The sequence below is a fragment of the Marivirga tractuosa DSM 4126 genome, assembly GCF_000183425.1.
Classification (GTDB): domain Bacteria; phylum Bacteroidota; class Bacteroidia; order Cytophagales; family Cyclobacteriaceae; genus Marivirga; species Marivirga tractuosa.
The window spans coordinates 1,960,825-2,010,000 of the sequence record NC_014759.1; the positions used below are offsets into that span (position 1 = coordinate 1,960,825).

Below are 49,176 nucleotides of genomic sequence, written 5' to 3' on the forward strand. Positions count from 1 at the left end.
CACTTACAGTGAATTAGCGAAAGAAATTGATATTACGGCTGCCTATTTTCAGCAAAAAGGAATTTCAAAAGGAGATCGTGTCCTGGTATTTGTACCGATGGGAATTGACCTTTACAGAATTGTCTTAGCTCTTTTTAAGATCGGTGCTACAGCGGTATTTTTAGATGAATGGGTGAGTTTCAAAAGATTAAATCTTTGTTGCAAAATTGCAGATTGCACCGCTTTTATTGGAATATTGAAGGCTAGAATACTCACATTTTTCTCATCTGAAATTAGAAAAATTCCCGTTAAATTGGGCATTAACTACAAAGAGGTAAAAAATTCTTACCAATACATTACAACTGATTTAGATGATATCGCACTGATCACTTTCACTACAGGAAGCAGTGGAACTCCTAAAGCGGCCAAGCGAACGCATGGGTTTTTAAGAGCACAATTTGAGGTTTTGGAAAAGAAAATTGATCCTGAAATTTCTAAAATTGATATGCCGGTTTTGCCCATTGTATTAATGATCAATTTGGGAAAAGGACTAACTTCGGTAATTGCTGATTTTAAAGCTTCCAAACCCGAGAGCCTTAAAGCTGACAAGATAATTGCACAAATTGAAAAACATCAAGTGGAAAGCATAGCCTCATCGCCTTATTTCGTATTAAACTTGGCCAAATATGCACTGGAAAACGACCATCCCATTAAAAATATAAAACGGATTTTCACTGGTGGTGCAGCTGTCTTCCCGGAAGAAGCACAATCTTATGTAGACGGGTTTCCAAATTCTACTTCAAAAATTTTGTACGGCTCTACGGAAGCAGAACCCATAAGCAGTGTGAATGCAAAGGAATTAGCCCACAGAAATTTAACGAAAGACAAAGGCCTTTTTGTTGGACCAATAGATGCATCTGCCACTGTTTTGATTATGCCTATTGAAGATCGAGCTCTTGAATTTAATTCATTGAATGATCTTCAAAATTTCAGTTTGGATGATGGGGAAATAGGAGAAATCATAGTTTCTGGTCCGCATGTTTTAAAAGAATATGTCAATAATCCAGATGCGATGAAAAGGCAAAAAATATGGGTTGAAGGTAGATGTTGGCACCGAACTGGGGATAGCGGTTTTAGAATTGGAAATGAGTTATTCCTCACGGGACCTTGTAATGCTCTTATTCAAAATGAAGCTGGATTTTTATCACCTTTCCTATATGAGGAAATCCTGAAATCTAATAATGGTGTAAAGGCAGGAACGATTATCCGAATTAGAAATAAAAATTATGCGGTTGTTGAAATTGAAACAAAGGCAGATTCCAATGCAATCACAAAAGAACTCCTGAGAATTTACGCCATTGATGATGTTCATTTCATGGAAAAAATACCAAGAGACCCACGTCACTTTTCCAAAATAGAATATAAAAAATTGAAGTTGATATTGAAGCAAAAACTCAAGTGACGAAATGCAATGGTTAATTAAATATCACTGGCTTACTTTATTGATAGCCCTCGCTTTTATGCCATTCTTATGGTCGGGAATTGAAAAGGCTGTTCAAGTGGATAATCGACTGAGCATTTGGTTTTTGGAAGATGATCAGCAACTACAAGAGTATTATGAATTTCAAGATAAGTTCGGCAATGATGAGTTACTGTTTATTCTTTTGAAAAATAAGAGCGGTGCGTTAGAAAATGAGTTTCTGAAAAATCTTGAACAGCTTACTGATACAGTTCAAGGACTCGAGAGAGTCGAAAAAGTCTTTAGCCCGACTAATCTAAAAATACCGGATGGCAATACTTTTGGAATTAGTCGATTTTCAAGGCTTCAAGATGCTAAGTATACTTTGAATAAAAGGAAGGAAATCTTAGACAGGAATAATGCATTGGGCTCTATTTTGTTTAATCAAGATCATACTGCTGCAGTAATTTTAATTCAACCTAAAAAATATGAGGATTATGAAGCCGAAAGAGCCGATTACCTGGCTGAAATAAAAACCTTAAGTCTGCAATATTTTGATCAAGATGACCTCCATTTTGCTGGAATTGGAGTGATTTATGATGCTTTAAACCAACTCTCAGAAAAGGAATTTGCTCTGTTTTTAGGCATTGCTTACGCTATCATATTCTTATTAACCATCATCATTTACAGACAGCTTTCAGTTCTTCTTTATGTATTACTAGTCATAATCTTGGCCAATTGTTTTACACTTGCACTTTATGGTTTAGCAGATTTACAGCTTAATTTGATGAGCAGCTTAATTCCTATTATTATTAGTCTATTGGGTGTGATGGATATAGTTCATATCGTCAACCAGCATCAAAAATATATGGGGTCTGATAAAAGCGGTTTCTTTGCCTTGAAATCAGCATTTAAACCATGTCTTTTCACAACGCTCACTACTATGGTGGGATTCTTAACGCTTTTCGTTAGTCCCATGCCCATTTTAAAAGACTTCGGATTGTATGCTGCGATTGGAATTTTCTTCTCTCTAGTATTCAGCTTTTTGCTAGCGCCCATTTTTCTACCCTTCATAAAGGTGCATAAAAAGTATTTCCCATTTGAAAAGCTTATTCCAAGAAGTCAATTCTTTAGCGCCAAAAAACAAAATTCGATTATAATAATTGCTTCTATCTTAATTGCAATATCGGTTATAGGAATACAGCAAATCGAAACGAACTCTGATACCTTAGGCTACTTTCCTCAAGACCACGAAGTAACTCAAGATAGTAAAACGATAGAAGATAATTATGGCGCATATCTTCCCATTGAGTATCTTATAAAAACGACTAATAATAATGATAGTAAGCTTCTGCAAAATACTTTTGCGTGGACAAATGAGGTCCATCAGTCCATATCTGGGATTGAGAAGAGTTTAGGATTTCATACCCTTTATGAAACTGCCTTTAGAACGGAATATCAAGAAAAATGGCCTAAAGCTATAAAGAGTGAAGGACTAGTGAAAAGAGCTAGACTGCAGGTGAAAAAGCATTATACGGATTTACACCAGAGTTTTAACCATGAAGAATCAAGAACTTACAGGCTTACTTTCTTTACCAAAATGCTGTCCGCAAATGAAATGACTGCAAAGCTTAATCAAATCAATGATATAGCAAATCAGCACTTTGACAATAGTACCAAAGTGCAAGTAGCAGGCTATCAGCCGATGTATGCCTCTATTATAACTTTTGTGATTAAGACACAAGTTTACAGTTTGTTACTCGCTTTCGTTCTGGTCTTTCTGCTTCTTTGGTGGATCGTGAAAAATATCTGTCTGGCCATTTTGGCCACCTTAATAAATCTCTTGCCAGTTCTTGTGATTTTTGGGGTAATGGGGTGGTTTGATATAAATTTGGATACGGCTACAGCCAGTTTAGCATCGATAATCTTGTGTATATGTATCGATGACACCATACATTTTATCCATCATTTTATTAAAAACAAAGAGCAGAAAAATCAATCAACTGAAATTGCCATTGACCACACGCTACAGTGGGTAGGTAAAGCCATTATCATTAGTAGTTTTCTTCTATTTCTTGGATTCGGCTCCATGATATTTGCCTCTCTTAATACTGTATTTTATTTTGGCTTACTGATTTCTATCGCAGTATTAGTGGCAGTTATTAGCCAACTTTTTCTCTTTCCTGTTTTATTGTTAAAGTTTGCTAAGAAGTAAAATACCATGAAAATCGAAATTGTGAATTACGATTTTCATGGAGAATTTAATTTAAAAAAACCTATGTTTATGAGCGCAAAATTGCTAAAACTTATCACTTAAAACTTAAGACATAAAACCAAACTCACTACTCATTACCCACTACTCAATACCCATTCAAACCACCAAATCCAATAAATACTGTTTGTCATTCAAGTAATCTCCATAGAAACCTAGTTGCTTCATATTTTCCAACAACTGCGAGAAGTCAGCAGAGTTTTTTAATTCTATCCCAACCACTGCTGAACCCGTTTCCCTTGAATTCTTTTTAGTGTATTCAAAATGGCTAATGTCATCATCGGGACCTAAAACCTCCACTACGAACTGCTTTAAAGCCCCAGCTCTTTGTGGGAATTTCACCACAAAATAGTGCTTCAATCCTTTATAGAGCAATGCCCTTTCTTTAATTTCTTCAGTTCTGGTGATGTCATTATTACTTCCGCTCAGCACGCAAACCACATTTTTGCCTTTGATCTCTTCTGCATATTGTTCTAATGCAGCAATGGATAATGCCCCGGCTGGTTCGGCTACTATGGCATCCTTATTATATAATTGCAAAATCACTTCGCAGACTTTGCCTTCCTCCACGGTGATGACTTCCGTTAAATTTTGCCTGCAGATTTCGAAATTCAAATCTCCCACTTTTTTTACGGCTGCTCCATCCACAAATTTCTCAATTTGATTCAAAGCAGTATTCACTCCTTTTTGAATGGAAGTTTTCATGGCAGGTGCACCTGCTGGTTCTACCCCAATGATTTTGGTTTTAGGTGAAAGTGCCTTAAAAACACTACTTACCCCAGCCGACAAACCTCCACCACCCACTGGCAAAAAGAGATAATCAATAGGATTTTCGGCTTGTTGCAAGATTTCCAATCCGACCGTTCCCTGTCCTTCGATCACTTTAGGGTCATCAAAAGGGTGAATGAAAACAGCTCCGGATTTTTCCTGATATTCCTGTGCAGCATGAAAAGCATCATCAAAGGTATCGCCCACCAACTCTATCTCCACGAAATCCTCTCCAAACATTTCAACTTGAGCAATTTTCTGTTTTGGAGTTGGGGCGGGCATGAAAATCCTGCCTTTCACTTCCAATTTTTTACACGAAAAAGCCACTCCTTGTGCATGGTTACCAGCACTGGCGCAGACAATTCCTTTATCTAATTCTTCACGGCTGAGACTACTGATTTTATTGTACGAACCTCTAATTTTGTAAGAACGCACGGGTTGCAAATCCTCTCGTTTAAATTGAATATTAGCACCAAACTCTTTCGATAAACCTAAATTCGGTGTCAAAGGGGTTTGAAGTGCCACACCTTTTAGTTTCTGCGCGGCACTTTGTATGGCTTCTATTTTTGGGTAGTATGCTTTTAATGTATTTGGCATTTCTTAAATTCTTAATTGAGAAACATGCTTAGTTTAACTCATTAGATTAAATGATATAATTCCCTCTAGCCGAAATTATATAAAGAATAACAGGTGCATCTTATATCTAGCTATTGACACCTTTAATGATCTTCCTTTTCTTTTGTCTTGAAGCAATCCGCCAGATGATCATAGCCATACAACCACCCCGTCCGCTAGCTAGCGGACACCCCTCCTTTTTTAAGGAGGGGAGCTGCAGTCTGCTAAAAGCAAATTTTGTACTTCTAATTAATATCTTGAATTCATTTTCTAGTTTAAAATTTTACAGTTAATTCTTAAGCACTAAGTAAAATTAAGCACAATCCACTTCTCCCCTGTTTTAGGGGAGATGTCCGTAGGACAGAGGGGTCTTTCCCCTGTATTAGGGGAGCTAGCTAGCGGATCAAACAGTTTTTGCTTCTTATCCAACTTACTAAATAATGCCCTTCCTGATAGCTAATGACTTAGCAGAAAAAAAACATCAATTATTAAATATTTTATGCATTTTCCGGTCTTAACTTTCTGACTGCTGCACCCGCTTGCCACATTTCAGAATTTTTCAACTCATCCAATTCTTTTTCTAATTCTACTCTGTAATCGGCTTTTTCATTGGCGGTGATGGTCAGTTTTGCTTCATTCCCTGTCTCAACCGAATCGTATAATTCTTCAAAAACCGGTTTTACAGCATCTCTGAATTTTTTCCACCAATCTAATGCGCCACGTTGGGCCGTGGTAGAGCAATTAGCATACATCCAGTCCATTCCGTTTTCAGCAACCAATGGATATAGAGATTGTGTAGCTTCTTCTACTGTTTCATTGAAAGCTTCTGACGGTGAATGTCCTTTTTTGCGCAATAAATCGTATTGAGCTGCAAATAAGCCTTGGATTGCACCCATCAAACTGCCACGCTCTCCGGTTAAATCGCTATAAACTTCTTTCTGAAAATTGGTTTGAAATAAATAGCCAGAGCCAACTCCAATTCCCAAAGCCACGCATCTTTCCCAGGCTTTTCCTGTAGCATCCTGATGGATGGCAAAGCTGGAATTCAAGCCTCTGCCCTCTACAAATAGTCTTCTTAGGCTGGTACCTGATCCTTTTGGAGCTACAAGGATTACATCCACATCCTTTGGTGGAACTATACCTGTTTGATCTTTATAAGTCACACCAAAACCATGTGAAAAATACAAAGCTTTGCCAGGGGTAAGATGTTTTTTCACCATCTCCCATTGTGCAATTTGGCCTGCATCAGATAATAAATATTGTATAATTGTGCCTTTTTCAGCCGCTTCTTCCAGTTCGAAAAGCGTTTTTCCGGGCTCCCAGCCATCAGAGACAGCTTTATCCCAGCTTTTAGAACCTTTCCTTTGTCCAACAATCACATTAAAGCCATTGTCTTTCAGATTCAGTGCCTGACCAGGCCCTTGCACACCATAGCCCAGAACCGCTATAGTTTCATCTTTTAATATTTCCTGTGCTTTCGCCAAAGGAAATTCTTGTCGTGTTACGACCTCTTCTTCTACTGTTCCAAATTTTAGTTTTGCCATTGTTTTAGATTTTAGAGTCTAGATATTAGAATCTAGACGGGTTATTCAATTCTTATTTTTATACATCTTCTACTGTTCTATTTTTTAGATCACCTGTCAGACGCTTTATGCGTCAGACCGAGATTCTTACCCATTCCCCCTTTGGGGGTTAGGGGGCTTACAGTTCGACCTTTGGTGCCGTCCCCATTATTAATTCGTAATTCGTAATTAAAGCCTAGAAGCTTCCTCTACTTCCGTGAAATACTCCTGAAATTCTTTCATTGGTTTAGAAATTGAAATCCTTCCAGAGCGTACAAACTCCAGAATCCCATGAGGCTTTAGTTGCTCAAAAAGCTCCTGCGTTTCTTCTTTGAAGCCCGTCTTTTCAATGATGGTAAAATCAGGCTCTACTGCTAGCAAGCGAGCATGATGCTTTCGTACTATGTATTCTACCTCTTTTGTTTGGGATAGTAATTTGGTAGGCATTTTATATAAAGCCATTTCCTGATAGACTATCCCATCATTTTTATGATAGAAAGCTTTAAATACATCCACTTGTTTTTCAATCTGCTTCACAATTTTTTTGATTTTATCCTCTTCAGAACTTACCACAATCGTATAGCGATGAATATCTTTCACCTCGCTTTCAGAAGCGGTTATACTCTCAATATTGATATGCCTACGAGTGAAAATGGTAGTCAATCGGTGCAGAATTCCTATAAGGTTTTCTGTATAGATTGATATGGTGAATTGTTCTTTCATATTTTAGAATTTTAGATACTAGATTCTAGAACCTAGACTTAATGGTCTTGATTGTTGATGCTTTCATTCAAGTCTGATTTCGGACACGGACGCTCCTGTAGGAATCATAGGGAAAATATTATTCTCTTTTCCGACCATTACTTCTAATAGATAGCTTCCTTCATGAGATAAAAACCTATGAATGCTATCTTCCAACTTCTCTCTTTTTGTTACTTTTTCTGATTCGATTCCGTAGCCTTTCGCTATCATTTGAAAATCAGGATTGACCATGTCCACAGAAGAGTAGCGCTTTTCAAAAAACATATCTTGCCATTGCCTTACCATTCCCAGATATTCATTATTCAATAATAGAATTTTAACATCCACTTTGGTTTCGAAAATCACTCCCAGTTCCTGTATGGTCATTTGAAATCCCCCATCTCCAATCACGGCAATTACTTGTCGATGAGGAGCTGCAAATTTTGCCCCTATGGCGGATGGAAGCGCAAAACCCATAGTACCCAAACCACCAGAGGTCACGTTACTTTTCCAATTGGCATATTGATAATAGCGCTGCGCCACCATCTGATGCTGTCCCACATCCGTTACAATGATGGCATTTCCTCTAGAAATATTCGAAATATGCTTAATCACCTCTCCCATGCTCATGGGTTCATCTGCTTGAGGATTTAATTCATCTTTTATTACTTTTTCTTCCTCCTGCGCATTCAATTCTTTAAAGCGAGCCAGCCAATTCTCATGCTTATTTTCATTGACTTTATTTAATAAAACCGCAAGTGATTCTTTGCAGTTGCCTAAAACCGGCACATCTGCCGCCACGTTTTTATTAATTTCAGCCGGATCAATCTCGAAATGGATGACCTTGGCTTGCTTTGCATATCGGCTAACATCTCCTGTTACCCTATCATCAAAGCGCATCCCTATGGCTATCAAAACATCACATTCATTAGTGAGAATATTGGGTGCATAATTTCCATGCATGCCCAGCATTCCTACATTCAAAGGATGAGAAGTAGGCAATGCTGATAAGCCCATAATTGTCCAGGCTGCAGGAATGCCTGTTTTCTCTACAAATTCCTTAAATTCTTCTTTTGCATTGGACAATAGCACGCCATGTCCGAAAAGAATCAAAGGCTTCTTCGCTGAATTGATTAATGAGGCAGCTTGATCTAATGCTTTTTCACTTAATTTAGGATTTGGCACATAACTTCTGATTTGATCACAAGTTTGGTAATCTTCAAATTCAGCTTTTTCAAATTGTGCATCCTTTGTGATATCCACTAAAACTGGTCCCGGCTTTCCACTGCGAGCAATATAAAATGCCTTCGCTACTGCATTAGGAATATCTTTAGCTTTGGTAACTTGAATATTCCATTTTGTTACCGCCATCGAAATACTGACAATATCGGTTTCCTGAAAAGCATCCGATCCAATCATTTTGCCCGGCACTTGCCCCGTTATGCAAACCATAGGAGTTGAATCCAGCTGAGCATCTGCCAAACCAGTTATCAGATTTGTGGCTCCCGGACCAGATGTCGCCAAACAAACCCCTACTTTACCGGAAATTCTTGCATACCCTTGAGCAGCATGTGTAGCACCTTGCTCATGTCGGGTCATGATATGCCTGATTTTCTCCTTTTGATCAAACAAAGCATCATAAACCGGCATAATGGCACCGCCAGGATAACCGAAAAGTGTTTCCACTCCTTCACGGATAAGACAATTCACCAGGGCGGCTGCACCGCTCATGCTTGTTTTCGTTTTCGTTTTCTGTGATTTGGTGGCTACTTCTTCCATATTATAAATCCGTTATACATCCAAAAGATGCTGATGATACCAGCTTGCTATACTTCCTTAAGCTTCCACTCACATTTCGCTCGGGCTTTATAGGAGTTTGCTCCTTTCGTTTTTCCCATTCCTCTTCCTCCATCAATACACTAATTGAATTTTCCACTGCATCTATTCTGATGCGGTCGCCATTTTCTACATAAGCTAATGCGCCATTATCAAAAGCTTCGGGTGAAATGTGTCCCACTACAAAACCGTGAGTTCCTCCTGAGAACCTTCCATCTGTAATGAGGGCTACTTTCTTTCCCAAACCTGCTCCCATTATAGCAGCAGTTGGCTTTAACATTTCGGGCATTCCAGGACCTCCTTTTGGCCCTTCATATCGAATCACCACTACATCACCTTCTTTTATCTCGCCTCTGGCAATACCATCATTGGCCAGAAATTCACCATCATAAACTCTAGCAGTTCCTTCGAATATCTCTCCTTCCTTTCCGGTGATTTTAGCAACAGCTCCTCCAGGTGCTAAATTGCCTTTCAATATTCGCAAATGACCTGAGCTTTTGATTGGATTTTTCACAGAGTGAATGATGTCTTGCTTTTCGCCTAAACCCTGAACATCTTTATAATTTTCAGCTAAAGTTTTACCTGTTATGGTCATGCAATCGCCATGAAGAAGTCCTTCCCCCAACATCATTTTCATCACTGCAGGAATCCCGCCATTTTGATGAAGATCTTCCATCAAGTATTTACCAGAAGGCTTTAAGTCGGCTAGATAAGGAGTTTCGGCACTGATTCGAGCGAAATCTTCCAATGTTAAATCGATTTCAAAAGCATTGGCAACAGCTAATAAATGTAAAACTGCATTGGTCGATCCTCCCAAAACTGTAATCAACCGTATGGCGTTTTCAAATGATTTTTTAGTGACGATATCCCGTGGCTTCAAATCATTTTCAATCAATTTTTTAATGGCTAAACCAGCCTCTGCACATTCTTTCCTTTTCTCAGCACTTTGAGCGGGATTGGAAGCACCATAAGGCAAGCATAATCCTAAGGCTTCAATAGCGGATGCCATCGTATTGGCAGTGTACATTCCTCCACAGGCTCCAGGACCTGGGCATGCATTTGCCACTACTCCCTTAAAATCTTCTTCAGAAATAGTGTTGGCTTGCTTCTTACCTAAAGCTTCAAAAGCAGAAACCACATCTAATTTTTCTCCATTATGGCAACCTGGAGCAATGGTTCCTCCATAAATTATGAGTGAAGGTCGATTCAATCTGCCCATAGCCAGTAAGGCGCCTGGCATATTTTTATCGCATCCCGTAATAGCAATCATGGCATCGTAAGCTTGCGCATTCACTACCGTTTCCATGGAATCGGCTATGATATCGCGGGAAGGCAATGAATAGCGCATTCCGTTGGTACCCATAGAAATACCATCGCTTACTCCAATAGTATTGAAAATCAACCCTACCCACTCATAAGATTTGATGCTTTTCTTGACCTCTACAGCCAAATCATTCAAATGCATATTACATGGATTGCCCTCAAAACCAGTGCTTGCAATACCTATTTGTGGTTTTTCCAAATCTTCATCAGACAAACCAATGGCATGCAACATGGCTTGAGCGGCAGGTTGTGTAGGATCTTGTGTAACTGCTTTACTATATGGATTTAATTCCTTCGCCATTATATGATGGTTTGATTTTGTAAATCGTTGAATAATACTTTCTGTCGGTAGATGTGGTAAATGCTCTGTCCTATGGAATCTTCCCAGCTTAAAGGGAAAACAGTATCATTTACTTGCGCAATAGGGGCGATTTCAGCAGCAGTTCCGGTAAAGAAAGCGGCATCAGCTTCCAATAATTGAGCTTTAGAAATTGGCTTCTCTGTCACCTTGATTCCGTGCTCTTTGCAGATTTCCAAAACAGTTTGACGAGTAATTCCCGGCAAAATATTACCTCTTGAAGGTGTATATAACTCCCCGTTTTTCTCAATAAAGATATTAGCACCCGAACCCTCAGATACATGCTGTGTGTAATCCAATAAAATGGCTTCATCATAACCCAATTTCTTAGCTTCAGTGGTTGCCAAAATTGAATTGGTATAATGCCCCACTACTTTAGCTTCCACATGTTGAGAGGCAGGATGGATACGCTGATATGATGAAATCTTAGCCTTGATAGGATCATGACCCAAATACTTTTCCCATTTCCAAGCACAGATAAATACATTTACTTCATCAGTAGGTTGCAAAGCCATGTTAGCACCCAAATAAACCAATGGACGGATGTAAGCATCCGTCAAATTATTTCTATCCAGCAATTCATAGCTTATGCTCACTAATTCTTCTACTGAATATGGGATTTTAATGTGCATTAAATCAGCAGATTTGTGTAAACGCTCATAATGCTCATGGGCTTTGAAAATATTGAATCCCACATCATTTTTATAGGCACGAATCCCTTCAAATACACCATTTCCGTAATGCAATGTTTGTCCGTACAAGCTTGTTTGGGCATCTTCGGCATACTGCCAATCGCCATTAAGAAATACCAGAGTTTTGTTGTTGTAATACATAATCAAAAAAGTCAGTTTGAATTTGGACAAAAAAAAAGCGCCACTTCTGATGAAGTGGCGCTTTTAAAAATTTTTATATAGTTATAGCACTACCACATCAGGCAAGTCATTGGAATAATGACAATAATAATTGCTGATACTATGGTAATGCTTGTTTTGTACATGTCTTATATTTAATTACAAATATAGAATCAATCAATTGAATAAACCAAACTATTTTATTCATTTTTTTCATACGGATTCTGTTTTATACTGATTTACAATACTTTGACTAATAAAGTCACCAACCTCAGAGGTGCTTTTTCCTTCATCAGGAAAAATATCTTCCGTACCATATCCAATGTTAAGTGCAGAATTAACAGCATCTTTTATAATTTGACATTCTTCTTTTAAATCAAAAGCATATTCCAACAGCATGGCAGCTGAAAGTATTGCACCTATTGGATTTGCAATTCCTTTGCCTGCAGCTTGAGGATAAGAACCATGAATTGGCTCAAATAAACTGCTTTTCAATCCTAATGAAGCGGAAGGCAATAAACCTAAAGAACCAGAAATCACAGAGGCTTCATCCGTGATGATGTCCCCAAACATATTTTCAGTAAGCACTACATCAAAATCTTTCGGATTCTGAATGATTTTCATGGCAGCATTGTCCACAAACATAAAATCAAGGGCTACCTCCGGATATTGGCTAGACAAGTCCTTTACAGTTTCTCTCCACAGACGTGAAGTAGCTAAAACATTCGCTTTATCCACTAAAGTCAGTTTCTTCCTTCTGTTCTCCGCAGCCTTAAATGCCAGATGAGAAATCCTTTCAATTTCAGTTTTGGAATATACACAGCTATCAAAGGCCGTGTTTCCATCCTCAGACCGACCTCTTGGCTCACCAAAATAGATGCCTCCAGTTAATTCTCTGAAAACCACAAAATCAGTTCCTTTGATGATGTGTTCCTTCAAAGGAGATATAGGCAAAAGGGCATCATAACTACTCACTGGTCTCACATTAGCAAAAAGCCCCAAATTTTTACGCATTTTCAATAATCCCTGCTCAGGCCGCACTTTTGCATTTGGGTCATTGTCATATTTTGGGTCACCTATAGCACCAAATAAAATAGCATCTGCTGATTTGCAACTTTCTTCTGTTGCTTCTGGAAAAGGATTTCCTGTAGCATTAATTGCAGCCGCTCCAATTAGTGCATCAGTGTATTGAAATTGATGCCCGAAAGTTTCAGCTATGGCATCCAAGACTTTTACTGCCTCAGCTGTTACTTCAGGACCAATTCCGTCTCCAGCTAATATTGCGATGTTTTTGTTCATATTTTGTTCTTTTAAGCTAAAGATTGCTCGTAAGCTTCAATTTCTGCTCTTTTGTTCAATAGAAAATCTATATCGTCAAAGCCATTTTGCAGGCAATATTTTTTATAAGAATTGATTTCAAAGCTTTCTGTCAATGCTGAACCCACCAAGCTGATTTCTTGCTCATTTAAATCAATTTGTAATTTGGCTTCCGGTCTATTTTTCAGAATCTGAAAAACTTGCGCCAAGAAATCATCTGTAACTTGCACAGGCAAAAGCCCATTATTCAAAGCATTATTTTTGAAGATATCGGCAAAAAAGCTAGAAACTACTGCTTTAAAGCCATAATCGACCAATGCCCAGGCAGCATGTTCTCTGCTGGATCCACAGCCAAAGTTCCTTCCTGCCACTAAAACATCTCCTTTATTACCCTCCTGATTCAATACAAATTCAGGATTGGGCGATCCATCTTCTAAATACCGCCAGTCGCGGAAGAGGTTCTCTCCGAACCCCTCCCGGCTGACGGATTTCAGGAAACGAGCGGGTATAATCTGATCGGTATCTACATCCTCGAAAGGAAGCAGTACAGCCTGACTATTTAATGTGTTAAACTTTTCCATACTATCTTATGCTTCTAATTTCATTAATTCTCTCACATCCGAAATTTTACCTGAAAGTGCTGACGCTGCGGCAGTCAACGGACTCGCCAATAAAGTTCTGGCACCTTGCCCTTGTCTTCCTTCGAAATTCCTATTGGATGTGCTCACACAATATTTTCCTTTGGGCACTTTATCTTCATTCATGCCTAAGCATGCCGAACAGCCCGGTTGTCTTAATTCGAAACCAGCTGCTTCCAATATTTTATCTAAGCCTTCTGCCCGTGCTTGTTTTTCTACTTGTCTTGAGCCCGGCACAATCATAGCTTGAACATGATCTGCTTTCTTCTTGCCTTTTACCAGTTCAGCTACCAAACGGAGGTCTTCAATTCGACTGTTGGTACAACTGCCTATGAAAACGTAATCCACATGGTGACCAAGTAATTGTTTCCCGCCTTCCAAATCCATGTATTTCAAGGATTTTTCAAGACCTGAAGAAGTTTTACCGTTAGGGAGTGGGATATCTTTAGTGATACCTATTCCCATTCCAGGGTTAGTTCCATAGGTAATCATTGGTTCAATATCTTCCGCTTTGAAATAATATTCCAAATCAAATTGTGCATCTTCTTCAGTTTTTAAAGCTTTCCATTCGGCTACTTTTCTTTCCCATTTTTCACCTTTAGGTGCAAAAGGTCTGGTTTTCATATATTCAAAAGTGGTTTCATCAGGAGCAATTAAACCTCCTCTGGCTCCCATCTCTATGCTCATATTGCAAATCGTCATACGAGCTTCCATTGATAAAGCCTCAATTGTAGAACCACAGAATTCAATGAAATGACCTGTTCCACCCGCTGCCGTAAGTTTTGAAATGATATGCAAAACAATATCCTTTGAAACTACTCCGGGATTTAGTGCTCCATCCACTTGAATTTTTAATGTTTTAGGTTTTTTCTGTAAAACACATTGGGTCGCCATTACTTGTTCCACTTCGCTGGTTCCAATTCCGAAAGCTATATTTCCGAAAGCCCCGTGAGTAGAAGTGTGGCTATCTCCACAAACAATGGTCATGCCTGGCTGTGTAATACCTAATTCAGGGCCTATCACATGCACTATCCCTTGATAAGGATGACCTAAACCGTATAATTCCACCCCGAATTCATCACAATTTTTAATTAATGTTTCCACTTGATGACGGGATAGTGCATCTTTGATAGGTAAATGCTGCTTTTCTGTTGGGACATTGTGGTCGGCAGTAGCAATGGTTTGCTCTGGTCTGAAAACAGAAATACCCCTTTCTTTCAAGCCCGCAAAAGCCTGTGGACTGGTCACTTCATGAATAAAGTGCCTGTCGATATACAGAACTTGTGGGCCATCTTCCACAGAATGCACCACATGCTGGTCCCAAATTTTATCAAATAATGTTTTTGCTGACATTGCTTTAGCTGAAATTTATTTTACTACCACTTGGTGGTCTTTTACTAAATGTTTTAAATCTTTATCCTCCACTACATTGATGCGATCTGCTAATTCGCAGAATTGCTGATAGGTCTCTTCTAATTCTTCCTTTCCTAAATGCACACCCAACTCAATTAATCGGAAATTCAATGCAGCTCTACCACTTCTCGCAGTTAATATGATGCTTGATTTATTGACGCCTACTTCATAAGGGTCAATGATTTCGTAATTATCTCTGTTCTTAATAACTCCATCTTGGTGGATACCAGACGAATGAGAAAAGGCATTAGAACCCACTACCGCCTTATTGGCTTGCACCGGCATACACATGGTTTCTGCAACCATCTGACTTATCGGAAAGAGTAATTGCGTATTGATCCCAGTGTCCAAAGCCAATTCAGGATGCTTTTTCATCACCATGACGACTTCCTCTAGAGAAGTATTTCCTGCTCTTTCGCCAATTCCGTTGATGGTACACTCAATTTGTCCAGCTCCATTTTTGATGGCTGCTATACTGTTGGCCGTTGCCAATCCCAAATCATTATGACAATGAGCAGAAATGGTAGCATTTTCAATTCCCTTCACATTATCTACCAAATACTTTATTTTAGCTCCGTATTCCTCCGGCAAACAAAAACCGGTAGTATCAGGAATGTTGACCACCTTAGCACCAGCAGCAACCGCTACTTCAATGACTTGTGCTAAAAATTCATTGGAAGTTCTACCAGCATCTTCAGCATAAAATTCAACCTCATCTACAAAGGATCTAGCATGAGTAACACACTCATGTGCTTTTTCAAGCACTTGCTCACGAGTAAAATTGAGTTTTGTAAATACATGTTGATCGGAAGTTCCTAATCCAGTATGAATTCGGGGTCTTGCCGCACCTTCCAAAGCACGAGCAGCGGTTTCAATATCATTCTTTACGGCACGAGACAGGGCGCAAATTGATGAGTTTTTGATTTCCTTTGATAAAAGGCGAACAGATTCAAAATCTCCTGGTGAGGATATGGGGAAGCCTGATTCTATCACATCCACACCCAAGGCTTCCAATTCTTTGGCTATTTTAAGCTTTTGATGCTTTGTTAAGCCACAACCGGGCACCTGCTCTCCATCTCTCAACGTGGTATCAAAAATTGCTATCCTACGTGCCATAAACAATATTCTTTTAATGGTTTTAATATTTTGATAGGACTAATGTAGGCGGATGAAAAAACTCATGTAATGCCAAATATTTTTGTAATTACGATTTCAAATACTCACATTTATATCAAAAAATGATAGTATTGAACTATTTGGCAATTATTAATTACGATGGCTAAGCAATCATCTGAACATTTATATGATCTAATAAAATCACTGAACCCTAGTGAAAAGCGCTATTTTCGTTTGCTTTCGCAACAACAGCATGAGTCGCAATCTAAATACATGCAACTTTTTGACTATCTGGATCAAAAAGAGAATAGTTCGGATTTGGATAAAATTACCTTCATAAAAGCATCGCAGATTTCCAATATGAAAGCCCACTTAACTCAGAAGATTTTGCAGGCCTTGAGACAATATGAAAGTGGTAAAAACAGTGAAATCCATATTCGTGAAATGATTGATTATGTTCAATTATTGTACAATAGGGGTTTACTAAAACAAGCCTTTGATATTTTAAAAAAGGCTTATAAGAAAGTGGCCAAAACAGGAAATTTAGAATTGAAATTGGAGCTCTTGAAATGGGAAAAGAGTCTACTTAACCAAAGTGTTGGGAGCCAATACAGTCAGGCGGTACAGCGGGTAATTTCTGAAGTGGAAGATGCCAATAGTAAAATCAATTTGATCAATCAATTCACCAATTTGGCAGTAAAGCTGAATGCTATTTATGTAAAAACAGGTTATATCCGAAATGATCAGCACTTCAAGGAAATTCAAGCATTATTCTATCAAGGATTACCTGAACATGAGGAAACTAAATTATCAATTCATGAAAAGTTGAGTCTGTATCGGTTATATGTTAATTACTATTATTTCTTAGAAGATATGGATTTGGGCTATCATTATGCCTTAAGCTGGTTACATCTCTATGACTTGCATCCTGATTTAAAAAACAGTCAAATGAATGATTATTTGAGTGCTATCAACCAAGTGATGATAGCAGAGTATAAATTATTCCGGTATCAGAGTTTCCTCAAATCACGCCAGCGCTTGCATGAATTAAATGAAGAGATGCAGAAATCAGTCAATGAAAATATTCGAAACAGGCTGATAAAATATGTTTATGTGCATGAATTCAACAGAATATTCATGCTGGGTAAATTTAATTTGGGTGTAAAGTTATTAAAAAGGCTTAGCCCGGATCTGGAAGCTTTTATTCAGCGTTCGGATGAGCATTCACGAATTATTTTATTTTATAAAATTGCTTGCCTTTATTTTGGAGACAGTCAATATCATAAAGCACTGGAGTGGCTCAACCGAGTTCAGCAGGATGAAAAAACAGATTTAAGGGAAGATATACATTCCTTTGCCAGAATTTTGAGTTTGATTGCTCATTATGAATTGGGGAATATGGAGGTAATAGATTACTACATCCGCTCTACCTATCGTTTCTTATTGAAAAAAGGAGAATTGCACTTATTTCAGAAGTACATCATGCGGTTTTTAAGAAAATTAGCTGGGGAATTTAGGGAAGAAGAATTGATACCAGAATTTAAAAAACTTTTGAAAAATCTTGAGCCATTGCAAGACATCAGATACGAAAAGCGCTCATTTATTTACTTTGATATTATCGCTTGGCTGGAAAGTAAAATAATGGGAAAAAGTGTGCAGGAAAGGATACAGGAGACGGCTAGGGAGAAGATGAGGTGAGATTATTTGCATAATTATTTTTAAAAAACTCTAGCATTTTCTTCTCAAATCTTTTTTCTACTATAGATCAAAATTTCTTTTCTATAATTAAGCTTTTTTACCCCCCTCAAACAACACCCCTAAAGTCCCCTCAAGGGGACAGTCGCACAGATTCGAATCAGTAGAAAACCATAAGTATTATCACAATTTCCTACTATTGCAAAAGTCTAGTGATCGCCTTCGAATTTTATTTTAAATCAGTGAATACTTGGAATAATTTTGGTGTCTCAATGAGAATTATAAACTAAATTCAACTACCACTAAAAAATAATCTCGATTATTGTCTTTGTGCTCTTAGTGAACTTCTTGGCGAATCTCGTATGTTCAAGAATTATTAAAAATATAAGTATTTTTAATAAAGCAATTAGGCAAAGTGAGAGCAGTATTTGTGAACAAACAAGCTAAGAGCTATGTTCTCGCAAAGATATTCCTCACTTTGTTTTTACTCTTTTTAAATTCCGAACCAGAATCAAAAGAATTTCATCAATTGAAATATCTTGTATTAACACGAGACAGGAGCCAGAAGAGTATCTTATTGCTATTGTGGAACTAAACTTTAAAGCCATGAAAGTACTTAGACAATGCTGTGGAATCGATGTTTCAATGGATGCTCTGGATGTTGTTTTGATGACCCTCCAAGAGGATTTTGAATTAAAAATTGTATCAAGTGGTCAGTTTGCCAATACCAAAAAGGATATTAAGAAATTGATGAATTGGGTTAAAAGACATCAACTTAATGATCTTCCTCTTCAAGTAGTCATGGAAGCAACAGGTGTTTATCATGAGCAATTGGCTTACGCGCTTTACGATAATGGTTTTGAACTTGCCGTTGTTCTGCCCAACAAAGTAGCTAATTATGGCCGTAGCACTGATGTGAGACGCATAGACGATAAAATCAGTGCAAGGCACATCGCTGAATTTGGGTTATAAAAAAGATAGACAACTGGACAAAACCAGATGCCTCTTTATTGAAATTAAAAGGTCTGAGCAGAGAACGAGAGCAATTACTCAATGAAAGAACCAGGGCCAAGAACCAACAACATGCCAAAGAACACATGGCAGAAGTCGATAAGTTTACATTAAAAAGAGCCAAGCAACACATTAAGTTCTTGGATAAGCTGATTGACCAAGTAGAAACTCAAATGAAAGACATAGTCGATCAAACCCCATGGTTAAAAAAGAAAATTAATTACATATGCTCCCTAAAAGGAGTTGGCTTTATTACAGCAACCATTGTAATAGCAGAAACAAATGGCTTTAACCTTATCAGAAACAGCCGTCAATTGGTATGTTATGCCGGTTATGACATCAACAACAAACAATCTGGAACATCGGTTAACACCAAAGCTAGAATTTCCCACAAAGGAAATAAACATATTAGAAAAGCACTCTACTTCCCAGCATTAACGGCAGTCCAACATGATGAGCCATTAAGTAATTTTTATAACCGTCTGTTCGACAGACAAAAGATTAAAATGAAAAGCTATGTGGCCGTGCAAAGAAAATTGCTGATACTGATCTATACACTATGGAAAAAAGAAGAAAGATATAATCCAGAATATTGCAAAGATAAATTTTTATTAGAGCAGCCCCGAGAGGCCGCCCTAACCGAGCTGGATCAAGTCCGCTCTTGATTTGTTTTCCTAATTGTAAATTTAATGAAAAATCATTTGGTTTTCAACACAGAATCTTTGTGGTTAAATTATCATTCAAACTCATAAAAGTGCTTTTCAAAAGTTTTTCCGCTGTGCTCTCCGTCTTTCAAAACTTTGTAAACCATCCAAATCACAGCTATTGGAGACATACTAAAAATAGCTGCTATTAAAGGATATGGAAAATTAAAAGCTATAGCTACTATGTAAAAAAATAGTAGAAAGGTTACGAGGCTTAAAGGAAATATCAGCTTGTCCATACTATTTAAACCGATACTGAAATGTAATTGTTTAGCTTCCAGCCTCTTCCATTTTAAAAAGCATTAATCTGCCAATTGTGCTAGCTCGTGTTTTGGCTTCTTTGGCGGTAGCACCTTCAAAAAGTTCATCAACTGTTTCGAACCATAATTCCAACCATCGGTCAAAATGCTCTTTTTGCAATGGCTCTTTTTCGTTTAAAGCAAAATGCTTGTCCATGGGATTCCGCTTGTATTCGGTAGTACCCAGTAAAACTGATGACCAGAAATCATACATTATAGGCATATGAGCAGGTACATCCAGTTTAGCGACTTCAGTAAAAATATAGCCGATAGTTTCGTCTTTCAATACCTTTTCATAAAAGCTATCGACCAGTAATTGAATGTCTTCTTTTTGAGTAATGTCTTTTTTGGGCATAGGATTCTTTTTATGTTTAGACGGATAAAATTGTCTTATCGTTTTTTGTTATTTTAACCTTTAATTGAAATATTAAAGAACCAAGTAACAAGCTACTCAAGCTTAATGTAGTATGTAAAGAATAAAACTGATGAAATTAATTCAAAGAGAAAACATTCAGCTCTTACTAGACTAAAAAATCCGTGCGTCCCCGCATATTCTTGCGGGGCAGGCTATCCTCGCGAAGGCGGGGATCTATTGATTTTAATCTTTGATTAAAATATCTAAAAAAAGCCTGAGTTATCTCTTATTGATAGATACTCCAGATTAATCTCTTCTCTGACAATATTATTGAAACTTCGTTTCAATAAGACAAGATCCCTGCCTGCGGAGGGATGACGCACAGAGGCAAGTCTGAATATAAACAAGCCAAATATGAGCTTTTTTGTAACCTTAAATTTAAACAAAATCAAATACTCTGGCTAAACTGAGGCTTATCGGATTTTTGTTTCAGTTTAGGATCAAAAAGACTACAGATATTTCTAACGAAGAGCATTCCCTCTTCGGTTACTTTGGCAAAATAGTCGTCTATCTCTACCAATCCATCATCTTGCATTTCATCCAATTCTGATTTAGCTCCTTCCCACAATTCCATTGATAAGGAATTCGTACTAAAATCAGCTTTCCCATTGCAAATCAACTGATTAATCAATTGAGCAGAAGTTTCTTCTTCCTCAGTTAAAAAGTGTCCTGTTGTTAGAGGTAATTTTTCATCCAGAACTGCCGTTTGATATTTTTCCACTACTTTTTCATTCTGAACAAATGCCGTTCCGGTAGCACTAATAGCAGAACACCCCAAACCTATCATCATCTGGTTCTGATCAGTGGTATAGCCCATGAAGTTCCGGTTTAGATAACCTTTCTCCTTTGCAATAGTCAACTCATCTTGAGGCAAGGCATAGTGATCCATACCAATATTTTCATAGCCCATTTCATTAAGCAGTTGCTTTGCACGAAGATACATTGCTAATTTCTCGTCTGGCTTAGGTAAATCCTCATCTCCATACCCCCTTTGCGCTTTACTCTTCCACGGAACATGCGCATAGCTGTAGAGTGCTATTCTTTCTGGTTTAAACTCACGCAATTTTTCAATATTCTCCTCAATGTTCACTAAAGTCTGGAAAGGCAGTCCATAAATTAAATCATAATTTACGGATGTGTATCCCAACTCTCTTGCCCATGCTGTGGTCTTACGCACATTTTCAATCGGCTGAATTCGGTGAATCGCTTTTTGCACTTGCAAATTGAAGTCCTGCACCCCGAATGACACCCTATCAAATCCTAAATCTGCCAAAACCTTTAATTGTTCGTAAGTGGTATTATTTGGGTGGCCCTCAAAGCTAAATGCTTTCTGAGGATGAATCTCAGAAGTTTCCAAAATGGTGAATAAAAGTTTATGAAGATTTTCAGATGAGAAAAAAGTTGGGGTACCTCCTCCAAGGTGGATATTTCTAATGACAGGCTTTTCTTCTAATGCTTTCACGTAAATATCCCATTCTGCTAATAAAGCATCGATGTAACGCTCCTCCACACCATGATTTTTTGTAATTCTTTTATTACAACCGCAGTAAGTACATAAGCTTTCACAAAATGGCAAGTGCATATAAAGACTAATACTTTTATCAACTTGCGAAAAATAAATGCTTTTCACTTCATTCAGCCAATCTGCTTGGTCAGGATTTTGTAATTTCCAATGAGGGACTGTAGGATAGCTTGTATATCGTGGTATTGCTTTGTTATATTTAATGCTTAAGTCTGTCATAAAAACTAATTTAATGATGACTCAAAATTAAAATCTACTTATACAATATTTACTGACATAAATCATGATATCAGCTGAGATGTATCCGATAGCGTAAAAGTTAGACTTTTCATATACTCTGCATGGGAATTGAAAGTTTAGCAATCTCATACCCTCTGATTTTAAACACCTTACAACATTTAGCAATTATGTGGAATATTACTTTTTATATTATTCCATTTTCATTTAATTATATAAAATTTGATACTATGGAAAAGGAAATTGATAATATCGTAAAATTGTTAGACGAAGAATATGCAGAAGTAAACTACAGTCCGGAAATGCAATTAGCTTGGATTAAATGGAAAGGAAATGTTTCTGTAGAACAATATAGAAATGCATTCGAAACTATTTACAAATATGCTGTTGCAGGAAATTTAGTTAAGAGGTTTTACTCGGATACAAGAGAACAGGGGGTGGTCGGGCCTGAAAACAGAAAATGGTTTGAAAAAGAAATGCTACCCAAAGCTATTGATCAGGGACTAGAAAAGGCAGGAGTGGTTTCTGATGCAAACGTTTTTAAGCGCTACTATTTAAACATGATTCTCAAAAGTGTAAATAAATTTAATATGCCTTTCAAGATTTGTGGGAGTGATGAAGATGTTATAGCATTTTTGATGGAAGATTAGCGATCCTTTCGATAAGCCTTTCAAACAAAAAAGCTACTAGTTGATGTAAATTTGTCTCTTCTTTATATTTTTGCAGCAAAAGAAATTAGATTACAATGGGAAGAGCATTTGAATACCGTAGAGCAGCAAAAGAAAAAAGATGGGATAAGATGTCCCGTTTATTTCCGAGATTAGCCAAAACCATTACAATGGCGGCAAAAGAGGGTGGCCCTGATCCTGAGATGAATGCTTCCTTACGGACTGCCATTCAAAATGCCAAAGCCCAAAATATGCCTAAAGATAATATCGAGGCAGCCATTAAAAGGGCTTCAGGTTCAGAAGCTGAAAATTACGTAGAAGTTACTTTTGAAGGAAAAGGACCGCATGGTGTATTAATCTTCATAGAGTGCGCCACAGATAACAACAATCGTACCGTAGCCAATATCAAATCCTACTTTAATAAAGATAAAGTGGGTGCCAATTTAGTTCCCAATGGTTCTTTAGAGTTTATGTTCTCAAGAACAGCTGTTTTTGAGTTTGAGAAAACAGAGGAAATGGACATAGAAGAATTGGAATTAGAGTTAATTGATGCTGGAATGGAAGAAATCGAGGAAAATGATGGTATGCTTTACGTCTATGGTGACTATAAAGAATTTGGAAATCTTTCTAAAAAACTAGAAGAACTTAATATAGATGTGAAAAATGCCTCTTTGAAAAGATTCGCTAATGATTCAATAGAATTTTCAGAAGAGCAATTGGCTGATATAGAAAAACTGATCGATAAAATTGAAGAAGATGATGATGTGCAAGCTGTTTATACCAACATCGCTTAAAATATATTCCAAAAACAAAAAGGGTCAATAAATGATTTCATTGACCCTTTTTGTTCTAAAAGACTAAATTATTTCAAAGGCATAATCAATCTATCCAACTTGTAGACAATAGCTTCCTTTGTCTCCTCTTTCTTTTCTTCAATAACTGCATTTTCAATTTTTAACTCTTCATTATTAGATAGCGCTACTGACTGATTATTAATTGTACGCAATTCATTCTTTCTTGTCAAATCATCAAAATTCAATCTCTTTGGTATCACATGATAACTCAATAATTGGATGAGTGCTGTTTTATTTTCTTCATCCATAAAGTTCTCCCAAACGTCAGTTGGAAGCAATTGGATAGCTCTGTTTGTGGGAATTAATAAGGTCATTTTATCCAGTTTTGCCATTTCTTTTGCGAGCTCTGAATTTTTAAGAGCTTCATAAAAACTCGAGAATTCCGGATTATTTTTTATGGTGTTAATAATCCTTTCTAATTCTTTCGATTCAATCTCGTTGGACTTGGGTTTTCTAACTGGTTCTGCGAAGGCTTTACTCCCTATAATTGATGCAACTATAATCCCTATAAATAATATTAAATCTCTTCTTTTCATCACACTAAATTTATAATTCCGTATCTGTTCATTTAATTATACCACTAACACGGAACCATAAGTTTTGTTTAACATATTTATCAAATAAATTAAACAAAAGAGTTAATTATACTCAGAGCGCTTTTCAGGATCATATTTTACAAAAAGATTGATGTAAGCAGACCTAGATAATCGAAAAGTAATGGGAATCAGAAGTAGAGATAAAGAGACTGATAGGGTAATGATCAGCCAAAGTTCTGCAAATCCTAATATATTTAAAGCTACAAAAACGGTGATGATCAGTGCAACTTGCATGGCGTAACTAATATACATGGCGCCATCAAAAAATGACGGCTCCGACATATAGCGCAAACCACAATGAGAGCAGTGCTTAGGCATTTTTTGGAAATTTTTTAGATCATAAGCTTTCGACTTAAACAATTCACCTTCATGGCATCTTGGACACTTAAATCTAAATATGCTGTACAGTTTATTCCCCTTTTCCATTAGCTTTTATTCCTGTGTTATCTCCCATTTCATTTATAAACCAAATAAGCATTTTTAAAATGAACTTTAAGTAACTAAAGTTGCATTAAGTATTAAGCCACCTCCAAAATTTACCCAACAAAGTTTTTGGTTGAGGCTTTTGTATTTTATTTACTTCAATTTCTTGAGTTTTTTTCTTCTTTGGTTTTTTCTTTTGCTCAAGTTGTTTAGGCTTTAGAACTTTCTCCTTATAGAAGATTTCGCGCTTTCGCTTCTTTTCTTTTTCAAGTCTTTCACGCTTTCTAGCTTCTCTTTCCTCTTTACGTTTCCTAACTTCTGCAGGACTTAGTTCATGTATTTGATTCCTTTTTGGAGACTTTTTCCTTGACTTTGAGTGAGCATTTTTTGTTTTAAGTTTCGTTTCCTCTCTTTGCTCTGCTTTTGGTTCTGATTTTGGCTTGGGTTCTGGCAGATCAATTTTGCCTACCACATTTAAGCCTTTCAATTCTACCTTAGCTGGCTTTATTACCAAACCTTCATCTATTTCTGACCCGTCTGCCTCTAATAACTCTTCAACTGTTTTAAATGATTTCTTAAACGTCTTTTCTGATTTCTCTACTGCTTTATCCTCTTCCTGAATTGACTGTTCTTTCTCTTCCTTCTGACTTACGATTTCTTCATCAGTCATATCCTCTTTCACTTCCTTCTCACCTAAGTCTTCTTTGTCAAGCTTTTCATCTTCGATTTTAAAAGTATCATCTTTCTCAGTAGCAATCTCCTCTGTTGACTCAATCTCAGCCTCTTCTACAGATGCTAATTCATCAGATTCACTGTCTTCTTCTATTTCAAAATACTTATACAGTAATTGAACCGCCTCTTCTTCTAATTTAGTATTAGAATCTCTTTCAATAGTAAATCCTCTGATTTCTAGGAAATCAACTATGTCTTCTGTGGTGATGGAAAGTTTTCTCGCTGCTTGGGCAAGTCTCATGGTTGTTATTGGTTATTAGCTGGTTAATTGCAAATATATCATTTTACGAGGATATATGAATTTTTAATCAACTATTTACAATAGCTTAAAAAAAGAAATGGAAATAATTTGGATTCATGTAAAAGAAAAGAGTGCAGAGATCGATATCAACCTCTGCACAAATGATCTACTATTCTCCTTGACCTAAAGAAAAACCTAATTTTCCGTCAAAAGTGTATAAATTCTCAGTTTTGATAATATCAAATCCTGCTTTGTTTAAAGCCATCATCAATTCCAATACTTCTTTATAATCAATAGCTTTATAATCCGGCTTGCCTTCGATAACCTCAGCATTTTTAGAAATAAATCGGCATCTCCAGTGATCTGTACAGAAAGTAGATTCCATACCACCAGGGTAAACTTTCACCCCTCTATTCGTTATCATTTTAAGCTTTAAGAAATCTTTGGAGCTGTCAGTTAAAGCATCCCCGAATTTATTAGCATCTCTGTCTCTGTGATCAATAAAAACATCTACCCCAACTAATTTCTTTTCTTTAGGGGCATGCGATTTTTCTTGAATATTGATTCTAAAATCTTCTCCTTCCTTAACTTCAATTTTCTTGAAATGAGATGGAACTTGCCCTAATCTTGCAATTACGGCATCCGCAAATTCCATAGTACCTACTTTTTGTTTACTATGACCTTCCTTGTAGATTTCTCCAGTATGTATCCCATCTTCCATGGTTGTCAACCAAGCATTGTGAATTAATGCTGCTTTTTCTACTTCTCCAAAATATTGCAACATTTGGATAGCACCATGCAATAATCCAGATGGATTGGCAATTTTCTTTCCTGCAATATCTGGAGCTGAACCATGAATCGCTTCGAACATGGCATAATCTTTACCGATATTGGAAGAACCTGCAAGTCCCACAGAGCCTGAAATTTCTGCAGTTACATCAGAAACAATGTCCCCATATAAATTCAAAGTAACGATTACATCATACTCTTCAGGACGATTAGCAATTCTCGCAGTAGCAATATCGATAATTTGACTCTCTGCTTGAATATCTGGATATTCTTTAGCTACTTCTTTGAAAACACTATGGAATAAACCATCAGAAATTTTCATGATATTATCCTTAACTAAGCAAGTAACTTTCTTACGGTTATATTTTTTAGCGTATTCAAATGCGTATCGAACAATCTTTTCAGAACCTGGTCTTGAAATCAATTTCAAGCATTGTACAACCTCATCTGTTTGTTGATGTTCTATTCCCGCATATAAATCCTCTTCATTTTCTCTTACTACCACCAAGTCCATAATAGGGTGTTTGCTTTCCACAATCGGATGATAAGAAACAGCTGGACGAACATTTGAGAACAATCCCAAAGATTTCCTAATGGTAACATTCAAGCTTTTGTAACCTGAGCCCTGTGGTGTAGTGATGGGAGCTTTTAGGATTACTTTCTTTTTATGAATTGCTTCCCAAGCACTTTCAGGAATTCCAGAGGTGTTGCCAGATAAATAGGCCTGCTCACCTATTTCAATATGGTCGGCATCCAAACTAACATTCGCTGCTTCCAAGATTTTCAAAGTGGCGTCCATTATTTCCGGACCAATTCCATCTCCTTTTGCAACAACTACTGGAAGTGCCTTGGTAGTTTTCTTTAAATAATCTGCATTAACAGAATCTTTCATGATAGGATTTTTATGTTCTAATAATCTATTTTTTCAAATTGAAGAGTAATTTCACTATTGAGGATATACACGGTATATATGTATTATAGTTGATATAGCCTCTAAAATTGTTGCAAAAATAATGCAGAAGGCATTGGAATCAAAGCCGTTGTAAGTTTTAAACTGAAGTAATAAATTTCAGGCTGTTAGCTCAGGCTCTGGCTTGTCTTTAGGTAAGCAAACGCCTGGTGGTAAATCTAATACCGGATCGTCATCGTTTTCGCTAGAACCACCACCTCCTCCACCGTCTTCATCATCAGAATTATTACCGTTTTTTAGTACCCATCGAATAAAGTAAGATACCAAAAAAGCACAACTGGCTACCAAAATTAGGTAGTCAGGATTTTGAATGATATAGTGAAAGAAAGTTTCTGACATTTCTTTTAATACAATTTTAGGACTAAAAGCATTCAAAAGTTAATCAATTTATAATCAAAATGTTAAATGATCGGGTGGGAAATTTAAAAAGTACCGTTAAAAGTCTTGGTTATTGTATTACGATGAGTGCGATTTTAATCAAGGAATTATAAGGTCGCACCTAACGGAGCTTAGGTTAAACTTTGTTTATTTTGGTTACCATAATGCGACCCCTACAGGGTCATTTTGGTAGTTTTGCCAATTGATTCGCTCTATATAAAAGGCTATAATAATCAATTACTTGGCATGCTCTTAAAAAGAAAAAGATTATGAACTTAATTCAAATCATTTTAAAATAATGCAATTAAAGATTTTTTTATTCTCACTATTTTGATAGATCGTAGATTTCCTAAGTCCCAGAGGGACGGTCATATGGTAACTTCAATCATAATAATTTAACCAAGTTCCAGCGGAACGTCCATATGGTAAATATAAACTATAAAAAACAAAAAAGTTCCGTAGGAACGACCTTATAAAAATGTCAGAACAGTGAATCTAATACCTTAGAGATAGATGAAATTAAATCAAACGAAAATAAAGGCTAATTTTAAAACCCCATTTTCTCATACCAGCCATACACTTTTCCTAAGCCTTCTTTAAACCTAACCTGAGGTTTATAGCCTAAAAGATTTTCAATTTTAGAGATGTCGGCTTTGGAATGCTTGACATCTCCAGGTCTCTCAGGTCCATAATTAGGCTTTAAATCTATCCCACTTAACTCCTGCAATAAACCAATCATATCATTAAGACTCATTTGATCTCCACAAGCCACATTGTATATTTGATTCAAAGCTTGCTTATTTTCTGTAAAAAGAGCCAAATCATTGGCATGAACAGCATTTTCCACGAACGTAAAATCTCTGCTAGTTTCACCATCACCATTAATAGTTGGCTCATTACCATGAATAAAAGCTTTGCAGAAAATAGGAATTACGGCCGCATAAGGATTATCAGGATTTTGCCTTGGACCGAAAATATTGAAGTACCGTAGTCCCACATAATTTAAGCCATAAGTCTTTTGAAAAACCTCTGCATATAACTCTACCGCATATTTTGTAACTGCATAAGGACTTAGAGGATTACCAATTATATCTTCTTGCTTAGGCAAACTCGGACTATCACCATAAGTACTTGATGAACAAGCCAAAACCACTCTATCAATTTTATTCTGAACCGCGGCATACAAAATATTAACCGTCCCATCAATATTGACTTTAGTGCTCTGCATTGGGTTTTCAATTGATCGGGGAACAGAACCCAAAGCTGCTTGATGACTGATTAAATCAAAGCCTCCGGTCAGCTCAAGCATTTTATCATAATCGCAAATGTCTTCTTTGAAAAACTCAAATTTTGGATGGCTTTCAAATTCCTCTATATTACTATAGTATCCATTGGAAAGGTTATCAATCACTCTTACTTTTTCTACTCTATCATCATTAAGGTATTTTTCAACCAAATTTGATCCTATAAATCCTGCTCCTCCTGTAATTATGATTTTCTTTTGCGACATGCTGAGATATATTTCTTTGCTGGCAAAGATAAGGACTCTATTCTTTCTAGGAATGAGAATGAAATAAAACTTTAAACAAAGTCTATTTATAATATACTATACTCTAAAAGTTAAAATGAATTGTAGTCCCAATAATGAGCTTTTACTTATTGCTGAAAAATCTTATTGACTTATTGTTACAGCCTAAGACTGCTTGTTTCAATACAGTACTTAAACAAAATCTTCACCTAAGAATCAAAAATTATTTTTCAACGAATTCTTGCCATTCCCTAAAAGCATCTTCCTTCATCACCTTAGCCATTTTCACTTGACCACCTTTATGCTTGTTAGTATCGTTCCATTCCAAAAATTTGTCGGCAGATATCAAACTAATTTTCACATCTTTCAGGGCCTTATCGCGGGCTACTTTATAATTTTTATTACTGTTTTTAAGATGCTCATCTAGATGATTTCGGATTGCCTCATTATCAAACTCACTCTTCATTTCATCTAACCCCAAATACCAGTGATGGATGTATTCCCCATCTTCTTTGACAGCTGAAACTGTAAATTCTTTAATGTTTAAAGGAAAATTCTCATTAAGACTTTCGATTGCATCATCCATCTTATTTACTGAAAGTTGTGATCCCACTACATTCAAAAAGAATTTTGTTCTACCAGTAATCTTGATTTCATTTCTAGATATATCGGTAAACTTGATAGTATCTCCAATCATATAGCGCCAAGCCCCGCTCACCGTAGAAATCAACAATATATATTCTTCTCCTTCTTTAACATTAGAAATATCCAATGCCTTTTTCTCTGGATTGATTTTTCCGGACTCCAACACACTATCTTCTTCAAAAGGCACAAATTCAAAATACACCCCATTATCGCAGAGTAATTCCATCGCATCAGTATCAGGGCGAGTTTGAGTAGCCAAATATCCCTCAGAGGCAAGATATGTATCAATGTATTGAACTGGTTTACTGAATAATTTCTCGAAACTCTTTTTGTAAGGGTCTAATGCAACCCCTCCTGAGGTGTAAACTGCCAAATTCGGCCAAATATCATGTATTGAATCTACTTTATTGTACTCTATCACTCTTTCCAACATCAACTCAATCCAAGATGGAATGCCCGAAATAGAACCAATATCCCAATTTTTTGCTTCTTTAGCGATGGCCTCCACTCTTTCATCCCAATCATCGATACTGCTGATTTTCTCACCAGGCTTATAAAAATTCCTAAACCAATTCGGAATATTTGAAGCACTTATACCGCTTATTTCCCCTTCTAGATGACCATTAACTTTATCTAGGTTAGTGCTGGAACCTAGCATTAAAATTTGCTTAGTAAAAAAGCTTTCAGGTAAATCCTTGAAATTAGATAAGCTTAAAACTTGCTGAATCCCTGCATTTCTTATGCTTTCTAGCATATCATCTGTAACCGGAATATGCTTGCTATGCCCTGTTGTGCCAGAACTAACTGCAAAGTTCTTCACTTTACCTGGCCAGCATATATCTTCCTTCCCTTCTAAGGATTTCTTCCACCAAAATTCCATATCATCATAATCATGGAATGGTATTTCCTCGGCAAACTTTTGGGCTATATTTTTCTTATTCAATAAATTTTCAAATCCGTAATACTTCCCAAAAGCTGTTGCTTTTGATTTTTCAAGCAGCTCTTTCAATGTTTCCTGTTGAGCATGAATTGGAGAATCATGTTTTTTGATCCTGCTCCCCACTTCAATAGCTGCCTTTATGATATTACTGATGATTTCCATAAAAAAATATTAGATTTTAAAATATAGAGTAAAAGTAAACACTCTACATTTTAACCGAAATATTTCTCTAGGGTTGCGGCCACGCCATCTTCTTTACCAGGCAGAGTGATTTCATCTGCTATTTCTTTCACCTCATCTTTCGCATTGCCAACTGCTACTCCACAGCCAACAGCTTTCAACATTTCGATATCATTGTAATTATCTCCAAACGCAATAACATCCCTCATTTCAATATTGAATTCAGCTTGCAGTAGTTGAGATAAAGCACTTGCTTTGGATATTTGTAATGGGGCTATTTCTAAATAAGTGTCTTTTGAACGGTAGAGGTGTAAAGGTGCATCAATAGAGATCAACTTGGCAACCAAGTTATCAATTAACTTAGGTTCTCCCATGCACATGATTTTATGGGCACCTTTTTCCTGAGTTTTCCAGCTTTCCATCAAATCTAAACTTGGGAAAATGGAAGCCTGAACTTTAGTGTTGTTAATTTCTCTTTGAGTCCATTGATCTTCCGAAGGAGCAAACCAGTCATCATCCAAATAAAAGCCAGCATGTAGATTTTCATTATGACACCATTTGGCAACAAACTCACATAAAGCAAAAGGAATTGTCACAGAATCTAACACTGTAACACCTGACGTTTGAGAAATAACATAGCCTCCATTATAGCAAATTAAAGGCTGATTTGCTATATCCAAAGATTCCTGCAGGTGACGCATAGCAGCCGGCATTCTACTAGAAGCCAACACCACAGCAATATCATTTTTAAGACTTCTAATGATGTCTATAGTTCTTTTAGATAATTCTCTTTCTGGGTTTAAAAGAGTTCCGTCTATGTCAGTACAGATTGCCTTGAACATATTCTCTTGAGCTTAAAATTTAATATTTGCAAAACTAATGCTTTTGAGAGAGTTCAAAACAATCTTATTACTTATTTATCATGCCAATGCCCATGCTCTGATGACCAAACTTTTCCAGGAGGTGCTTCGCCTGGAGGCTGAGCAACTGGCCCACGGTTAGAATTGACATTTTGTGAAGGAGATTCCTGAGCATTAAAATAAACCGAAAAACCAGCTATAGCCACTATTATTACCATTATAGCAATGTATAAAAGGTTCTTATTATTATTAATACCCGAAGATTCTTTCCCCATATGGCAATTCTTATATTTCTTCCCACTTCCGCAATGGCAAGGATCATTTCTTCTTAAATTTGACATAGCCTAATAATTGTTGATCTTTTCAAATTTACGAAATAAATTGAAATACTAGTAATGAATTAAATACATGAGAATCCTGATTTAAATACATGAGAATCCTGATGAATTCAAATCATTTAAGGATTCTTATTGCCTCTTTTCCACTATTAATTTTAATTTGACCTAGAAAGCTCCAATGGTTTTTTCTCCTTGTAATTATTTTTTATTCTGAATTGGTGATTCTAGTTTCAATCATTACCTTTAATGTATATTTTAACAAAAAACCAAAACTATGCGCCTTATTGCGAACTTCCCCCTTTTACTTTTACTATTTATTAGCACTTCTTGTGAGGAATTCAATACAGAACCAATGGTCGTTCAGGAAGAATATGATAATTGGACAGTCCTTCAAATACCAAATGGAGAAGAAGCACATGCAATCAGTGGAAGTATTGATGATGTGTTGGTGGTCACCACTTATACTAAAGTTTATGCCACTAAGGATGCTGGAGAGACTTGGGATGAGGTTGCAGATTTTTCTGGTATTATGCCTGGCCTATTAGAAAGAAATGACAGCTTATTTATATTTGGAGCTTACGGACAAGGTGCAGATTATGATATCGCTAGCAGTGTTGCGCGCTTTTCTCTTGATAAAGGCTATACCTGGCAGGAAGATAAAAAGAATGTTTACTCTCGTTTAAGCGTACCAATTAAATATGTTAAAGCTGAAAATGAAATCAGTTATAAAATCAAAAAGAACACATTCAAACTAGACGGATCCGAAACTGAGTATGTTGGCACTTCTGACATAGAAAAAACCATTGATGATTATACAGCTAAACTTGAAATTCCATTTGAGTATATTTTAAACAATCTTCACCTAGATGACCAAAATCGTTTATATGTAGCGGCTTCCTATGGGACAGTAAATGAAAATGGCACTGTCAAACCAGGTGGGCGAAATGCTCCTGCACTTGTTTTTATTTCAAAAAGCCCATTACCGTAAAAAGGTAGCTAATTTTAGGTTTTACTAAATTAAATTGAGTTCCTTCCTTATTATCTCCAATTAATGACCTGAATTTCATTTTCCTCCCTTTGCTTCATAATATCAGGAAGGTGATCCACTATTTCCTTTTGCAAAGCCTCAATAATCCTTCTTTTTAAAAAGTCCCTTTTCATAACCAGACTCACTTCCCTAAAAGGAGTAGGCTTTTTAAAGGTTCTAAGTTTTTTGCTATCATTTGGCGATAGATCCAAGGTAGCTAATTCAGGTAAAAGGGTTACGCCTCCTTGCTTATCTACCATTCTTTTAAGAGCTTCTAAAGAACCACTTTGATAATTTAAAATATTATCGAAATTTCGGTTTTGGCAAATATTTAAAACCTGTTCACGAAAACAATGGCCTTCATTTAATAACCACAGTTCGTTGTTTTCCAAATCCTTTCCGGAGATAGGTTCTTCCGGTGGTTCTAAATTAGTATTGTGAGCATACCCTAAAAACTTTTCGTAATAGATAGGGATTTCTCTAAAGGAGCTATCATTTAAAGGCCCCACTACTATACCCACATCTATTGCTTCAGATTTTATGGCTGCCAATGTGTCTTCCGTTAATAATTCCTGAACTTGAATATTAATGGAGGGATATTTATTCATAAAACTCTTAGCAAATAGTGGCAAAAGATAAGGAGCAATTGTAGGAATCACCCCAATCTTCAAGGCACCAGAAACTTCCTTTTTCTGATCCTCAATGATTTCTTCCATCTTTTTAGCTTCATTCACGACCCTTCGTGCTTGTTCTAAAATCAGAGAGCCCAATTCAGTAGGAACAACTGGCTGTCTGCTTCTATCAAAAATTTTTACGCCTAAATTATCTTCCAATTTATTGATTTGCATACTCAGAGTTGGCTGCGTGATAAAACAGTTCCCAGCTGCCTTTCCAAAATGACGATAGGTATCTAATGCAATTATATATTCAAGTTGAGAAATAGTGGCCTTCATATATTCGGAGGATTTTATAACTGTAAAACATTAAGGCTCGCAATTTAAATAATTGAATCAAAATAATGGCTTTATTATTTAGAATTAATCCAATTATGATTAAATTTGCCTTCGAAATTTTAAAATCTACAACTATAATGAAAAATATAATCCTATCACTATTAGCAATAAGCACCCTTTGGGCTTGTTCACAAAGCTCCAATAAAGAAGGAGAATCAGAAAAAGAAGAAAGCAAGGAAGTTAATGTTTACACCCATAGACATTATGAATCTGATCAGCAACTCTTCAAAGATTTTGAAGAAAAAACAGGCATTAAGGTGAATGTTGTAAGTGCCAATGCAGATGAGTTAATTCAAAAAATGACTTTGGAAGGTGAAAATTCTCCAGCTGATGTATTAATCACGGTAGATGCAGGTAGACTGCATAGAGCAAAAGAAGCTGATCTTTTACAATCAGTTGAATCTGAAACTTTAAACAACACGATTTCATCAAATCTTAGAGATGTAGATAACCAATGGTTTGGATTGACAATCAGAGGAAGAGTAATAGTTTATAATCCTGAAAAAATAAGTGCAGAAAAGATTTCAACTTATGAGTCTTTAGCTAATCCAGACATTAACGGAAGATTATTAATTCGCTCTTCATCCAATATCTACAATCAGTCTTTGATGGCTTCTATCATTGCGCATAATGGAGAAGAGGCTGCTTCAACTTGGGCGAGTTCAATTGTAAATAATATGGCAAGAGATCCTAAAGGTGGAGATAGAGATCAAATCAAAGCAGTTTATGCAGGAGAAGGTGATGTTGCGGTTTCTAACACCTACTATTTAGGGAAAATGTTAAATTCTTCAAGCGAAGAAGAAGTGAAAGTTGCTCAAGCAGTTAAGATTTTATTCCCTAATCAAGATGGAAGAGGAACACACATCAATGTAAGTGGAGCGGGTGTTGCCAAATATGCACCAAATAAAGAGAATGCTATTAAATTTATTGAATTCTTAGTGTCAGAAGAAGCTCAAAAAGTTTTTGCTGGCGTGAATTATGAATATCCAGTAAACGAAAAAGTAGAATGGGCTCCAACTTTAAAAGAATGGGGAGATTTCAAAAGGGATACATTAAACCTTTCAGTTTTAGGAGAAAACAATGATTTAGCAGTTAAAATATTTGACAGAGCGGGTTGGAAATAATTTGTGAGTAAGCTAAAGTCAATTTTAAAATTTAAAAAGTATGCCAATGGTTGGTCCTTTGCTTTAATTGCATTGGTGCTAATTATTGGCTTACCTATTTATACCCTTTTCTTTAAACTTTTTGAGGAAACTACTGATAGTGTTTGGGGTCATTTGGTTGACACTGTTTTGACCGATTACATCATTAATTCTATTGGCTTGGTGATAGTAGTAAGCATCCTCACTTTACTCATGGGCATTTCCTCCGCCTGGATCGTGAGCACAACCAATATTCCATTTAGAAGGCAATTCGAATGGATGCTGATTTTACCTTTAGCTATCCCCACATATATTGCAGCCTACACCTATGCAGGCATTTTTGATTACACTGGCCCTATTCAAGTTTTCCTAAGGGATATCGGCTTCTCGGATTTAGTGTATATTGACATTATGAATTTCTGGGGAGTAGCCGTAGTCATGGCGCTAGTATTATTCCCTTATGTTTATGTGGTAGCTAGATCTACATTTATGAGCCAATCTGCTACACTTTTAGAAGCTTCCCGAATTTTAGGCAGTTCATCCTGGCGTACATTCTTTAAAATCGCGCTACCCATCAGCCGACCTGCTATCATTGGCGGACTTTCATTAGTCATGATGGAAGTTTTAAATGATTACGGAGCTGTAAAATATTACGGTATTAGCACCTTTACCACTGGAATTTTCAGGGCTTGGTTTTCTTTTGGCGATCCTAATTCTGCTATCAATTTATCTGGGATTTTAATGGGGTTCATTTTCATTATGATCATGGCGGAGAGATTGCAAAGAGGAAAAGTGAAATTTGATGAAGGTGCCAGAATTGGCAGACAGCTTAAGAGATATCAATTGACAGGCTGGAAAAAGTTTTTCGCCTGGATGGTATGTTTTATTCCTTTATTCTTAGGTTTTATAGCTCCTGTTTTTCAGTTAATTCTATGGTCATTTCAAACCATCAAAAAAATTATTGATTTTGATTTTCTGATTTTGATGGCTAATAGCTTTGGGCTTGCTCTATTGGCAGCTGTTTTATGTGTGGGCTTTTCAGTGATAATTTTATTCGCAGTCAAAGTAAATAAAAATAGGTTTTTTAGCCTATTAGCAAAATTTGCAGCATTAGGTTATTCCATTCCAGGAGCTGTCATTGCCATTGGCATTATGATTCCGTTGCTAGGGTTGGATAAATTCTTGATTTCTACTTGGCAGGATAGTTTCAATATGAAAATCGGGTTGATCTTCAGCGGAACCATTTTTGCCCTCACTTTTGCCTATGTCGTTCGCTTTTTAACCGTTTCTTTAAACCCTATTGAAGCAGCCTTTAAGAGGACTGGAGATAGCATAGATGAAGCTTCCTACTCATTAGGAGCTGGTTCATTCAAGACACTTCTAAAAATTAATTTGCCATTATTAAAAAGCGCCTTAATTTCAGGCGGAATCTTAGTTTTTGTCGATATTTTAAAGGAATTACCGCTTACTTTAATTTTACGACCTTTTAATTTTCATACATTAGCAACCAAAGCCTACGAATTGGCAAGCGATGAAATGATTGCTGAATCTGCAACACCTTCGCTCATCATTATCGTTATTGGCACCATACCCATTATTATTTTGAATCGCTTAATGAAAAACACTAAAGCTGATGGAAGTATTATCAATTAAGAACTTACATAAAAAATTTGGTAAAAAGCTTCAGTATGCGGTCAATAATGCAAGCCTGAATGTAAATAAAGGCGAACTTTTGGCTTTAGTTGGAGAAAGCGGAAGCGGCAAAACAACCTTATTAAGGTTGGTAGCTGGATTTGAAGAAGCAGATGCAGGCCAAATATCCATCAATAGTGATAAGGTGGTGGATGATAATTTCAGCATGAAGCCTGAAAAAAGAAAAATCGGAATGGTTTTTCAGGATTATGCTCTATTTCCACATTTAACCGTAGCAGAAAACATAAAATTCGGTCTATCCAAAAATCAATTTCCCAATTTGAATGATAGAGTTAGGGAAGTTACCGATATGGTAGGTTTAAGCAGTTATGAAAACAGATATCCCCATCATTTATCAGGCGGACAACAGCAAAGAGTGGCCTTAGCCAGAGCACTTGCGCCCAATCCAGGTTTGATTTTGTTAGATGAACCTTTCAGTAATTTGGATGCAGTATTAAAAGACCAAGTTCGAGAGGAAGTCAGAAGCATTATTAAAAAAGCAGGAGCTACAGCCCTATTCGTAACTCACGATATGCGTGATGCACTATCCTCTGCCGATAGAATAGCCATTTTGAAAGATGGCAAAATCCAGCAAGTTGGAACTCCAAGAGAACTTTACGAAACCCCTAAAAACCTTTATGTAGCTAGTTTTTTTGGGAAAATTAATGCTATGAATGCCACAGCTGAAAATGGCACTTATAAATTGAAAGCTGGCGAAATTAAAGGAGCAAAAACAGATAAAACAGGTCAGATTTTAATTGCCATCAGGCCTGAAAATATTGAAATCCTTACTGAAAAACAGGAAGGGACTTTCCCTGCTAAAGTAGTATTAGCCCAATATTTCGGTGATCATCAGCAAGTTCATGCCGATATAGGAGCAGAAACTCATGTGGTCATTCATGCTCACGAAAAAATATTATTTGAGAAAGATGATAATATTTTTCTTCGATTCAATCCATCCAAAATTCATATACTAGACACTTGTTGGTATCCTGGCTTGGTGAGTTAAAAATGGAATAACAACTATTTCATTACTTCTGTCTTAAATTCTACTGCTAGGCATTATCATTTTGGCTGAATTATTGTGATATTTATATAATATAAAATATTAACGCTTATGAAATATCTATCTACAATCAGCTTATTCATTTCAATTCTACTTTTATCATCATGTGATTTATTAAATGATGCAATAGAAGAACAAGAAAACAACATCGATATAGCAGAAGGACTAAAAGAAGCCTTAAAAGTTGGCACTGATACAGCTACTTCTAAATTGGCAGTTGTAGATGGTTATTTGAAAGATGAAGCAGTAAAAATCCTTTTACCTGATGAACTGGAAGCTCAAATTGCAGCACTGAAAGCAGTTGAAATCAATGTGTTCGGATTAGGAACGATAACTGGAGATCAAATTTACAATACTGGTGTACCCTTCTTAGGAATTAACAGTCTGGCAGAAAAAGAGGAAGAATTGATAGTAGGAATTAACCGTGCGGCTGAAGAAGCAGCCCAAGAGGCAGGGCCAATATTTTTTGATGCCATTCGTGGCATTACCATTACAGATGCAGAAAACATTTTATATGGATCAGACACTGCAGCAACTGCTTATCTCATCGATAATACGTATCAATCCTTATTCGACACTTTTGAGCCCAAAGTAAATAATGCAGTAAACTCAGTAAGTATTGGAGAAAGAACGGTAGAAGAGCTTTACGGCAATTTTGTCAGTGAGTACAATGATATATTAAACACCTCAGTGCCCATCAGTTTTTTAGAAAGTCAAACCCTTGGTTCCATTTCCGGTATCAACTCCATTGATGAAGCCGATATTTCAGCTTTTGCGACTGAAAAAGGTTTGGATGGTTTATTCTTAAAAGTTCAGGATGAGGAAGCCAATATTCGAAATAATGTAAATGCAAGGGTAAATGAACTCTTACAACAAGTATTTGGCTTGCTGGATTAAGTACCAAAAATCATCCAAGAGCAAAAGCCTACGATTTAAATAATCATAGGCTTTTTCTTTTCTTAATTCCCTTAGAAATTATAGTTTACACTGAACAAAGCCCTTCTACCCTGAATAAAATTCTGATACGTACTCACAAAATACTCAGATAAGAAATCTCTACTTATTGATTGTGTATCAAAAATATTATAAACCTGCAGATCAAATCTCCATGGTTTTTCGGGCCATTCATAACTCAATTCTGCATTAGCTAACCACCAATCGCTTTTGGTATTAGTACCATTATACATTTGATACTCAACATCTAAATCTACTTCAAAATTATCACCCCATTCTGCCTCCCATCGATTGGTAAAACTTTGAAGGTTAAATTGATTACGATTAGGACCGTTTTCATATTCTGTCAGCTGAAGTCCATATTTAAGCGAACTGGTCATGTATTGACCAAGATTTGTTTGAAAAGCTAAACTGTGTTTTTGATTCCACTGCTCATTATTAAGTTCCACTTCATTCAGCTGATTTACATAATTTTGGTATAGACCATTTGATTCAAACGTTAATCGAAAAGTTCTAAATCGCTTATCAATTTTACCATTATAATTAAAATCATACTGTGGTGCATTGCTATTTATCAACACAGAATTATTAACTAATCCATCAAAATTAGTAGCCTCTTGAAAAGAATGTTCTACCCTATTAAAATTTGTAAATAAGAAAGCATTCATCCCATTAAATAGGTTAAAGAAATGGTAGTTAAGCTGCACACTATTATAAAAGGAGGTTCTTAAAGCTGCATTCCCCAATACTATATTTTGATAATTTCGTAGCTGGAATGCTTCTGATAACCATTCGGATTGCGGGCTTCTAATTTGCTGTTGAAATACAAAATTTAATCCTTGAACACTATTAATGTCATACTTAATCCTAAAGTTAGGTAGTACAAAGTGCTGCGTACTTTCTCCCACATTTCCTTCGCCCTTGAGCGAATTCCTTTGGTCATTCAAATAGAAGTAACTCACCCCTGGGAGAAATAGAAATGATTCAACTCTTGATTTCCATTGTAATCCAGCTGCAAAATTGGAAAAGCTGCGGTCCATTCCTATCCTAAAATCTTCTAAAGATTCACCTTCTGCATTTTGCAAATTCCGATTCATGGAAGAAATTCTATTTTGATATGATAGGGAAACATCCAAATGGTTTTTTCTATTCCAAACCCAATAATAATGCAATTCCGATTGTAATGTTTTGATGTCTTGCTGGCTATCTTCCAATCTAATAATGGACGAATCTGCCTCAGTTTCTAAACCATATTGTAAATCCCATGCATTTAAGCTTTGACTATTTCTCCACAAAAACTGGTTCTCAATCGATATTAAGTGATTAGGGTTTATCTGAGTATAATAGTTGAGTTGCTGGTTCCAGCTCCATTCGTCATTTTCACTTTGAATGGTACTTTCTTGCCCTCCTGCCCAGTTGGAAAGTGAAAACCTATTTGCTGAATTCCTACTGCCCAACCATTGACTCTTATATTGCCAATTACTGAAAGGAGTAGCTAAGAAATCTAACTGGTATTGCCCCAAAATACTGCCATATTCCTGATTTTGTTGATTAATGCTATTTTCAGGTTCGGGTGCGTCTTCACTCAAAAATCGTCTTTGCTGCCGTTGTTGCTCCAAAACATTTGCAGTATTTCCAATCATATAAGCTTGATGCTGCCATTTGCTTGATGGCTGATAATTAATATTAAGTCCCACAAAATTACTAGTCAACTCTTGTACCTGTGTTTTGTCTTTTTGAGGAATTGCATTTCTATCCTGCCGTTCTGCTATCTTTAGAGCACCTCCTTGAATACCCCAGGGATTCTGAGCCTGTTTCATTCGTTGGTAATCACTAAAATTAAAAGCCTGTTCTCCTATATTATTGGCATCAAGAATCGCATTAACACTTAAATCTTCACTATAATAAAAAGCATTTCCATGCCCAGTATAGCTATCTCTCAAACCTACGCCCAAGGTCACATCACCAAAAACCATTGACTTTTGATCTTCTTTTAAGGTAATATTCATGGCTATTTGCTCATTGGTATTCACATTTTTCAAGGCGGCATTTTCCTGATAGCCTTTCAAAACCTGGACCCTATCTATAGCCTTTGCTGGTAAATTCTTTACAGCCATTTTACTATCCCCATCAAAGAATTGCTTACCTTCCACTAGAAGCTTATCTACTTTCTTACCTTGCACCGACACACTTCCGTCTTCAGCAACCTCTACCCCCGGCAACTTCTTGAGCACATCTTCTAACTTCCGTTCATTGCCCTTCGTGAAAGCTTCAGTTTTATAAATTAGCGTATCTCCCGACAAGGTAACCGGCATTTCTTTCACCACTTGTACCTCATCCATTAAGCCTTGATCTTGTGACAATGGAATAATAAGATTCTGAATTCTATCCGGATCTGTGGTGATATGCTTAATGAAAGGAACGTAGCCTACAAAACTAGCTCTCAATTCCAGCGGTACGCCAGTTTCGATAGTCATTTTGAATTTACCAGAAGCATCCGTAACGGCAAACGACTTGATTTCATTAGTGGTCGTATCCTTCAGAAGCACATTAGCATAAGGTATGGGTGTATTTAAAGAATCCACTACTTTACCTTCCATGCTGTAATAATCTTTACTTTTCTGCGCCAAAACAGAGCAAGAAATATAGACCACCGAAAAGATTGTGAGAATTATAGCTTTCATGTCCTCTACTTAACCGCCAATTACAATTTCAATGTTCGAGCCATCTCCTTTTCCTTGATATCGCTGCATCATCTCTTTCATCTTTTCTTCAGAAATGGCCTGGAATTCCTTCAGTGTTACTTCTTTTCCTTGATCAGGCACTTTAATCTCTTCTTGCTCTTGATAATTCAAATTTACTTTGGTGCAAATGAAATGACGACCGTTCGACTTTAATTCCAGAATTAAGCCAGGCAGCCCGAAATAAGTCGTTGGACCCTGAGCAACGGGAATATCCATAGTAAACCAAGCTTCAATTTGAGTAGTGTCTTTGGTTACTTCCATTTCCTCCATACCGGTGGCAAATCTTCGTGCATCAGAAATGCGAGTATACACTGCTCTTCGGCAGCTATAATCCCCAATTTGCTTGGTTTCACTTCCAATTTTCCAATCGTATTTTGGCAGACTGTCAATTACTAGAAATCTTTTGCCCATTAGCTCCTGGCTATTTCTGTATTTTCCCTCTTCCAGATTTCGGTACAGTTTATCCTTTGAACTCCCATTAGAAATTACTAACTCCATCCCATTGGATGAAGCGCTGGCAGGCCCTGAGTTCACACTTTCTTCTTGCTCCCATAATGACTCTTTTGCATTGAATTTTAAGGTATAAGTCTTTTGCATCTTCTTGAGCAGTTGCTGTTTTAGAGCTTGCATCTCTTGCGGGGACATGGCGCTTGAGTCTAAAGAGAGTTCGATTTGACTTCTGCTTTCATAGGTAGCCACTCCACTGAATTGTTGTGCAAAAAGGCCTGAAGCCAATACTAAACTGATGAATGTTAAAATAAGCGTTTTCATATTTTTGTGATTTTCGTTTGCTACAAAACAACTCAATTGACTCTTCAAAAAGCGTTAATGAATGTTAAAGAGTGTTAAAATCAAGATATGACTGCATCCTTTTCTCTATCTTAGCATTATGAATTCAAAAAGATTCAAGGCCATAGGGATTTTAATTGTAGCTGTGTTTTTCGCAGCCATTCTTTTCCATGGCTTTTACTTCATAAAAAATTATCAGGAAGCCTATTCCAAATTCACCCAGGAAGTCACGCTCTCTTTCGATACAGCCCTCAAAAATTATTTTAATGAGTTATCGGAGACAGATGTAATCGTTATTACTGATATTCAAAAATCTGACACCCATCAAGGCCAGCATGTCGATCAAGTTGAAATAAAGACAGACTCTACTGAGTTAAGCCAGGCTATTACTCGAGATTTTTTTCAGCGATTTACTGAGAGTCCCTTTTCTAAGAAAGGAAGCCAAATTTTAGAGAAGAAAGTAAAAGAGTTAGATGGTCTCAATATTACTCAGATAGTGGTCTCTGGTGAAATGCAGCAAGAAGAAATGTTTGTGGATAAAGATAATGACATCGTTATGATGGCGGGTCGAAAAGCAGCAGACAGCGTTTTTTCTTTAAGCTCCATTTCTAATAAATTGGTCATTTCAGTAAGTAGAGATACACTGGATTTCGAATTGCTTAATAGATATTTCAAACAGGAACTAAGGGAAAACAAACTGGAAATCACCTATGCCATCAAACATCTTAAAAAGGATTCCTTAATCGGTGCATTTAGACCAGAGTTAGCTCCTACAATGACGCTAGTGTATTCTGCAAGTGAAGACCTTTTGCCAAGGAATGAAAAGATCAATCTAGTGTATGAAAATGCCTCATTGGATATTTTACAGGAGGGCTTCATGAATAGTAGCTTTTCACTCGCGTTTTTTCTACTCATCGTTTTTGTATTAGCCTTTCTCTATAAAACCATTAAAAACCAGAAAGATCTGGCTGAAATCAAAAATGACCTCATCAATAACATCACCCATGAATTTAAAACTCCGCTTGCCACCATTTCTACTTCAGTTGAGGCTTTACAAAATTTCAATCCGGAAAATGACCCTGAGAAAATAAAAAAGTATCTAGCGATTGGTCAACAGCAAGTGAATAAAATGAATGGGATGGTGGAGAAGTTGTTAGAGACCGCCACTTTAGATAGTGAAAAACTGATGATTAAAAAGGAAAACATCAATGTCAGCCTTTTTTGCAAAGAACTTTTCGATCGATATCAAAACCATAATACTGATAAAACGCTAACACTTAAGGTCGCTGATCAAGATACTGTAATCAAAGCAGACCGTTTCCATTTGGAAAATGCACTGTCCAACCTTCTTGACAATGCCTTTAAATATGGGGGCAGTAAAATTAGCCTAGCGTATCATTTTAATGATGGACGACATTGTTTTAGTGTAAAAGATAATGGCGGTAATTTATCAAAAACTCAAGCGAAAAAGGTATTTGATAAATTTTATCGTATCCCACAAGGCAATATACATAACGTAAAAGGCTTTGGCATAGGTCTTTATTACAGTAAGAAAGTAATAGAGAAACATCAAGGGAATTTAGAATTACACATTGCTAAGAATTTGACTCACTTTGAAGCTTGTTTACCATGAAAAAGGAATATCAATTGTTATTAGCTGAAGATGAGCCCTCTTTAGGCTTGATATTGAAAGAAAGCCTGGAAAGTCGTGGCTTCAAAGTAGACCATTGTGAAGACGGGGAAGCGGCATGGAAGTGCTACCAAGCTAAAGAATACGATCTATTAATTCTCGATGTGATGATGCCCAAGCTTGATGGATTTAGCTTGGCCCAAAAAGTGCGCAAGGCAGATGGCTATATTCCTATTATTTTCCTCACTGCAAAATCAACCACTAATGATGTGGTAGAAGGCTTTGAAAAAGGTGGAAATGACTATATTAAAAAGCCTTTTAGTATGGAAGAGCTAATTGTGCGGGTCAAGGCATTATTGGAAAGAAAAAGTAATCCCATTCATCAAGAGTGGATTACAATTGGGAAATACCTATTTCATCCCGGTAAGCAAATCTTAAAAATTGAAAAGGACGAAACCTATTTAACCAGTAAAGAATCAGAAGTTTTAAAAGAACTTATGATGCATCAAAATGAGCTGACCGATCGCTCTACTATACTTGAAAAATTGTGGGGTTCAGCTGATTTCTTTAATGCCAGAAGTATGGATGTATACATTAGCAAATTGCGCAAAAAGCTTGAAAAGGATCCAGAACTTCAAATTTTGAATATTAGAGGCTATGGATATAAGCTAATCTGCAGCTAAAATTTACCGCATTCTCTTTATTCTTGTGGCAATATTTAAATAAACAAAGGCAAGAAAAGCAAAAGCAGCACCGGTATAAAACGTTACTTTAAAATTTGCGGGAGCATTGCTGTACACCCAACCTGATATAAAAGCCCCCATTCCGATTCCTAATTCCAAAAATATATAGAGCGTAGCCAACGCCTTTCCCCTTTTATTATTGTCGGCTAAATCTATAGCCCAAGCAAATACAGTGGGAGAATTCATGCCCATGGAAAAGCCGAAAACAATTGCTGCTCCCATTAAGCTGATCAATGAATTGGATAAGGCAATTAATACCATAGCAACAGCCAATAAAAAGGAAGATACCTTCAACACTTTGACTCTTCCAATTTTATCCGAAATTTTACCGGCTATGATCCTTACCCCTAATGAAGCCAATACAAAAACAGCAAAAAACAATCCTTTATTGCTAATTCCTAGATGTGCACTATAATCTGGCATTATGGTTAATACTATTCCAAATGAGAAAACGCTAAGTGCCATATAAATCGCTGGCACTAATACTCTTTTCTCTATAATTTCATTTTTCTTGAGTTTGAGCAAACTAAAATTAAACTGAACCTTATCTGCTAAAGTCTCATTCATTCCAGCTAAAATAATAATGCTCATTAAGGCAGTAGCTGCAGAAGCATAAAACACATAATCAATTGGAAATGCACTCCCAATATATCCGCCAACAGCATTCCCTGTAGCAGTACCAATGCTGATCGCCACTCCAATAATTCCCATTGCTTCTCCTCTTCGATTGACCGGTACTATATCAGCTACATAAGCGGCATTTCCAGTAGGTGTAAAACCTGTAGAAAAACCATGCAATAAACGTAAAGCAAAAAAAGCGATGACGCCCGATACAAAAGGGTAGGCTAGGCCAGCAACAAAACAAACTACAGCACCAAAAATCATGACTGGCAGTCTCCCGATTTTATCGGCCAGTTTTCCACTGAAAGGCCTGGACAAACCAGCCGTAATCGTAAATAGCGCAATAATAAGCCCTTTGTATTCTCCACCACCTAAGCTTGTCAGATAATCGGGCAGCATAGGGATAATCATATTGAAGCTGGCAAAAAATAAAAAAGCACTAAATGAAAGTGCTATAAAGGAGCCATTGATCAATCGTGATTGCTTCATCCTGCGAATTAAAGTATAATAGAATTATAAATAATCATTGGTTTTGCAAAATAGTACGTTGACAGGCATAAAAAAACCCTGATAGTTTTCACTATCAGGGTTATAAATAAAAGTTGGCAACGACTTACTCTCCCACCTTTTACGGCAGTACCATCAGCGCTGGTGGGCTTAACTTCTCTGTTCGGAATGGGAAGAGGTGTACCCCACCGCCATAGTCACCATAAAGTCTGTCATTCTCTGTATAGAGCATGAACTTAATTTCTTTATGATACCTTGTCCCATTTTACCGGGAGGGTGTATCAATATTTTATAATCAACCTCTACATTTAGAGATTAATCAACATGTTAAAGTGAAAGAGTCTTAAAGTAAACACAAGACTGTTGAACGGAAAGCTACGGATAATTAGTACTGCTCGGCTATGACATCACTGCCTTTACACCTGCAGCCTATCAACCCCATCATCTATAGGGTTCCTTTAAAGAAGTCTCATCTTGAGGCGGGTTTCGCGCTTAGATGCTTTCAGCGCTTATCCCTTCCAAACATAGCTACCCAGCGATGCACCTGGCGGCACAACTGGTACACCAGCGGTTTGTCCAATCCGGTCCTCTCGTACTAAGATCAGGTCCTCTCAAACTTCTAGCGCCCACAACAGATAGAGACCGAACTGTCTCACGACGTTCTGAACCCAGCTCGCGTGCCACTTTAATGGGCGAACAGCCCAACCCTTGGGACCTTCTCCAGCCCCAGGATGTGACGAGCCGACATCGAGGTGCCAAACCTCCCCGTCGATGTGAGCTCTTGGGGGAGATCAGCCTGTTATCCCCAGAGTACCTTTTATCCTTTGAGCGATGGCCCTTCCATGCGGAACCACCGGATCACTATATCCGTCTTTCGACCCTGATCGACTTGTAGGTCTCACAGTCAAGCTCCCTTATGCTATTGCGCTCTGCGCACGGTTACCAAGCGTGCTGAGGGAACCTTTGAAAGCCTCCGTTACTCTTTTGGAGGCGACCACCCCAGTCAAACTACCCACCACACAATGTCTCCGCCTAGTTAGCGGATTAGGCATCAGATAAAATAAGGGTGGTATTTCAACAACGACTCCACCATGCCTGGCGACACAGCTTCGAAGTCTCCCACCTATCCTACACATATTTTACCCAATGTCAATGTGAAGCTATAGTAAAGGTTCATGGGGTCTTTTCGTCCCGTTGCGGGTAAGCGGCATCTTCACCGCTACTACAATTTCACCGAGCTCGTGGCCGAGACAGTGCCCAGATCGTTACACCATTCGTGCAGGTCGGAACTTACCCGACAAGGAATTTCGCTACCTTAGGACCGTTATAGTTACGGCCGCCGTTTACTGGGGCTTCAGTTCAACGCTTCGCACTTGCGCACTAACGTCCCCCCTTAACCTTCCAGCACCGGGCAGGTGTCAGGCCTTATACTTCATCTTTCGATTTCGCAAAGCCATGTGTTTTTGTTAAACAGTCGCCTGGGCCTCTTCACTGCGGCCTCGTTATCACTAACGAGGCGCCCCTTCTCCCGAAGTTACAGGGCCATTTTGCCTAGTTCCTTAGCCACGGATCACTCGAGCACCTTAGGATTCTCTCCTTGACTACCTGTGTCGGTTTGCGGTACAGGTACCTTATACATATGTTTAGAGGGTTTTCTTGGAAGTCTGATTAGGTCCACTATCCACGCTGCCGAAGCGTTGTGGTACTATCAGGTTCAGCTAGTCTTGCGGATTTTCCTACAAGTCCAATACCTACACCCTTCAACGTACTATTCCGTCAGTACGCGGGACTTTCACTACTCCGTCACCCCTTCACTCTATAAGGTAGTACAGGAATATTAACCTGTTGTCCATCGACTACGCCTCTCGGCTTCGCCTTAGGCCCTGACTAACCCTCAGCTGATTAGCATTGCTGAGGAAACCTTAGTCTATTGGTGTGCTAGTTTCTCACTAGCATTATCGTTACTTATGCCTACATTTGCTTTTCCATCCGCTCCAGCATGGCTGACGCCACACCTTCACCGCTGATGGAATGCTCCCCTACCTCTCGCCATTACTGACAAGACCATAGCTTCGGTTGTATGTTTGATGCCCGATCATTATCGATGCTCTGTCGCTCGACCAGTGAGCTGTTACGCACTCTTTAAATGAATGGCTGCTTCCAAGCCAACATCCTGGCTGTCTAAGCAACTGAACCGCCTTAGTTCAACTTAACATACAATTGGGGACCTTAGCTGATGGTCCGGGTTCTTTCCCTCTCGGATCAGGACCTTAGCACCCTGACCCTCACTCCCGGGATAATTTGACAGCATTCGGAGTTCATCAGGATTTGGTAGGATTTGACTCCCCCTAGTCCTATTGGTAGCTCTACCTCTGTCAAACATCTCCCGAGGCTGTTCCTAAAAACATTTCGGGGAGTACGAGCTATTTCCCAGTTTGATTGGCCTTTCACCCCTACCCACAGTTCATCCAAAGACTTTTCAACGTCAACTGGTTCGGGCCTCCATTCCGTGTTACCGGAACTTCACCCTGACCATGGGTAGATCACAAGGTTTCGCGTCTACTTCCCCTGACTAATTCGCCCTATTCAGACTCGCTTTCGCTTCGGCTCCCCCGTCAACGGGGTTAACCTTGCCAAGAAAAGTAACTCGTAGGCTCATTATGCAAAAGGCACGCCGTCATCCAACGAATGGACTCCGACCGCTTGTAAGCGTATGGTTTCAGGTTCTATTTCACCCCGTTATTCACGGTACTTTTCACCTTTCCTTCACAGTACTTGTTCGCTATCGGTCTCTCAGTAGTATTTAGCCTTACCGGATGGTGCCGGCTGATTCAAACGGGATTTCTCCGGTCCCGCCCTACTCAGGATACTGCTAGGTATATACAACTTTCCTTTACGGGGCTCTCACCCTCTCTGGCCCGGTTTCCCAACCGGTTCATGTTCATTGTATAAGTCCACGTTGCAGTCCTACAACC

At 37.4% G+C, this 49,176-nt stretch carries 40 protein-coding genes and 2 rRNA genes (2 of these 42 cut by a window edge); 14 read left to right on the plus strand and 28 right to left on the minus strand.

The window, feature by feature from the left end:
• Both FTRAC_RS08175 and FTRAC_RS08180 read left to right on the plus strand, forming a co-directional pair.
• Window positions 1-1,441, plus strand: the 3' portion of a protein-coding gene (locus FTRAC_RS08175) for an AMP-binding protein (protein WP_013453768.1). The gene continues 95 nt to the left of window position 1, outside the view; only the last 1,441 of its 1,536 coding nucleotides appear in the window; its start codon lies off the left edge, out of view; its stop codon occupies window positions 1,439-1,441.
• Window positions 1,442-1,445: 4 nt separating this feature from the next.
• Window positions 1,446-3,653 (plus strand): efflux RND transporter permease subunit, encoded by a 2,208-nt coding sequence (locus FTRAC_RS08180; protein ID WP_013453769.1) that lies wholly within the window; start codon window positions 1,446-1,448, stop codon window positions 3,651-3,653.
• 156 nt (window positions 3,654-3,809) lie between these two features.
• On the opposite strand, the gene ilvA is transcribed toward FTRAC_RS08180, so the two are convergent.
• From ilvA to FTRAC_RS08230, 10 genes are all read right to left on the minus strand, one after another.
• Window positions 3,810-5,075 carry a threonine ammonia-lyase IlvA gene (gene ilvA, locus FTRAC_RS08185; protein ID WP_013453771.1) on the minus strand — a complete coding sequence of 422 codons (1,266 nt, stop codon included), beginning with the start codon at window positions 5,073-5,075 and terminating at the stop codon, window positions 3,810-3,812.
• Between the two features lie 515 nt (window positions 5,076-5,590).
• Window positions 5,591-6,637: a ketol-acid reductoisomerase gene (ilvC, locus tag FTRAC_RS08190; protein WP_013453772.1), complete on the minus strand. Its 1,047-nt coding sequence runs from the start codon at window positions 6,635-6,637 to the stop codon at window positions 5,591-5,593.
• A 207-nt stretch (window positions 6,638-6,844) separates the two neighbouring features.
• Window positions 6,845-7,378, minus strand: coding sequence for an acetolactate synthase small subunit (ilvN, locus tag FTRAC_RS08195; RefSeq protein ID WP_013453773.1), 534 nt, complete (start codon window positions 7,376-7,378; stop codon window positions 6,845-6,847).
• A gap of 63 nt (window positions 7,379-7,441) precedes the next feature.
• Window positions 7,442-9,175, minus strand: coding sequence for a biosynthetic-type acetolactate synthase large subunit (gene ilvB / locus FTRAC_RS08200; RefSeq protein ID WP_013453774.1), 1,734 nt, complete (start codon window positions 9,173-9,175; stop codon window positions 7,442-7,444).
• 1 nt (window position 9,176) lies between these two features.
• Window positions 9,177-10,856 carry a dihydroxy-acid dehydratase gene (ilvD, locus tag FTRAC_RS08205; protein WP_013453775.1) on the minus strand — a complete coding sequence of 560 codons (1,680 nt, stop codon included), beginning with the start codon at window positions 10,854-10,856 and terminating at the stop codon, window positions 9,177-9,179.
• On the minus strand, window positions 10,856-11,746 hold the full coding sequence (locus tag FTRAC_RS08210; RefSeq protein ID WP_013453776.1) for a branched-chain amino acid transaminase: 891 nt from the start codon (window positions 11,744-11,746) through the stop codon (window positions 10,856-10,858). The genes ilvD and FTRAC_RS08210 overlap by 1 nt, the downstream gene beginning before the upstream one ends.
• A 231-nt stretch (window positions 11,747-11,977) precedes the next feature.
• Window positions 11,978-13,063: a 3-isopropylmalate dehydrogenase gene (gene leuB, locus FTRAC_RS08215; protein ID WP_013453778.1), complete on the minus strand. Its 1,086-nt coding sequence runs from the start codon at window positions 13,061-13,063 to the stop codon at window positions 11,978-11,980.
• An 11-nt stretch (window positions 13,064-13,074) separates the two neighbouring features.
• The gene (gene leuD, locus FTRAC_RS08220; protein WP_013453779.1) at window positions 13,075-13,662 is read right to left on the minus strand and encodes a 3-isopropylmalate dehydratase small subunit; all 588 of its coding nucleotides are present in this window, start codon (window positions 13,660-13,662) and stop codon (window positions 13,075-13,077) included.
• Between the two features lie 6 nt (window positions 13,663-13,668).
• Window positions 13,669-15,072, minus strand: coding sequence for a 3-isopropylmalate dehydratase large subunit (leuC, locus tag FTRAC_RS08225; RefSeq protein WP_013453780.1), 1,404 nt, complete (start codon window positions 15,070-15,072; stop codon window positions 13,669-13,671).
• A gap of 15 nt (window positions 15,073-15,087) precedes the next feature.
• Window positions 15,088-16,248: a 2-isopropylmalate synthase gene (locus FTRAC_RS08230; RefSeq protein WP_013453781.1), complete on the minus strand. Its 1,161-nt coding sequence runs from the start codon at window positions 16,246-16,248 to the stop codon at window positions 15,088-15,090.
• Window positions 16,249-16,407: 159 nt separating this feature from the next.
• Between FTRAC_RS08230 and FTRAC_RS08235 the strand changes: the two genes are divergently transcribed.
• The 3 genes from FTRAC_RS08235 (at window position 16,408) to FTRAC_RS19265 (ending at window position 19,619) form a co-directional block, all read left to right on the plus strand.
• The gene (locus FTRAC_RS08235; protein WP_013453782.1) at window positions 16,408-17,946 is read left to right on the plus strand and encodes a hypothetical protein; all 1,539 of its coding nucleotides are present in this window, start codon (window positions 16,408-16,410) and stop codon (window positions 17,944-17,946) included.
• A 603-nt stretch (window positions 17,947-18,549) separates the two neighbouring features.
• A complete protein-coding gene (locus FTRAC_RS19260; RefSeq protein ID WP_049784078.1) occupies window positions 18,550-18,915 on the plus strand; it encodes an IS110 family transposase in 366 nt (121 codons plus the stop codon).
• Between the two features lie 38 nt (window positions 18,916-18,953).
• Window positions 18,954-19,619, plus strand: a complete 666-nt coding sequence (locus FTRAC_RS19265; RefSeq protein ID WP_049784080.1) for an IS110 family transposase — start codon at window positions 18,954-18,956, stop codon at window positions 19,617-19,619.
• A gap of 71 nt (window positions 19,620-19,690) precedes the next feature.
• On the opposite strand, the gene FTRAC_RS08245 is transcribed toward FTRAC_RS19265, so the two are convergent.
• From FTRAC_RS08245 to hemN, 3 genes are all read right to left on the minus strand, one after another.
• Complete coding sequence (locus FTRAC_RS08245; protein ID WP_013453783.1) at window positions 19,691-19,897, minus strand: hypothetical protein; 207 nt, start codon at window positions 19,895-19,897, stop codon at window positions 19,691-19,693.
• Between the two features lie 31 nt (window positions 19,898-19,928).
• A complete protein-coding gene (locus tag FTRAC_RS08250; protein WP_013453784.1) occupies window positions 19,929-20,312 on the minus strand; it encodes a group III truncated hemoglobin in 384 nt (127 codons plus the stop codon).
• Between the two features lie 448 nt (window positions 20,313-20,760).
• Window positions 20,761-22,113 carry an oxygen-independent coproporphyrinogen III oxidase gene (gene hemN / locus FTRAC_RS08255; protein WP_013453785.1) on the minus strand — a complete coding sequence of 451 codons (1,353 nt, stop codon included), beginning with the start codon at window positions 22,111-22,113 and terminating at the stop codon, window positions 20,761-20,763.
• Between the two features lie 248 nt (window positions 22,114-22,361).
• Between hemN and FTRAC_RS08260 the strand changes: the two genes are divergently transcribed.
• Both FTRAC_RS08260 and FTRAC_RS08265 read left to right on the plus strand, forming a co-directional pair.
• Window positions 22,362-22,781: a hypothetical protein gene (locus FTRAC_RS08260; protein WP_013453786.1), complete on the plus strand. Its 420-nt coding sequence runs from the start codon at window positions 22,362-22,364 to the stop codon at window positions 22,779-22,781.
• A gap of 95 nt (window positions 22,782-22,876) precedes the next feature.
• The gene (locus tag FTRAC_RS08265; protein ID WP_013453787.1) at window positions 22,877-23,593 is read left to right on the plus strand and encodes a YebC/PmpR family DNA-binding transcriptional regulator; all 717 of its coding nucleotides are present in this window, start codon (window positions 22,877-22,879) and stop codon (window positions 23,591-23,593) included.
• A 68-nt stretch (window positions 23,594-23,661) separates the two neighbouring features.
• Here the strand turns inward: FTRAC_RS08265 and FTRAC_RS08270 are convergent, their stop codons facing one another.
• The 9 genes from FTRAC_RS08270 to FTRAC_RS08310 all read right to left on the minus strand — a co-directional run bounded on the left by FTRAC_RS08270 (window position 23,662) and on the right by FTRAC_RS08310 (window position 32,276).
• On the minus strand, window positions 23,662-24,189 hold the full coding sequence (locus tag FTRAC_RS08270) for a fasciclin domain-containing protein (RefSeq protein ID WP_013453788.1): 528 nt from the start codon (window positions 24,187-24,189) through the stop codon (window positions 23,662-23,664).
• 102 nt (window positions 24,190-24,291) lie between these two features.
• The gene (locus FTRAC_RS08275) at window positions 24,292-24,675 is read right to left on the minus strand and encodes a DUF983 domain-containing protein (RefSeq protein ID WP_013453789.1); all 384 of its coding nucleotides are present in this window, start codon (window positions 24,673-24,675) and stop codon (window positions 24,292-24,294) included.
• 85 nt (window positions 24,676-24,760) lie between these two features.
• The gene (locus FTRAC_RS08280) at window positions 24,761-25,645 is read right to left on the minus strand and encodes a hypothetical protein (protein ID WP_013453790.1); all 885 of its coding nucleotides are present in this window, start codon (window positions 25,643-25,645) and stop codon (window positions 24,761-24,763) included.
• 169 nt (window positions 25,646-25,814) lie between these two features.
• Entirely contained in the window at window positions 25,815-27,326 is a 1,512-nt protein-coding gene (locus FTRAC_RS08285) for an NADP-dependent isocitrate dehydrogenase (protein ID WP_013453791.1), read from the minus strand.
• 177 nt (window positions 27,327-27,503) lie between these two features.
• A complete protein-coding gene (locus FTRAC_RS08290; protein WP_148230055.1) occupies window positions 27,504-27,743 on the minus strand; it encodes a hypothetical protein in 240 nt (79 codons plus the stop codon).
• Window positions 27,744-28,329: 586 nt separating this feature from the next.
• Window positions 28,330-29,292, minus strand: a complete 963-nt coding sequence (locus tag FTRAC_RS08295; protein WP_013453793.1) for an SDR family oxidoreductase — start codon at window positions 29,290-29,292, stop codon at window positions 28,330-28,332.
• 241 nt (window positions 29,293-29,533) lie between these two features.
• Entirely contained in the window at window positions 29,534-31,057 is a 1,524-nt protein-coding gene (locus FTRAC_RS08300) for a GH3 family domain-containing protein (RefSeq protein ID WP_013453794.1), read from the minus strand.
• Between the two features lie 50 nt (window positions 31,058-31,107).
• Complete coding sequence (locus tag FTRAC_RS08305; RefSeq protein ID WP_013453795.1) at window positions 31,108-31,917, minus strand: Cof-type HAD-IIB family hydrolase; 810 nt, start codon at window positions 31,915-31,917, stop codon at window positions 31,108-31,110.
• Window positions 31,918-31,988: 71 nt separating this feature from the next.
• Window positions 31,989-32,276, minus strand: a complete 288-nt coding sequence (locus FTRAC_RS08310; RefSeq protein WP_013453796.1) for an SEC-C metal-binding domain-containing protein — start codon at window positions 32,274-32,276, stop codon at window positions 31,989-31,991.
• A 271-nt stretch (window positions 32,277-32,547) separates the two neighbouring features.
• On the opposite strand from FTRAC_RS08310, the gene FTRAC_RS08315 reads away from it, so the two are divergent.
• Entirely contained in the window at window positions 32,548-33,261 is a 714-nt protein-coding gene (locus FTRAC_RS08315) for a hypothetical protein (protein ID WP_013453797.1), read from the plus strand.
• Window positions 33,262-33,311: 50 nt separating this feature from the next.
• Here the strand turns inward: FTRAC_RS08315 and FTRAC_RS08320 are convergent, their stop codons facing one another.
• Complete coding sequence (locus tag FTRAC_RS08320; protein WP_013453798.1) at window positions 33,312-34,253, minus strand: LysR substrate-binding domain-containing protein; 942 nt, start codon at window positions 34,251-34,253, stop codon at window positions 33,312-33,314.
• A 95-nt stretch (window positions 34,254-34,348) separates the two neighbouring features.
• Between FTRAC_RS08320 and FTRAC_RS08325 the strand changes: the two genes are divergently transcribed.
• From FTRAC_RS08325 to FTRAC_RS08340, 4 genes are all read left to right on the plus strand, one after another.
• On the plus strand, window positions 34,349-35,437 hold the full coding sequence (locus FTRAC_RS08325; RefSeq protein ID WP_049784249.1) for a Fe(3+) ABC transporter substrate-binding protein: 1,089 nt from the start codon (window positions 34,349-34,351) through the stop codon (window positions 35,435-35,437).
• Window positions 35,438-35,440: 3 nt separating this feature from the next.
• Window positions 35,441-37,108, plus strand: coding sequence for an ABC transporter permease (locus FTRAC_RS08330; protein ID WP_013453800.1), 1,668 nt, complete (start codon window positions 35,441-35,443; stop codon window positions 37,106-37,108).
• Window positions 37,089-38,156: an ABC transporter ATP-binding protein gene (locus tag FTRAC_RS08335; RefSeq protein WP_013453801.1), complete on the plus strand. Its 1,068-nt coding sequence runs from the start codon at window positions 37,089-37,091 to the stop codon at window positions 38,154-38,156. Before FTRAC_RS08330 ends, FTRAC_RS08335 begins: the two co-directional genes overlap by 20 nt.
• A 108-nt stretch (window positions 38,157-38,264) precedes the next feature.
• Window positions 38,265-39,110 carry a DUF4197 domain-containing protein gene (locus tag FTRAC_RS08340; RefSeq protein WP_013453802.1) on the plus strand — a complete coding sequence of 282 codons (846 nt, stop codon included), beginning with the start codon at window positions 38,265-38,267 and terminating at the stop codon, window positions 39,108-39,110.
• A 71-nt stretch (window positions 39,111-39,181) separates the two neighbouring features.
• On the opposite strand, the gene FTRAC_RS08345 is transcribed toward FTRAC_RS08340, so the two are convergent.
• Window positions 39,182-41,851 (minus strand): carboxypeptidase-like regulatory domain-containing protein, encoded by a 2,670-nt coding sequence (locus FTRAC_RS08345; protein WP_013453803.1) that lies wholly within the window; start codon window positions 41,849-41,851, stop codon window positions 39,182-39,184.
• 9 nt (window positions 41,852-41,860) lie between these two features.
• Window positions 41,861-42,682, minus strand: coding sequence for a GLPGLI family protein (locus FTRAC_RS08350; RefSeq protein ID WP_041649645.1), 822 nt, complete (start codon window positions 42,680-42,682; stop codon window positions 41,861-41,863).
• Window positions 42,683-42,800: 118 nt separating this feature from the next.
• Here FTRAC_RS08350 and FTRAC_RS08355 point away from each other — a divergent pair, with 118 nt between their 5' ends.
• Window positions 42,801-44,333, plus strand: a complete 1,533-nt coding sequence (locus FTRAC_RS08355; protein ID WP_013453805.1) for a sensor histidine kinase — start codon at window positions 42,801-42,803, stop codon at window positions 44,331-44,333.
• The gene (locus FTRAC_RS08360) at window positions 44,330-45,013 is read left to right on the plus strand and encodes a response regulator transcription factor (protein ID WP_013453806.1); all 684 of its coding nucleotides are present in this window, start codon (window positions 44,330-44,332) and stop codon (window positions 45,011-45,013) included. Before FTRAC_RS08355 ends, FTRAC_RS08360 begins: the two co-directional genes overlap by 4 nt.
• Before the next feature lie 3 nt (window positions 45,014-45,016).
• Here the strand turns inward: FTRAC_RS08360 and FTRAC_RS08365 are convergent, their stop codons facing one another.
• The 3 genes from FTRAC_RS08365 to FTRAC_RS08375 all read right to left on the minus strand — a co-directional run.
• Window positions 45,017-46,183: an MFS transporter gene (locus FTRAC_RS08365; protein WP_013453807.1), complete on the minus strand. Its 1,167-nt coding sequence runs from the start codon at window positions 46,181-46,183 to the stop codon at window positions 45,017-45,019.
• 111 nt (window positions 46,184-46,294) lie between these two features.
• A 5S ribosomal RNA gene (gene rrf / locus FTRAC_RS08370) occupies window positions 46,295-46,406 on the minus strand.
• A 161-nt stretch (window positions 46,407-46,567) separates the two neighbouring features.
• Window positions 46,568-49,176 (minus strand): 23S ribosomal RNA (locus FTRAC_RS08375) (it continues 287 nt past the right edge of the window).

What these genes read in the sequence shown, in the direction of transcription:
- FTRAC_RS08235 (WP_013453782.1), top strand. Translation starts at nt 16,408, where the DNA reads ATGGCTAAGCAATCATCTGAACATTTATATGATCTAATAAAATCACTG.
- ilvB (WP_013453774.1), bottom strand. Translation starts at nt 9,175, where the DNA reads ATGGAAGAAGTAGCCACCAAATCACAGAAAACGAAAACGAAAACAAGC.
- FTRAC_RS08250 (WP_013453784.1), bottom strand. Translation starts at nt 20,312, where the DNA reads ATGCCCAAAAAAGACATTACTCAAAAAGAAGACATTCAATTACTGGTC.
- ilvN (WP_013453773.1), bottom strand. Translation starts at nt 7,378, where the DNA reads ATGAAAGAACAATTCACCATATCAATCTATACAGAAAACCTTATAGGA.
- leuB (WP_013453778.1), bottom strand. Translation starts at nt 13,063, where the DNA reads ATGAACAAAAACATCGCAATATTAGCTGGAGACGGAATTGGTCCTGAA.
- FTRAC_RS08280 (WP_013453790.1), bottom strand. Translation starts at nt 25,645, where the DNA reads ATGAGACTTGCCCAAGCAGCGAGAAAACTTTCCATCACCACAGAAGAC.
- FTRAC_RS08265 (WP_013453787.1), top strand. Translation starts at nt 22,877, where the DNA reads ATGGGAAGAGCATTTGAATACCGTAGAGCAGCAAAAGAAAAAAGATGG.
- leuD (WP_013453779.1), bottom strand. Translation starts at nt 13,662, where the DNA reads ATGGAAAAGTTTAACACATTAAATAGTCAGGCTGTACTGCTTCCTTTC.
- FTRAC_RS08365 (WP_013453807.1), bottom strand. Translation starts at nt 46,183, where the DNA reads ATGAAGCAATCACGATTGATCAATGGCTCCTTTATAGCACTTTCATTT.
- FTRAC_RS08300 (WP_013453794.1), bottom strand. Translation starts at nt 31,057, where the DNA reads ATGGAAATCATCAGTAATATCATAAAGGCAGCTATTGAAGTGGGGAGC.
- FTRAC_RS08335 (WP_013453801.1), top strand. Translation starts at nt 37,089, where the DNA reads ATGGAAGTATTATCAATTAAGAACTTACATAAAAAATTTGGTAAAAAG.
- FTRAC_RS08315 (WP_013453797.1), top strand. Translation starts at nt 32,548, where the DNA reads ATGCGCCTTATTGCGAACTTCCCCCTTTTACTTTTACTATTTATTAGC.
- FTRAC_RS08260 (WP_013453786.1), top strand. Translation starts at nt 22,362, where the DNA reads ATGGAAAAGGAAATTGATAATATCGTAAAATTGTTAGACGAAGAATAT.
- FTRAC_RS08245 (WP_013453783.1), bottom strand. Translation starts at nt 19,897, where the DNA reads ATGGACAAGCTGATATTTCCTTTAAGCCTCGTAACCTTTCTACTATTT.
- ilvA (WP_013453771.1), bottom strand. Translation starts at nt 5,075, where the DNA reads ATGCCAAATACATTAAAAGCATACTACCCAAAAATAGAAGCCATACAA.
- FTRAC_RS08230 (WP_013453781.1), bottom strand. Translation starts at nt 16,248, where the DNA reads ATGGCACGTAGGATAGCAATTTTTGATACCACGTTGAGAGATGGAGAG.
- FTRAC_RS08270 (WP_013453788.1), bottom strand. Translation starts at nt 24,189, where the DNA reads ATGAAAAGAAGAGATTTAATATTATTTATAGGGATTATAGTTGCATCA.
- FTRAC_RS08340 (WP_013453802.1), top strand. Translation starts at nt 38,265, where the DNA reads ATGAAATATCTATCTACAATCAGCTTATTCATTTCAATTCTACTTTTA.
- FTRAC_RS08320 (WP_013453798.1), bottom strand. Translation starts at nt 34,253, where the DNA reads ATGAAGGCCACTATTTCTCAACTTGAATATATAATTGCATTAGATACC.
- FTRAC_RS08180 (WP_013453769.1), top strand. Translation starts at nt 1,446, where the DNA reads ATGCAATGGTTAATTAAATATCACTGGCTTACTTTATTGATAGCCCTC.
- FTRAC_RS08210 (WP_013453776.1), bottom strand. Translation starts at nt 11,746, where the DNA reads ATGTATTACAACAACAAAACTCTGGTATTTCTTAATGGCGATTGGCAG.
- FTRAC_RS08360 (WP_013453806.1), top strand. Translation starts at nt 44,330, where the DNA reads ATGAAAAAGGAATATCAATTGTTATTAGCTGAAGATGAGCCCTCTTTA.
- ilvC (WP_013453772.1), bottom strand. Translation starts at nt 6,637, where the DNA reads ATGGCAAAACTAAAATTTGGAACAGTAGAAGAAGAGGTCGTAACACGA.
- FTRAC_RS08345 (WP_013453803.1), bottom strand. Translation starts at nt 41,851, where the DNA reads ATGAAAGCTATAATTCTCACAATCTTTTCGGTGGTCTATATTTCTTGC.
- FTRAC_RS08290 (WP_148230055.1), bottom strand. Translation starts at nt 27,743, where the DNA reads ATGTCAGAAACTTTCTTTCACTATATCATTCAAAATCCTGACTACCTA.
- FTRAC_RS08350 (WP_041649645.1), bottom strand. Translation starts at nt 42,682, where the DNA reads ATGAAAACGCTTATTTTAACATTCATCAGTTTAGTATTGGCTTCAGGC.
- FTRAC_RS08275 (WP_013453789.1), bottom strand. Translation starts at nt 24,675, where the DNA reads ATGGAAAAGGGGAATAAACTGTACAGCATATTTAGATTTAAGTGTCCA.
- FTRAC_RS08325 (WP_049784249.1), top strand. Translation starts at nt 34,349, where the DNA reads ATGATTAAATTTGCCTTCGAAATTTTAAAATCTACAACTATAATGAAA.
- FTRAC_RS19260 (WP_049784078.1), top strand. Translation starts at nt 18,550, where the DNA reads ATGAAAGTACTTAGACAATGCTGTGGAATCGATGTTTCAATGGATGCT.
- FTRAC_RS08295 (WP_013453793.1), bottom strand. Translation starts at nt 29,292, where the DNA reads ATGTCGCAAAAGAAAATCATAATTACAGGAGGAGCAGGATTTATAGGA.
- FTRAC_RS08355 (WP_013453805.1), top strand. Translation starts at nt 42,801, where the DNA reads ATGAATTCAAAAAGATTCAAGGCCATAGGGATTTTAATTGTAGCTGTG.
- ilvD (WP_013453775.1), bottom strand. Translation starts at nt 10,856, where the DNA reads ATGGCGAAGGAATTAAATCCATATAGTAAAGCAGTTACACAAGATCCT.
- FTRAC_RS08305 (WP_013453795.1), bottom strand. Translation starts at nt 31,917, where the DNA reads ATGTTCAAGGCAATCTGTACTGACATAGACGGAACTCTTTTAAACCCA.
- leuC (WP_013453780.1), bottom strand. Translation starts at nt 15,072, where the DNA reads ATGTCAGCAAAAACATTATTTGATAAAATTTGGGACCAGCATGTGGTG.
- FTRAC_RS08310 (WP_013453796.1), bottom strand. Translation starts at nt 32,276, where the DNA reads ATGTCAAATTTAAGAAGAAATGATCCTTGCCATTGCGGAAGTGGGAAG.
- hemN (WP_013453785.1), bottom strand. Translation starts at nt 22,113, where the DNA reads ATGACAGACTTAAGCATTAAATATAACAAAGCAATACCACGATATACA.
- FTRAC_RS08285 (WP_013453791.1), bottom strand. Translation starts at nt 27,326, where the DNA reads ATGAAAGATTCTGTTAATGCAGATTATTTAAAGAAAACTACCAAGGCA.